At 62.1% G+C, this 56,012-nt stretch carries 52 protein-coding genes, 1 tRNA gene and 7 pseudogenes (2 of these 60 cut by a window edge); 30 read left to right on the top strand and 30 right to left on the bottom strand.

Annotation, left to right across the window (positions count from 1 at the left end; all coding sequences use genetic code 11):
• Positions 1-658, top strand: partial view of a saccharopine dehydrogenase NADP-binding domain-containing protein gene (locus tag X760_RS73670; protein ID WP_051409659.1) — the 3' portion only. Its footprint begins 332 nt before the window's first position; 658 of the gene's 990 nt are visible here — the last part of the coding sequence; its start codon lies beyond the left edge, outside the window; its stop codon occupies positions 656-658.
• Positions 648-1,394, top strand: a complete 747-nt coding sequence (locus tag X760_RS73665) for a DUF4166 domain-containing protein (protein ID WP_198030480.1) — start codon at positions 648-650, stop codon at positions 1,392-1,394. Before X760_RS73670 ends, X760_RS73665 begins: the two co-directional genes overlap by 11 nt.
• On the opposite strand, the gene X760_RS74645 is transcribed toward X760_RS73665, so the two are convergent.
• The 3 genes from X760_RS74645 to X760_RS52800 all read right to left on the bottom strand — a co-directional run bounded on the left by X760_RS74645 (position 1,307) and on the right by X760_RS52800 (position 4,908).
• On the bottom strand, positions 1,307-1,690 hold the full coding sequence (locus X760_RS74645) for a DUF1850 domain-containing protein (RefSeq protein ID WP_023718849.1): 384 nt from the start codon (positions 1,688-1,690) through the stop codon (positions 1,307-1,309). The genes X760_RS73665 and X760_RS74645 overlap by 88 nt on opposite strands.
• Entirely contained in the window at positions 1,687-3,783 is a 2,097-nt protein-coding gene (locus X760_RS52805; RefSeq protein ID WP_023718848.1) for a TRAP transporter permease, read from the bottom strand. The genes X760_RS74645 and X760_RS52805 overlap by 4 nt, the downstream gene beginning before the upstream one ends.
• Before the next feature lie 159 nt (positions 3,784-3,942).
• The gene (locus tag X760_RS52800; RefSeq protein WP_023718847.1) at positions 3,943-4,908 is read right to left on the bottom strand and encodes a TAXI family TRAP transporter solute-binding subunit; all 966 of its coding nucleotides are present in this window, start codon (positions 4,906-4,908) and stop codon (positions 3,943-3,945) included.
• A gap of 259 nt (positions 4,909-5,167) precedes the next feature.
• Here X760_RS52800 and X760_RS52795 point away from each other — a divergent pair, with 259 nt between their 5' ends.
• Positions 5,168-5,521 (top strand): YciI family protein, encoded by a 354-nt coding sequence (locus tag X760_RS52795; RefSeq protein WP_023718846.1) that lies wholly within the window; start codon positions 5,168-5,170, stop codon positions 5,519-5,521.
• Positions 5,521-6,787 (top strand): annotated as a pseudogene (locus X760_RS52790) (RNA polymerase sigma factor). The gene X760_RS52795 and the pseudogene X760_RS52790 overlap by 1 nt, the downstream one beginning before the upstream one ends.
• Positions 6,788-6,802: 15 nt before the next feature.
• Here the strand turns inward: X760_RS52790 and X760_RS52785 are convergent.
• The 6 genes from X760_RS52785 to hrcA form a co-directional block, all read right to left on the bottom strand.
• The gene (locus X760_RS52785; protein ID WP_023718845.1) at positions 6,803-7,426 is read right to left on the bottom strand and encodes a glutathione S-transferase family protein; all 624 of its coding nucleotides are present in this window, start codon (positions 7,424-7,426) and stop codon (positions 6,803-6,805) included.
• Positions 7,427-7,607: 181 nt separating this feature from the next.
• Positions 7,608-8,588 (bottom strand): cysteine synthase A, encoded by a 981-nt coding sequence (gene cysK / locus X760_RS52780; RefSeq protein ID WP_023718844.1) that lies wholly within the window; start codon positions 8,586-8,588, stop codon positions 7,608-7,610.
• Between the two features lie 165 nt (positions 8,589-8,753).
• A complete protein-coding gene (locus X760_RS52775) occupies positions 8,754-9,371 on the bottom strand; it encodes a LysE family translocator (protein WP_023718843.1) in 618 nt (205 codons plus the stop codon).
• Between the two features lie 87 nt (positions 9,372-9,458).
• Positions 9,459-10,814 carry a sorbosone dehydrogenase family protein gene (locus X760_RS52770; RefSeq protein ID WP_023718842.1) on the bottom strand — a complete coding sequence of 452 codons (1,356 nt, stop codon included), beginning with the start codon at positions 10,812-10,814 and terminating at the stop codon, positions 9,459-9,461.
• A 101-nt stretch (positions 10,815-10,915) separates the two neighbouring features.
• Complete coding sequence (locus X760_RS52765) at positions 10,916-11,113, bottom strand: hypothetical protein (protein WP_023718841.1); 198 nt, start codon at positions 11,111-11,113, stop codon at positions 10,916-10,918.
• A gap of 33 nt (positions 11,114-11,146) precedes the next feature.
• Positions 11,147-12,259 carry a heat-inducible transcriptional repressor HrcA gene (gene hrcA, locus X760_RS52760; protein ID WP_023718840.1) on the bottom strand — a complete coding sequence of 371 codons (1,113 nt, stop codon included), beginning with the start codon at positions 12,257-12,259 and terminating at the stop codon, positions 11,147-11,149.
• Between the two features lie 132 nt (positions 12,260-12,391).
• Between hrcA and rph the strand changes: the two genes are divergently transcribed.
• Genes rph through X760_RS52735 form a run of 5 tightly spaced genes read left to right on the top strand, consistent with a single transcriptional unit; the run spans position 12,392 to position 15,715 of the window.
• A complete protein-coding gene (rph, locus tag X760_RS52755) occupies positions 12,392-13,108 on the top strand; it encodes a ribonuclease PH (protein WP_023718839.1) in 717 nt (238 codons plus the stop codon).
• A gap of 33 nt (positions 13,109-13,141) precedes the next feature.
• The gene (locus X760_RS52750; RefSeq protein ID WP_023718838.1) at positions 13,142-13,552 is read left to right on the top strand and encodes a VOC family protein; all 411 of its coding nucleotides are present in this window, start codon (positions 13,142-13,144) and stop codon (positions 13,550-13,552) included.
• Entirely contained in the window at positions 13,552-14,229 is a 678-nt protein-coding gene (gene rdgB / locus X760_RS52745) for an RdgB/HAM1 family non-canonical purine NTP pyrophosphatase (RefSeq protein WP_023718837.1), read from the top strand. Before X760_RS52750 ends, rdgB begins: the two co-directional genes overlap by 1 nt.
• Positions 14,226-15,389: a radical SAM family heme chaperone HemW gene (hemW, locus tag X760_RS52740; RefSeq protein ID WP_023718836.1), complete on the top strand. Its 1,164-nt coding sequence runs from the start codon at positions 14,226-14,228 to the stop codon at positions 15,387-15,389. Before rdgB ends, hemW begins: the two co-directional genes overlap by 4 nt.
• 5 nt (positions 15,390-15,394) lie before the next feature.
• Positions 15,395-15,715 (top strand): low molecular weight protein tyrosine phosphatase family protein, encoded by a 321-nt coding sequence (locus X760_RS52735; protein ID WP_023718835.1) that lies wholly within the window; start codon positions 15,395-15,397, stop codon positions 15,713-15,715.
• A gap of 190 nt (positions 15,716-15,905) precedes the next feature.
• Here the strand turns inward: X760_RS52735 and X760_RS52730 are convergent, their stop codons facing one another.
• Positions 15,906-16,094, bottom strand: coding sequence for a hypothetical protein (locus X760_RS52730; RefSeq protein ID WP_023718834.1), 189 nt, complete (start codon positions 16,092-16,094; stop codon positions 15,906-15,908).
• Positions 16,095-16,101: 7 nt separating this feature from the next.
• Positions 16,102-16,284: a hypothetical protein gene (locus X760_RS52725; protein WP_023718833.1), complete on the bottom strand. Its 183-nt coding sequence runs from the start codon at positions 16,282-16,284 to the stop codon at positions 16,102-16,104.
• Positions 16,285-16,459: 175 nt separating this feature from the next.
• Between X760_RS52725 and rsmI the strand changes: the two are divergent.
• The 4 genes and pseudogenes from rsmI to X760_RS52705 form a co-directional block, all read left to right on the top strand.
• Positions 16,460-17,344, top strand: a pseudogene (rsmI, locus tag X760_RS52720) (16S rRNA (cytidine(1402)-2'-O)-methyltransferase); the annotation flags it as partial.
• A gap of 110 nt (positions 17,345-17,454) precedes the next feature.
• A complete protein-coding gene (locus X760_RS52715; RefSeq protein ID WP_023718831.1) occupies positions 17,455-17,832 on the top strand; it encodes a YraN family protein in 378 nt (125 codons plus the stop codon).
• Between the two features lie 237 nt (positions 17,833-18,069).
• Positions 18,070-19,086, top strand: coding sequence for a complex I NDUFA9 subunit family protein (locus X760_RS52710; RefSeq protein WP_348633216.1), 1,017 nt, complete (start codon positions 18,070-18,072; stop codon positions 19,084-19,086).
• A gap of 83 nt (positions 19,087-19,169) precedes the next feature.
• A complete protein-coding gene (locus tag X760_RS52705; RefSeq protein ID WP_023718829.1) occupies positions 19,170-19,406 on the top strand; it encodes a hypothetical protein in 237 nt (78 codons plus the stop codon).
• A 115-nt stretch (positions 19,407-19,521) separates the two neighbouring features.
• Here X760_RS52705 and X760_RS52700 read toward each other — a convergent pair whose 3' ends face one another.
• Positions 19,522-20,757 carry an NAD(P)/FAD-dependent oxidoreductase gene (locus X760_RS52700; protein ID WP_023718828.1) on the bottom strand — a complete coding sequence of 412 codons (1,236 nt, stop codon included), beginning with the start codon at positions 20,755-20,757 and terminating at the stop codon, positions 19,522-19,524.
• Positions 20,758-20,851: 94 nt separating this feature from the next.
• Positions 20,852-21,658 (bottom strand): undecaprenyl-diphosphate phosphatase, encoded by an 807-nt coding sequence (locus X760_RS52695; protein WP_023718827.1) that lies wholly within the window; start codon positions 21,656-21,658, stop codon positions 20,852-20,854.
• A 161-nt stretch (positions 21,659-21,819) separates the two neighbouring features.
• Between X760_RS52695 and X760_RS52690 the strand changes: the two genes are divergently transcribed.
• The 10 genes from X760_RS52690 to X760_RS0137805 all read left to right on the top strand — a co-directional run bounded on the left by X760_RS52690 (position 21,820) and on the right by X760_RS0137805 (position 31,951).
• Positions 21,820-22,512 (top strand): glutathione S-transferase family protein, encoded by a 693-nt coding sequence (locus X760_RS52690; RefSeq protein ID WP_023678968.1) that lies wholly within the window; start codon positions 21,820-21,822, stop codon positions 22,510-22,512.
• Entirely contained in the window at positions 22,493-23,653 is a 1,161-nt protein-coding gene (queG, locus tag X760_RS52685) for a tRNA epoxyqueuosine(34) reductase QueG (RefSeq protein ID WP_023718826.1), read from the top strand. Before X760_RS52690 ends, queG begins: the two co-directional genes overlap by 20 nt.
• Entirely contained in the window at positions 23,650-24,558 is a 909-nt protein-coding gene (locus tag X760_RS52680) for an SDR family oxidoreductase (protein WP_023718825.1), read from the top strand. Before queG ends, X760_RS52680 begins: the two co-directional genes overlap by 4 nt.
• Before the next feature lie 56 nt (positions 24,559-24,614).
• Positions 24,615-25,706, top strand: coding sequence for a penicillin-insensitive murein endopeptidase (gene mepA / locus X760_RS52675; RefSeq protein WP_031193975.1), 1,092 nt, complete (start codon positions 24,615-24,617; stop codon positions 25,704-25,706).
• Between the two features lie 121 nt (positions 25,707-25,827).
• Positions 25,828-26,853, top strand: coding sequence for a glucokinase (locus X760_RS52670; protein ID WP_023718823.1), 1,026 nt, complete (start codon positions 25,828-25,830; stop codon positions 26,851-26,853).
• Between the two features lie 119 nt (positions 26,854-26,972).
• Positions 26,973-28,832: an ABC transporter ATP-binding protein gene (locus X760_RS52665; protein ID WP_023718822.1), complete on the top strand. Its 1,860-nt coding sequence runs from the start codon at positions 26,973-26,975 to the stop codon at positions 28,830-28,832.
• Between the two features lie 5 nt (positions 28,833-28,837).
• On the top strand, positions 28,838-29,662 hold the full coding sequence (gene dapB, locus X760_RS52660) for a 4-hydroxy-tetrahydrodipicolinate reductase (RefSeq protein WP_036244690.1): 825 nt from the start codon (positions 28,838-28,840) through the stop codon (positions 29,660-29,662).
• Between the two features lie 25 nt (positions 29,663-29,687).
• Positions 29,688-30,308, top strand: coding sequence for a 2,3-bisphosphoglycerate-dependent phosphoglycerate mutase (locus tag X760_RS52655; RefSeq protein WP_023718820.1), 621 nt, complete (start codon positions 29,688-29,690; stop codon positions 30,306-30,308).
• Positions 30,309-30,381: 73 nt separating this feature from the next.
• A tRNA-Leu gene (locus tag X760_RS52650) sits at positions 30,382-30,466 on the top strand.
• A gap of 93 nt (positions 30,467-30,559) precedes the next feature.
• A complete protein-coding gene (locus tag X760_RS0137805; RefSeq protein WP_051409657.1) occupies positions 30,560-31,951 on the top strand; it encodes a tyrosine-type recombinase/integrase in 1,392 nt (463 codons plus the stop codon).
• A 122-nt stretch (positions 31,952-32,073) separates the two neighbouring features.
• Here X760_RS0137805 and X760_RS0137800 read toward each other — a convergent pair whose 3' ends face one another.
• Both X760_RS0137800 and X760_RS52645 read right to left on the bottom strand, forming a co-directional pair.
• A complete protein-coding gene (locus tag X760_RS0137800) occupies positions 32,074-33,180 on the bottom strand; it encodes a P63C domain-containing protein (RefSeq protein ID WP_023718818.1) in 1,107 nt (368 codons plus the stop codon).
• Positions 33,181-33,440: 260 nt separating this feature from the next.
• Positions 33,441-34,517, bottom strand: a complete 1,077-nt coding sequence (locus X760_RS52645) for a hypothetical protein (protein WP_023718816.1) — start codon at positions 34,515-34,517, stop codon at positions 33,441-33,443.
• A gap of 186 nt (positions 34,518-34,703) precedes the next feature.
• Here X760_RS52645 and X760_RS0137795 point away from each other — a divergent pair.
• Positions 34,704-35,509: pseudogene (locus X760_RS0137795) on the top strand (sulfite exporter TauE/SafE family protein).
• On the opposite strand, the gene X760_RS52640 reads toward X760_RS0137795, so the two are convergent.
• The 3 genes from X760_RS52640 to X760_RS73660 form a co-directional block, all read right to left on the bottom strand.
• Entirely contained in the window at positions 35,503-35,745 is a 243-nt protein-coding gene (locus X760_RS52640) for a DUF982 domain-containing protein (protein ID WP_023718815.1), read from the bottom strand. The pseudogene X760_RS0137795 and the gene X760_RS52640 overlap by 7 nt on opposite strands.
• A gap of 553 nt (positions 35,746-36,298) precedes the next feature.
• The gene (locus tag X760_RS76290; protein WP_023718813.1) at positions 36,299-36,475 is read right to left on the bottom strand and encodes a hypothetical protein; all 177 of its coding nucleotides are present in this window, start codon (positions 36,473-36,475) and stop codon (positions 36,299-36,301) included.
• 570 nt (positions 36,476-37,045) lie between these two features.
• Positions 37,046-37,561: a hypothetical protein gene (locus tag X760_RS73660; protein ID WP_023718811.1), complete on the bottom strand. Its 516-nt coding sequence runs from the start codon at positions 37,559-37,561 to the stop codon at positions 37,046-37,048.
• A 201-nt stretch (positions 37,562-37,762) separates the two neighbouring features.
• On the opposite strand from X760_RS73660, the gene X760_RS52625 reads away from it, so the two are divergent.
• Positions 37,763-38,395, top strand: coding sequence for a recombinase family protein (locus X760_RS52625; protein WP_023718810.1), 633 nt, complete (start codon positions 37,763-37,765; stop codon positions 38,393-38,395).
• A gap of 32 nt (positions 38,396-38,427) precedes the next feature.
• Here X760_RS52625 and merBA read toward each other — a convergent pair whose 3' ends face one another.
• A complete protein-coding gene (gene merBA / locus X760_RS52620; RefSeq protein ID WP_051409656.1) occupies positions 38,428-40,647 on the bottom strand; it encodes a bifunctional organomercurial lyase/mercury(II) reductase MerBA in 2,220 nt (739 codons plus the stop codon).
• Positions 40,648-40,742: 95 nt separating this feature from the next.
• Here merBA and X760_RS76280 point away from each other — a divergent pair.
• A pseudogene (locus X760_RS76280) lies at positions 40,743-41,247 on the top strand (helix-turn-helix domain-containing protein); the annotation flags it as partial.
• Between the two features lie 849 nt (positions 41,248-42,096).
• Positions 42,097-42,858, top strand: coding sequence for a ParB N-terminal domain-containing protein (locus X760_RS52605; RefSeq protein ID WP_023718806.1), 762 nt, complete (start codon positions 42,097-42,099; stop codon positions 42,856-42,858).
• A gap of 595 nt (positions 42,859-43,453) precedes the next feature.
• On the opposite strand, the gene X760_RS52600 is transcribed toward X760_RS52605, so the two are convergent.
• From X760_RS52600 to X760_RS52565, 10 genes and pseudogenes are all read right to left on the bottom strand, one after another.
• Positions 43,454-44,605 (bottom strand): MFS transporter, encoded by a 1,152-nt coding sequence (locus X760_RS52600; RefSeq protein ID WP_036244665.1) that lies wholly within the window; start codon positions 44,603-44,605, stop codon positions 43,454-43,456.
• A complete protein-coding gene (locus X760_RS52595; RefSeq protein ID WP_023718804.1) occupies positions 44,602-45,945 on the bottom strand; it encodes a protease in 1,344 nt (447 codons plus the stop codon). Before X760_RS52595 ends, X760_RS52600 begins: the two co-directional genes overlap by 4 nt.
• A gap of 213 nt (positions 45,946-46,158) precedes the next feature.
• Positions 46,159-46,530 carry a DUF4087 domain-containing protein gene (locus tag X760_RS52590; RefSeq protein WP_023718802.1) on the bottom strand — a complete coding sequence of 124 codons (372 nt, stop codon included), beginning with the start codon at positions 46,528-46,530 and terminating at the stop codon, positions 46,159-46,161.
• An 88-nt stretch (positions 46,531-46,618) separates the two neighbouring features.
• Positions 46,619-47,119 (bottom strand): hypothetical protein, encoded by a 501-nt coding sequence (locus tag X760_RS52585; RefSeq protein WP_156948063.1) that lies wholly within the window; start codon positions 47,117-47,119, stop codon positions 46,619-46,621.
• Between the two features lie 85 nt (positions 47,120-47,204).
• Positions 47,205-47,819, bottom strand: a pseudogene (locus tag X760_RS52580) (M60 family metallopeptidase); the annotation flags it as partial.
• Positions 47,820-47,856: 37 nt separating this feature from the next.
• Entirely contained in the window at positions 47,857-48,273 is a 417-nt protein-coding gene (locus X760_RS52575) for a lysozyme inhibitor LprI family protein (protein ID WP_023718799.1), read from the bottom strand.
• Between the two features lie 17 nt (positions 48,274-48,290).
• Complete coding sequence (locus X760_RS79090) at positions 48,291-50,606, bottom strand: lysozyme inhibitor LprI family protein (protein ID WP_023718798.1); 2,316 nt, start codon at positions 50,604-50,606, stop codon at positions 48,291-48,293.
• Between the two features lie 39 nt (positions 50,607-50,645).
• The gene (locus X760_RS73655; RefSeq protein WP_156948062.1) at positions 50,646-51,602 is read right to left on the bottom strand and encodes a PDZ domain-containing protein; all 957 of its coding nucleotides are present in this window, start codon (positions 51,600-51,602) and stop codon (positions 50,646-50,648) included.
• A 149-nt stretch (positions 51,603-51,751) separates the two neighbouring features.
• Positions 51,752-52,186 carry a hypothetical protein gene (locus X760_RS52570; RefSeq protein WP_031193959.1) on the bottom strand — a complete coding sequence of 145 codons (435 nt, stop codon included), beginning with the start codon at positions 52,184-52,186 and terminating at the stop codon, positions 51,752-51,754.
• Between the two features lie 34 nt (positions 52,187-52,220).
• A complete protein-coding gene (locus X760_RS52565; protein ID WP_031193957.1) occupies positions 52,221-52,610 on the bottom strand; it encodes a hypothetical protein in 390 nt (129 codons plus the stop codon).
• A 941-nt stretch (positions 52,611-53,551) separates the two neighbouring features.
• Between X760_RS52565 and X760_RS52560 the strand changes: the two are divergent.
• The 3 genes and pseudogenes from X760_RS52560 (at position 53,552) to X760_RS52550 (ending at position 55,528) form a co-directional block, all read left to right on the top strand.
• Positions 53,552-54,490: pseudogene (locus X760_RS52560) on the top strand (glycine betaine ABC transporter substrate-binding protein).
• Between the two features lie 11 nt (positions 54,491-54,501).
• Positions 54,502-55,175 (top strand): annotated as a pseudogene (locus X760_RS52555) (L,D-transpeptidase).
• 134 nt (positions 55,176-55,309) lie between these two features.
• Positions 55,310-55,528 (top strand): hypothetical protein, encoded by a 219-nt coding sequence (locus tag X760_RS52550; protein ID WP_031212349.1) that lies wholly within the window; start codon positions 55,310-55,312, stop codon positions 55,526-55,528.
• Between the two features lie 126 nt (positions 55,529-55,654).
• Here the strand turns inward: X760_RS52550 and X760_RS52545 are convergent, their stop codons facing one another.
• On the bottom strand, positions 55,655-56,012 hold the end of the coding sequence (locus tag X760_RS52545) for a transcriptional regulator (protein ID WP_036244662.1). 1,676 nt of this gene lie beyond the right edge of the window; only the last 358 of its 2,034 coding nucleotides appear in the window; its start codon lies off the right edge, out of view — the gene reads right to left on this strand; its stop codon occupies positions 55,655-55,657.

Raw genomic sequence — 56,012 nt, 5'->3', positions numbered from 1 at the left:
TTTCGTCGCCGGTGTCTCTGCGTTCGACGAGGCGGCGCGAAACGCCGGCGTCTTCGTGCTATCCGGAGTCTCGAGCTTTCCGGTGCTGACGGCGGCGGTTGTGCGCCGCCTGTCTTCGGACCTGACGCGGGTCGACGGAATTCGCGGCGGCATCGCGCCGTCGCCCTTCGCCGGTGTCGGCGGAAACGTCATTCGCGCTATCGCCGGTTACACCGGTCAGCCGGTGCGCCTTGTTCGTAATGGCCGTCCCGAACAAGGCTGTCCGTTTACCGAGCAGCTGCGCTATACTATCGCGCCGCCGGGCCAGCTGCCGCTTCGAAACACGCTGTTCTCGCTGGTCGACGTTCCGGACCTGCGTGCTCTGGCCGAGCTTTGGCCGGAGGCGAGGACCATCTGGATGGGAGCCGGGCCGGTACCCGAGGTGCTGCACCGCGCCCTGATCGGCCTCGCCTGGCTGGTGCGCGCCGGGTTGATCGGTTCGCTTTCGCCGCTGGCGCCGCTGATGCATCAGGCGACGAACCGGCTGCGCTGGGGCGAGCCTCGCGGCGGTATGTTCGTCGAGGTGGAGGGATCACCGCGCGGGCGCCACCGGCAAGCGCTCGTGGCATCTCTTGGCCGAGGGCAACGATGGGCCGCTGATCCCGTCGATGGCGGTTGAAGCGCTGGTCCGCAAAGTGCTGGCCGGACATCAGCCCGCGCCGGGCGCACGGGCGGCGGTGCGCGATTTAGAGCTCCGGGACTATGAGGCCCTGTTCGCCGGGCGGACGATCTACACCGGCTTCAGGAACGGGGCCGCGGACGAGGACAAGCCGCTCTATACCGAGCTGCTCGGTGCCGCCTGGCAAGGCCTTCCCGAGGCAATTCGGTCAATGCATGACCGTACGATCACGGCCGCAGGCCGCGCTAGCGTAGAACGCGGGCACAATGTTCTTGGCCGGCTAATGGCCTGGATGGTCGGCTTCCCCGGAGCAAGCGAGGACATCCCGGTTCATGTCCGCTTCGACACCGACAAGGACGGCGAGACCTGGACGCGGACATTCGGCAAGCACAGTTTTTCGAGCCTACAGTTCGCAGGCCGGGGTCGATCGCAGCGCCTGCTGTGCGAACGCTTCGGCCCGCTGACCTTCGCGATGGCACTGGTTGCCGAGGACGGCCGGCTGGCACTGGTCTTGCGCCGCTGGAGCTTTTTTGGCTTGCCGCTGCCGATCTGGCTCGGTCCACGCTCGACTTCCTACGAAACGGTGGAGGATGGCCGCTTCCGCTTCCATGTCGATATCTCGCATCCGCTTGCCGGCATGATCGCCCGCTACCGTGGCTGGCTAGAGCCTTCCGACCCGCACGGCTCCAGCGAGATCGTGTCGCCTGCCACCTTGCCAAATTCGCGGCAGTCCTGAGCCGTGCACAGCGTCCAGCCTTGACCCGTGGCGCCCGAGGCGGCGAGCACCAGGCGCCGCTGTGGCCCGACCCGGAGCGCATAGACCCACCAGCCGTCGCGCAGCGCCGAGCCTTGCGGCGGCTCCATGCCGGCGCCCGAGCCCTTGATTCGTGCCTCGACGAGTTGCAGGCCGGACGGCAGCACCTTCCAGTCTTCCTGCCACTGGGTCTTCTCCACAGAATGCGTCCAGGAGAGCGTGAAGGCGGCGACCGCGAGCGTCATCGTCTTGCCGGCCGCGACGATGCAGAGGCTCATGCCGAATTGGCCAGTGACGCCTGCCGCGCGCGCCAGCAGTGCCACCCGATCCAGGCAAGAGACAGCGCCCAGCCCGCCTCGTCGGTGAGCGGCAGCGCCGCAACCAGCAGCACGCCAGCGGCGAAGGCGACGAGGCGTTCCCACCAGGCCATGCGCCGGGCGAGAAAGCCGACGGCGGCGGCGCCCCACAGGACGATGCCCATGCAGGCTTTGATGACGATGTAGGCGACCTCGACGGGATAGCCGAACTGGGCGGCGATCGGGCCGGGGTCCTGCAGCATCAGCGCCGGGGTATAGACCGCCATGAACGGCACCACGAAGCCAGCAATGGCAAGCTTGGTGGCCTGGATGCCGATCTTGAGGCCGCTTTCCTTGGCCATGGGTGCGGCGGCGAAGGCGGCCAGCGCCACGGGCGGGGTGAGATCAGCCATGATGCCGAAATAGAAGACGAACATATGGCTGACCACCAGCGGCACGCCGAGCGACAGAAGCGCCGGCCCGGCTAGCGACGAGGTGATGATGTAATTGGGAATGGTCGGGATGCCCATGCCGAGCACCAGGCAGGTGAGCATGGTCAAAAGCAGCGACAGGAACAGATTGTTCTCGCCGATCGAGATGATCCAGCCGATGAAGGTCGAGGCGATGCCGGTGAGCGTCAGCGTGCCGATGACGATGCCGACGATGGCGCAGGCAATGCCGACCGGCAGCGCGTTCTTTGCTCCCTCGGCAAGGGAATCGACGCATATGCGCAGTGTCTCGCGCCCGCCCTTGAAGGTGAGGCAGGCGACGACCAGCACGGCGATGACCAGGCTGAGGATGTTGACGCCGAACTTCATGAAGGAAGCGGCGGCAAGCCCGAGCGCCAGCCAGAAGACGACGCGGAAGGCGAGCGGCCCGATCGATGCCGCCAGCGGCGTGCCGAGGATAAGCACAATGGTCAACGCCAGGCCCATGGTGCCGGCGAAGACCGGTGTGTAGCCGGCAAACAGCAGATAGATCAGTGCTGCGAGCGGCAGTACCAGCGGCCAGTGTTGTCTCACCGCATCCCACGGATTGGGCAGGTCGGCCTTGGCCATGCCGTGCAGGCCGGCCTTGCCGGCCTCCAAATGCACCTGCCAGAAACAGGCGCCAAAATAGAGCAGCGCCGGAATGATCGCCGCCTTGACCACCGCGGCATAGGGAATGTTCAGCGTCTCGGCCATGATGAAGGCAACCGCACCCATCACCGGAGGCATGATCTGGCCGCCCATCGACGAGGTCGCCTCGACGGCTCCGGCGAAGGCCGAGCGGAAGCCGAAGCGCTTCATCAGCGGGATGGTGAACTGGCCGCTGGCCACCACGTTGGCGACGCCGGAGCCGGAAATGGTGCCCATCAGCGCCGAGGACAGCACGCAGACCTGCGCCGGGCCGCCGCGCCATGAGCCGACCAGGCCAAGTGCAAAATCGTTGAACAGCGCGATCATGCCGGCGCGTTCGAGAAAGGCGGCGAAGACGACGAAGATGAAGATGTAGGCGGCCGAGACATAGATCGGCGTGCCGTAGATGCCTTCGGTGCCATAGGCGAAGGTGTCGACGAGCTGGGCGAAATCATAGCCGCGATGGATGAAAGGCGGTGGCAGATGATTGCCGGCAAATGCGTAGGCGAGAAAGATGAACGCAATAACGGCAAGCGGCAGTCCCATCAACCGCCGCGCCGCCTCGAAGACCAGCACGACCAGCACCGCGCCGACGATCAGGTCAGGCGTGGTGAGGAAGCCAGAGCGGCGGATCAGGTCGGCATAGAATACCCAGTTGTACAGACCGGTGGCGAAGCCGAGCACGCCGAGAGTCCAGAAGACTGCTTTCGCCGGGACGCTTTTGGCACGCAGATTGGCGATCAGGGCAAAGCCGAGCAGCAGCAGGAAGCCGACATGCATGGCGCGCACGACCTGGCTCGGCAGGCTGCCGTAGGCGGCGATGTAGATCTGGAAGATGGAGAAGGCGACGGCGATAAAAAAAGCCGCCTTGCCGGCGATGCCTTCGCCGAAGCCCGGTGGCAGGCCTTCGACAGGGATTTCGGCTGTGGTGGAAAGAACGGTCGGGGTTTCGGTCATTGGCGGGGTTCCTGGGGGGCGTCCCTCTCCCTTGAGGGGAGGGTGGACAGCCGCCGAAGGCGGATGGACGGGTGGGGTAACCTCAACTGCCTCGACCTTTGCCTGAACGATGGAGCGCGTCGCCGAGGACCCCTCCCGGCCCTGCGGGCCACGCTCCCCTCAAGGGGGAGGGATGGCGCCCTTTTCCTTGTAATACCTCTCGGCGCCTGGATGCAGCGGCACCGGCATGCCGTCGAGCGCCTTGGCCGGGTCGATCGCCTTGGCGGCGGCATGGGCAGCGGTGAGCTGGTCGAGATGCTCGAACAGCAGCTTGGTCATCTGGTAGGCGGTCTCGTCGGAGACATCGGCGCTGGTGATCAGGAAATTACCGACGGCGGCGGTCGCGACATCATCGGTCTGGCCCTCATAGGTGCCTTTCGGGATGACCACGGAAAGATAGGGCGAGCCGATCTTGGCGACGTCCTCCGCCGGCACGGCAACGATGTTGACCGGGACCGAGGTGGCGAGGTCGCGGATCGAGGCAACGCCCAGGCCAGCCGATTGCAGCGTGGCGTCGAGCTGGCGGTTCTTGATCAGCTCCACCGATTCGGCGAAGGGCAGATATTCGATCCGCCCGAGGTCTTCGTATTTCAGCCCGGCAGCGGCGAAGATCGTGCGGGCGTTGAGCTCGGTGCCCGAGGCCGGCGCGCCGACCGACAGGCTCTTGCCCTTGAGGTCGGCGAGCGTCTTGATGCCGGACTCCTTGCTGGCGACGATCTGGATGTAGTTGGGATAGATGGCGGCAATGCCGCGCAGCTTGTCGAGCTTGCCTGGGAAGCCGGCTTCGGTATTGCCCTCGGCGGCCAGCTTGACGGAATCGCCAAGCGCGAAAGCGATCTCGCCCTTGCCCTGCTGCAAGAGATTGAGGTTTTCGACCGACGCTTTCGTCGCCTGCACCTGGGTGCGCGCGCCTTCTATGCCCTTGCTATAGATCTCCGATAGCGCGACGCCGAGCGGATAGTAGACGCCCGACGTGCCGCCGGTCAGCACGTTGATGAATTCCTGTGCCTTGACCGATACCGCGCCAAGGCCAAGCGACAGCGCCAGCGCGCCGGCTGCAACAAATTTCGTCCTGAAATTGAGCATGCGATTTCCTCCCTGAAAAACTCGCCGCCGTGCCCTCCTCTGCGGCACGAAGCGAAGCGAGTTTAGACAGCGGGCGGGAAATGCCAACCCGCAATAGCAGCGATTAGACGAACGGCTAAGCAATGCCGCAACAGGTTGGCGCTTGCGCGAGGTCGCGTCGCGGCAGAAAGATTTTTCCAGCACCTGTCGAAATCCGGCAGGGCCGCGCGACATAAGTCCGGCTCGCAACGATGCGGCCTTCGAGAAACGGGAGAAGACCATGCGATATATGCTTTTGATCTACGGAAACGAAGCGGGGATGGCAGCGGCGCCGGCAGATGCGGTGACACAGATGTCGAGCGCGTACGTCGCCTACACCGAAGCGTTGAAGAAATCCGGCGCCTGGCTCGCCGGCGACCGGCTGAAGCCGACGCAATCCGCTACCTCGGTGCGGATGGCCAATGGCAAGACCAACGTGCTCGACGGCCCCTATGCCGACACCAAGGAGCAGCTTGCCGGTTTCTATATGATCGAAGCGGAGGACGTCGACGCGGCTATTGCCTGGGCGGCGCGCTGCCCGGGCGCCAGCACCGGCACGGTAGAGGTGCGGCCGATCTGGGAACTCACCATGTGATGCCTGAACTGCCCGACACCGCACGGGCGGCGGCGGAAGCGGCCGCCCGGCAAAGCTACGGCAAGCTGGTCGCCTATCTCGCCGCACGCACGCGCGACGTGGCCGCTGCCGAGGACGCCTTGGCCGATGCCTTTGCAGCGGCGCTCGAGCGTTGGCCACAGGCGGGCGTGCCCAACAAGCCGGAAGCCTGGCTGCTGGCGGTGGCGCGCCGGCGCCGCGTCGACGCGCTCAGACGGCGGCTGACAAGCGAGGCGGGNCGAGGCGGGCCGCGACCACCTCAGGCTGATCGCGGAGGAGATGGAGGCACGCATGGCCGACGAAGACCTGCCGGACGAGCGGCTCAGGCTGATGTTTGCTTGCGCTCATCCGGCGATCGAGGCCGGTACCCGCGCGCCGATGATCCTGCAGACGGTTCTGGGCTTCGACGCAGCGACCATCGCCTCGGCCTTTCTTGTCTCGCCGGCCACGATGAGCCAGCGCCTGGTGCGCGCCAAGGCCCGCATCCGCGAGACCGGCATTCCGTTCCGCGTGCCGGAGCGGGCCGAACTCGGCGAGCGGCTGGGCACCGTTCTGGAAGCGATCTACGCGGCGTTTGCCGAAGGCTGGTCCGACCCCGCCGGCACCGAAGCGCAACGGCGCAATCTCGCGACCGAAGGCATCTGGCTCGGCCGGCTGGTCGCCTCGCTGATGCCGGATGAGCCGGAAGCACTCGGCCTGCTGGCGCTGATGCTGTTCGCCGAAGCGCGGCGCGCAGCGCGGCGCAATGCGGCAGGCGACTATGTGCCGCTAGCGGAGCAGGATCTTGCACTGTGGGACGATACAATGATCGACGAAGCGGAGATGCTGCTCGGGCGCGCCGCTGCCAAGGGCGTGGTCGGCCGCTACCAGCTCGAGGCCGCCGTGCAGTCAGCCCATGCGACAAGGCGGCTGACCGGCGGCACCGACTGGGTCGCGATCAAGGAGCTCTACGACGCGCTGTCGGTGATTGCCGGCTCGCCGGTGGTGTCGATCAACCGTGCGGTGGCGATTGCCGAGGCCGAAGGTGCTTCGGCAGGATTGGGCGCCCTTGATCAACTCAGCGGCGACAAGCGGCTGTATGACTATCAACCTTACTGGGCCGCCCGAGCGGGCCTGCTGGCAAGACTCGGCAGAGTTCCGCAAGCGAGCGAGGCCTATGACCGGGCTATCGGCCTCGAACGCGATCCGGCCGTGCGCCGGTTCCTGCAGGAACGACGGGCAGGTCTCGACCGCGCGGAAAGACACTGAGACAAGGCGGAGTGCTTAGGCCGGCCACATGTCGTGGGAAGCATTCAGCCTCTTTATCACCCGATGTTCCCGCAAATTGGCCCACAGGCGTTCGATGTTCGGCCAAGCGGTTGGAATCTTCGCGACCTCGGGATGCCAAGCCACCAACATGACGAGATAGATGTCGGCCAGCGAGAGCCGGTCGCCGACCAGCCAGTCGCGGCCTTCGAGGGCGGCATCGAGAATGGCGAAGCCGCGATCCATTTCCGAGACCGCCGCCTGTTTGACGGCTTCCACGCCGCCGGGATCTGTCGTGTAGCGATGAGCGTAGAAGAACCGCAGGTCAGCCGAATAGATGACGGAGGACATGAAAAACATCCAGCGCAGGAAGTCGGCACGGTCAGGTGTGTTCGCTGCCGGCGCTAGAGCTGCTTCCGGATAGCGTTCGGCGAGCAGGATGCAGATTGCCGCCGACTCGGTCATCGAATGCCCGTCCGGCAAGACCAGGACCGGGACCTGGTTCAAGGGATTGATGTCGAGGAAGGCTTGGTTGGGTCGGCCTTTTGGAACATCGATCTGGTCGAAAGGCACTCCCGCTAAAGCAAGCGCCGCCTCGACGACAAAGCCGCCGGTATTGGCACGCGTATAGAGCTTGTACATGAAGTCCTCCACCTGCCGGTGCAGCGACGATTTGATATGGAAGTGACTCGCCGCTCAAGCGAACGACGCCCGCCACAGGTGGTTTTTCAGCAGTCCACGCCGAAGCGTCGAAACAGAACTTTTTATGCCGGAGGGGCAGCGCGAAGGATCGCTAGAACCGGCCAAAACTCCTGTCCAGACTCTAAGCACCCAATCCCTCGAATAGGATCGTGGAGAGATAGCGCTCGGCGAAGGAGGGGATGACGACGACGAGGTTCTTGCCCTTGTTCTCCGGCCGCGAGCCGACGACGATCGCCGCCTGCAGGGCGGCACCCGACGAGATGCCGACCGGTACACCTTCGAGACGGGCGACGAGCCGTGCATTGGCGACCGAATCCTCGTTCGAGACCTTGACGATCTCGTCGTAGATCGTCGTGTCGAGGATTTTTGGTGCGAAGCCGGCGCCAATGCCCTGGATCTTGTGCGGGCCGGGTTGGCCGCCGGACAGTACCGGCGAGGCCTCCGGCTCGACGGCGACGACATGCACCGAGGGCTTGCGCTTCTTCAGCACCTGGCCGACGCCGGTGATGGTGCCGCCGGTTCCAATGCCGGCAACGAAGATATCGACTTCGCCATGGGTGTCGTTCCAGATTTCCTCGGCTGTGGTGCGGCGATGGATTTCCGGATTGGCCGGGTTCTCGAATTGTTGCGGAATGACGGCATCGGGCAGCGTCGCGGCCAGCTCGTCGGCCTTGGCGATGGCGCCCTTCATGCCTTTCGGCCCTTCGGTCAGCACCAGCTCGGCGCCGAGCAGCGCCAGCATTTTGCGGCGCTCGACCGACATGGTTTCCGGCATCGTCAGGATCAGCTTGTAGCCTTTGGCGGCGGCGGCAAAGGCGAGCGCGATGCCGGTATTGCCCGAGGTCGGCTCGATAAGCGTGGTCTTGCCGGGCGTAATCCTCCCAGAAGCCTCCAGTGCCTCGATCATCGACACGCCGATGCGGTCCTTGACCGAAGCGATCGGGTTGAAGAATTCGAGCTTGGCCAGCAGATTGGCGACGACACCCTTCTCCCTGGCGAATTTGTCGAGCCGCACCAACGGCGTGTCGCCGATCGTCTCGGTGATCGAATTATAGATGCGGCCGCGGCCGGGCACGTGTGTGGGGGTGGCGGGTTTGTTCATTGATTTTCCTCCCAGAGGTCAAGCGGCAAGAGTCGGGCGGGCATAAGATAGAGCCATCCGCCGCGCAAGATAGGCTGTCGATCGAAAATATCCGAGTGAAGTTCGTGCCGAATGCCCTCGCCTTGGAAAGGCGTGACAATTCCTGGCCGGCTTGGCGAAAGAGGTCTATTGGCGGGCGGCGATAGCTGCCGCCGCCCCGATCATGAAACCGGCGGCGGTGCGGTTGAGTGCCCTCAGCGCCCGCGGCGACTTCAGGAACCAGCGCGCTTTGGCCGCGAGCGCCAGATAAGGCACCAGCACCACAAGCAGGACGACGATCGTGAGCGCAACTAGGATGCCGTAATCGGCCAGCGTGATCGTCTTCAGATCGACGATGGTCGGGGTGATGGCTAGATAGAAGATCATCGTCTTCGGATTGCCGAGCGTGACGGCGAGACCGGCTACAAAGCTGGATGCCAAGCCGCCCTTGCCTTTCTTCGCCTCCACCGTCTCGGGCGTGATGCCGTTCGTCCAGAAACGCCAGCCAAGAAAAGCGAGGTAGGCGACGCCCAGCCATTTGATGATCAGAAAGATCATGCCAAAGGTCTGTGCGACGAAAGCGAGGCCGAGCACCACGGCCGTGAGATACGTCAGGTCGCCGAGCATCAGCCCGAAGGACATGGCCAGCGACGAGCGGAAGCCGGAACCCAGCGCACGCGCAACGAGTGCGGTGACGCCGGGGCCGGGGATGGCTGCGGCGATGCCGAGGGCAGCACTATAGGCGAGGAACCCGGTGAGCGTCATGATTCGCTCTTGTCGCACAATGTGGAAGTTGGGTGAATTCCCTCGGCCCGGATTCGATTGCGCCAGCGCAGCAGGCGACACCGCCGTTCAAGAGCGGCCGTCTTCGTAGGTAACGCGCCAGATGGTGCCGTTGCCGTCCTCGGTGACGATCAGCGAGCCGTCCTTGGCCATCGCGACACCGACCGGGCGGCCCCAGACGGCGTCGTTCGAGATAACGAAGCCGGTCATGAAGTCCTCATATTCGCCGGTCGGCTTGCCATCCCTGAATTTGAGCCTCACCACCTTGTAGCCGGTCCTGGCGCCACGATTCCACGAACCATGCATGGTGACGAAGGCGTCACCCTGATAATCCGCCGGGAAGTTGTTGCCGTCGTAGAAGGCTATATTCATCGGCGCCGAATGCGCCTGCATCAGTACGTCCGGGACAGTGGCCTTGCCGGCTAGGTCGGGCCGCTCGCCCTGATGGCGCGGATCCTCGTGATTGCCGATGTAGTACCAAGGCCAACCATAGAATCCGCCGTCCTTGACTACAGTTGCAAATTCGAACGGCACATTGTCGCCGAGTTCGTCGCGCTCATTGACGACGCACCACAATGCGCCGGTGGCGGGCTGCACGGTCATGCCCGTACAGTTGCGCAGGCCGGTGGCGACAGTTCGGGGATTTTTCCCATCCGGATCGAAGGCGAGCACATCGGCACGGCCGTCCTCGGAGCCCCAGGCCGCCCCGAGCGGCTTTGATTTGGCCCAGGCGTCGAGGCCGCTATCCGGCTCCTTGCCTATGTCCTCGGCGACGTTCGAGGCGGAGCCAACCGACAGATAAAGCGTCTTGCCGTCCGGCGAGAAGGCGATGTCGCGGGTCGTGTGACCGCCCGACGGGATTTTGGCGACAATGGTTTCTGGTTTACCGGATGCCTTCAGGTCACCGTCGCGATAAGGAAAGCGGACGATGCTGTCGCTGTTTGCGACATAGACCCATTGCGGCTTGTCTCCTGGCGGATAGAAGGCGATGCCGTAGGGATAACTGAGCCGCTTGGCGAAGATCGCTTTCTCGATGGGCTTGGCGCTGCCCTCGGCGAGACGATAGACACGTATCTGGTCGGCATGGCTGTTGGCAACGAACAGGTCGCCATTCGGAGCGACGCGCACGACGCGCGGATTGACGATGCCGGATGCGATCAGTTCGGCCGAAAAGCCCGGCGGCAAATCTGGCTTGGCGCTTTCGGGCCGTTCCGCCACGCCGGCGCCGTTCGACGCGGATTGGGCGGGATCGGCTGGCGGCATGTCTTGCGGCCCGATCAGGCGGCGGGTGCCAGGCCTGTCGGCGTGCCAATCGCCAAAAGCGGCTTCGCCTTTGAGCACCTTCTGATCCGCCTGCTGGGCGGCTGCCGGTGTCGCAACAAGGAGAGCAGCGGCAATGGCCGCAAAGCCGCCAGATCGGATCATCAACGTCCTCCGGGATTCGCCTCGAAAAGGGCAAACGGGATGAGGCATTGGTCGTTCCAAGCGGCCGTCCAGCAGACGAGGATTTGAAGCCGAACCCCGATTCACTTGCCGGCGGCGTAGAAATCGTCGTCGAGGCGCTTTTCCAGCGCGACCAGATCGGCCGGCAGCGGCAAGCCCATGGCCCGCATCTCTTGCAGCTTCTCGCGCAACTGCTCTTGCACCTCGTGCTGATCCTCTGGCTGGTTGATCATTTCTTCGAGTAGCAGGCTGATCTGGGCCTTGAACGATTCCAGCGCCATTCTTTTTCTCCTTGCGGCAGGCCGCGGCGGCTCCTAGCGCAGCATGCGCGAAATCAGCTGCGCGGTATAGTCGACCATCGGTACTATGCGCGCATAATTCAGCCGCGTCGGCCCGATGACGCCGAGCGCACCGACGACGCGGGCGTCCTTGTCGCGATAGGGTGCCACCACCAGTGATGAGCCCGACAGAGAAAACAGCTTGTTTTCCGAACCGATGAAGATGCGCACGCCCGGGCCCTCCTCGGCGAGGTCGAGGAGCTGGATCAGTCCGTCCTGGGTTTCGAGATCCTCGAAGAGATGCCGCAGCAATTCGATGTCGGCCTGGGCAGTGACGTTTTCCAGGAGATTGGCGCGGCCGCGCACGATAAGCCGCCCAGGCACCCCGCTTTCGGCGCCTGCCCAGACCGCCAGGCCCTTCTCGACCAGATCCTGTGAAAGCGTATCGAGGGCTGCCCTGGTCTCTTCCTTGATGCGGGCGATCTCGACCCGCGCTTCGGCCAGGGTGCGGCCGCGAATATGGGCGTTGAGGAAATTGGAGGCTTCGTGCAATTGCGAGACGGTGATGCCGGCGGGCAGATCGACGACGCGATTTTCGACGTCGCCGTTCTGCGAGACCAGCACGGCCAACGCCTTGGTCGGCTCGAGCTGGATGAATTCGATGTGCTTCAGCGCCCCCTCGTTCTTGGCGGCGAGCACAAGGCCGGCGCCGCGCGACATGCCGGACAGCATCTGGCTGGCCTCGGTCAGCATATGCTCCAGCGTCGCGCCCGAGCCGGAGGCGCGCACCTGCGCCTCGATGGTGCGGCGCTCCTCGTCGGAGAGGTCACCGAGTTCCATGAACGCATCGACGAAGAAGCGCAGGCCAGCCTGGGTCGGCAGACGGCCGGCCGAAATATGCGGCGCATAGATCAGGCCGAGATGCTCGAGGTCGCTCATCACGTTGCGGATGGTGGCCGGCGATAGCGACGACGGCAGGATGCGCGACAGGCTGCGCGAGCCGACCGGCTCGCCATCCCTCAGATAAGAATCGACGATGCGCCGGAAGATGTCGCGCGAACGCATGTCGAGCGATTGAAGCGCGGGCGATTGCAGCGCGTGCGACGGGAGCACGTGCGATTGCGAACCGGGATCGACTGCCTTGGTCATTTCGAGCCAAAAACCTCCGGCCCGAAGATATAGACTTCCGCGGCGTCGGCGCAACCGGTCCATTTTCCTTTGCGCCTCACGCCCCGTGCGGCTACAAGCCGGCCAAGATCCCGAAGAAAGAAAGAAGCCTGAATGCGCCCTTCCAAACGCCAGTTCGACGAAATGCGCCCCATCTCCTTCGAGCGCGGCGTCTCCAAGCATGCGGAAGGCTCGTGCCTGGTGAAGTTCGGCGACACGCATGTGCTGTGCACGGCCAGCCTGGAGGAAAAGGTGCCGGGTTGGATGCGCAACTCCGGTAAGGGCTGGGTGACGGCGGAATACGGCATGCTGCCGCGTTCGACCGGCGAGCGCATGCGCCGCGAGGCTTCGGCCGGCAAACAAGGCGGCCGCACGCTGGAGATCCAGCGGCTGATCGGCCGCTCCCTGCGCGCCGTGGTCGATCTGCAGGCGCTCGGCGAGCAGCAGATCACCGTCGACTGTGATGTGATCCAGGCCGATGGCGGCACGCGCACCGCTTCGATCACCGGCGGCTGGGTGGCGCTTTACGATTGCCTGCGCTGGATGGAAGCCCGCCAAATGGCGAGCCTGGGCAAGGTGCTGAAGGATCACGTTGCGGCGATCTCCTGCGGCATCCATGATGGTCAGCCGGTCATCGACCTTGACTATATCGAGGATTCCTCGGCCGGAACCGACGCCAATTTCGTCATGACCGGCAAGGGCGGCATCGTCGAGATCCAGGGCACGGCCGAGGGCGAACCGTTCTCGGAAGAGCAGTTCGCGGCCTTGATGGGGCTGGCCAAGAAAGGCATTCAGCGCCTGGTCAGCCTGCAGCAGATGGCGGTGGACTGATCTTCAGGTTATGACGATGAGGGTGACGATCCTGTGACTCCTTCCGCAATCCTGGAATCAGCACTCTACGTGACGGATCTCGCTGCCGCGGAACGGTTCTATTCGGGCGTCCTCGGGCTCGATCCGCTCGGCAAGGTCGAGGGCAGGCATCTCTTCTTCCGCTGCGGCGACGGCGTGCTGCTTATCTTCAATGCCGAGGCGACGAAAGTGCCGCCGCCGGCCGACGCCAGGCTGCCAGTGCCGCCGCATGGCGCCGTCGGCGAGGGCCATCTCTGTTTCGCCGCAAGCGCCGACGAGATCGTGCGCTGGAAAGCGCACCTGGAAGCAAAGAGCATCGCCATCGAAAGCGAGTTCGAGTGGCCGCAAGGCGGCCGCTCGATCTATATTCGCGACCCCTCGGGCAATTCGATCGAATTCGCCGAGCCAAGAATCTGGGGCATCTGATGCATTCGCAGACTGTTCATTCGCCAATTGTTCATTCGCTTGATGGGCATAAGATCGTCGTCGCAAGCCACAATGCCGGCAAATTGCGCGAATTCGCCGATCTGATGGCGCCGTTCGGCATAGAAGCGAGGTCCGCCAAGGAATACGGCTTGCCGGAACCGGACGAGACCGGCACCACTTTCGAGGAGAACGCGCTCATAAAAGCCTTGGCCGCTGCCAAGGCCACTGGATTGCCGGCGCTGTCGGACGATTCCGGCCTATGTGTCGATGCGCTCGACGGCGCACCCGGCGTCTACACTGCCAACTGGGCCGAGACGCCGGACGGCCCCCGCGACTTCGGCATGGCCATGCAGCGCACGGAAGTGGCCTTGCAGGAAGTTGGCGCGATCGCGCCTGCTCAGCGCAAGGGCCGCTTTGTCGCGGTCATCTGCCTAGCCTTTCCCGACGGCCAGGCTGAATATTTTCGCGGCGAGGTCGAAGGTACGCTGGTATGGCCGCCGCGCGGCGAACTCGGCTTCGGCTACGACCCGGTGTTCTTGCCCAACGGGTTCGAAAAAACCTTCGGCGAGATGACCGCTGAGGAAAAACATGGCTGGAAGCCGGGCCAGCCGACAGCATTGTCGCACCGCGCCCGCGCCTTCCAGAAATTCGCGCAAGCCCGATTGGCCGCGGCATGACCATGCTGCTCGACCGCAGCCCGGGTTTTGGCGTCTACATCCACTGGCCGTTCTGCGCGGCCAAGTGCCCCTATTGCGACTTCAACAGCCATGTCCGCCACCAGCCGGTCGACCAGGAGCGTTTTGCGCGCGCCTTCGAGGCCGAGTTGGCGACCATGCGCGGCCGCACCGGGCCGCGCGAGGTGACAAGCATCTTTCTCGGTGGCGGTACGCCGTCGCTGATGAAGCCGCAGACCGTGGCGGCGGTGCTGGATGCCGTGGCGAAGAACTGGACGGTACCAGATGGCATCGAGGTGACGCTGGAGGCCAATCCTTCCTCGGTCGAGGCCGAGCGCTTTCGCGGCTATCGCGCGGCGGGCGTCAACCGGGTGTCGCTTGGCGTGCAGGCGCTGAACGACAAGGATCTGCGCTTTCTCGGCCGTTTGCACAATGTCGATGAGGCCCTGCATGCGATCGGCCTGGCGCGCGAGATTTTCCCACGGTTGTCCTTCGACCTGATCTACGCGCGGCCGGACCAGACGCCTGAAGCGTGGCAGACGGAACTCGAGCAGGCGATCGGCCACGCCGCCGACCATCTGTCGCTGTACCAGCTGACCATCGAGGAAGGCACGCCGTTCCATGCACTGCATGCAGCAAGGAAATTCATCATTCCAGACAACGATGTTGCCGCCGATCTCTATGCGTTGACGCAGGAGATCACCGCCGCGCACGGACTGCCGGCCTACGAGATTTCCAACCACGCCAGGCCCGGCGCTGAAAGCCGGCACAATCTCACCTACTGGCGCTATGGCGAATATGTCGGCGTCGGTCCCGGCGCGCATGGCCGTTTCGTCGAGAGCGGGCGGCGCGTGGTGACAATCGCCGAGAAAATGCCGGAGACCTGGGCCAATCTGGTCGAGGCCAAGGGCCATGGCGTCACCGGCGGCGAGATCCTGACGCGCTCCGAAGAGGCCGACGAGTTCCTGCTGATGGGGCTGAGGCTGGCGGAAGGCATCGACCTTTCCCGCTACGAGGCGTTTTCCGGGCGCGGCCTGTCGACGGCACGGCTGTCGGTGCTGCAGGACGAAGGCCTGGTGGCGCCGATCGGCAATGCCCGCCTGCGCGCCACGCCGGCCGGCATGATCGTGCTCGATGCCGTCGTGGCGGATCTGGCCAGATAGTACCGGTGAAGAACGTTCTCTTCGTCTGCAGCCAGAATCGCTTGCGCAGCCCGACGGCGGAGCAGGTGTTTTCCGGTCGCAGGGACATCGAGGTCGCTTCGGCCGGCACCAATCACGATGCCGACACTCCGTTGACGCACGAACTTGTCGCCTGGGCCGATATCATCTTCGTGATGGAAAAGGCGCACCGCGGCAAACTGCAGCAGAAATTCAGGGCCAGTCTAAGGAAGGCTCGGGTGATCTGCCTCGATATTCCCGACGACTATGAATTCATGGACCCGGAACTGGTCCGGTTGCTGGCGGTGAAGGTATCGCGATATCTCTGAAGGCTGTCGCGCTACTGCGCCTTCGTCATCCTCGGGCTTGACCCGAGGATCCATGCCGCTACCCTTGTCGAAGAATGCTGCGGTAGAATAATTCTGAACTGTCGAAACGCTTGAATATTACGGCATGGATCCGGGTGTCTGCGCCGCGTCGCTGCGCTCCTTGCTCCGTCCCAGGATGACGAAAAGAGGATCAAGCGTCGTGCTTGAAACGACGCTTGCCGCGGTCCTTCTCGGCATGCGCTTCTCCGGAGCGGGTCTGCTTGATCTCGCTCTTGTCGCGCGGGGCAGAATGCTGGTCGCCTGTGGGATGTGATGCTGCGCCATCGCGGGCGCTTTTTGTTTCGAGACGGGTGATGAAAATATCGAAGCGATTGGGCATCGTCCGGTCAGTGCTCCGTCGTGCTGTCGGTTTCGGTTACGGGCTTGCTCTCTGCCAATGGCTGGCGTGCGAGCGGTTTCCTGGCCTCGCCATCCGCGTTGCCACGCAGGCTCTTGTCGCCTGGCGCGGCGAAGCGCTTGCGGCCGGCATAATAGGGTTCGAAAACGTCCTGTATCGTCAGGCTGTCCATCCTGCTCCTCCCGAGATCAGGGTTAAAATTCGCCGGCAACGGTTTCGTTCCCTACTATGGCAAAGGCATGGCGGCCGGTTCACGTCGGGACCCCGTTTGGAACCGGGCGTTTGCAACCCAGGCTTTTGCAACCAGGCGTGAGCCGTGCCAAACAGGGTCGAACGGAGTTGTGCAGGTGACCGGCGAATTGGCCAAACGCAGTTATGTGGTCGGGCAGACCGAGATCGCCGCCCGGCCGCTCGAGCCGGCGCTCTATCTGGTGGCTACGCCGATCGGCAATCTCGCCGACATCACGCTGCGCGCGCTGGAAACGCTCGCCGCCGCAGATATCGTCGCCTGCGAGGACACGCGTGTTTCGCGCGTCCTGCTCGACCGCTACGGCATCCGCCGCCGCACCACCGCCTATCACGAGCACAATGCCGCCGAGGCCGGGCCGAAGCTGATCGCGGCACTGCTGGCCGGGCAGAGCGTAGCGCTGATCTCTGATGCCGGCACACCGCTCATCTCCGATCCCGGCTACCGGCTGGTTGGCGAGGCGCTGGAACGCGGCATTCGTGTCGTGCCGATCCCCGGACCGTCGGCGCCACTTGCCGCTCTGACGGCATCCGGCCTGCCTTCGGACGCCTTTCTGTTTGCCGGCTTCCTGCCGGTGAAGACCGGCCAGCGGCTGACGCGGCTGGAAGCGCTGAAGGCGGTGCCGGCAACGTTGATCTTCTTCGAATCGCCGCGCCGGCTGGCCGAGACGCTCAGTGCCATGGTCGAGGTGCTGGGCGGCGCCCGCAAGGCGGCGATCGGCCGCGAGTTGACCAAGACTTTCGAGGAGATGCGGACCGGCACCCTGCAGTCACTCGCCGGCCATTACGCGGCAGCCGATACGCCTAAGGGCGAAATCGTCATCTGCGTCGGCCCGGCCGATGCGGTCGCTGATGAGCCTGAAGACATCGACCGGCTGCTGCTTTCGCTGGCGGCCGAGATGCCGGCCTCCAAGGCGGCGGCGGAAGCCGCCAAGATGACGGGTGGCCAAAAACAGACGCTCTACCGACGGCTGCTCGACCTCAGGAANGGCGGCGGCGGAAGCCGCCAAGATGACGGGTGGCCAAAAACAGACGCTCTACCGACGGCTGCTCGACCTCAGGAATGCCGGAAGAGACGGGGCCGGCGGAGACCGCGATGGCTGAACGGCGGAGCGCCAGCCGGCAAAAGGCCTACCGGCGCGGCCATCACGGTGAATGGCTGGCGGCGGCGGCGCTGATGCTGAAGGGCTACCGGATTCTTGCCCGCCGCCACCGTACCAGGTTTGGCGAGATCGACCTGATCGCGCGGCGTGGCGATTTGGTGCTGATCGTCGAGGTCAAGGCACGCCGTACGCTGATCGAGGCGATGGAGGCCGTCGGCCGCGAATCGGAGCGCCGCATCGAAGGCGCGGCCGATTTCTGGCTGTCGCGCCAATCCGACTACGGAAAATTATCGGTGCGCTTCGACATGGTGGCGGTATTGCCGTGGCGCTGGCCGGTGCATGTCGAGAACGTTTTTTACGGGGGGAACTAGGTCATTCCCGAAGTGGGGTCGGTTTTGCCGCGATCTCCGGTTCAGATTCGATTGCCTGTCGTCTCGTCGATGGGAACAAGCAAGTAGCGCCATTTGCCGCCTGGATCATGTGCCGACGCTCACCTGGATTCGCTCAATCGATCGGTTTGTCGACCTGGTCTCCGCCCAGCACTGACTGGAACAAAAGCGTTCCTGCGTTGTTCTCCAACCGTCCTGATGTTCGACGGGCTGGTTCAAATGCCGATCAGGGCAGTCCTCGTGGCAGGCGTGCGAGGACAAGGGATGGCGAGGCAAATGGATCCTGACGATCTCAACCAGGAACGGATCGTCACCGTGTTCGGCGGAACTGGCTTTCTCGGGCGCAGGATCGTGACGCGGCTCCTGGAAAGGGGTTTCACGGTGCGCGCCGCATCTCGCCATCCGGCTCGCGTGGCCCTGGTCTTTTCCTCGATTACAAGGATGCCCGAAGCAGTCGAGGCGGATATATTGGATGCGTCCTCGATTGGGTCGGCCATTACCGGATCACAGGCGGTCGTGAATGCTATCAGTCTTTACGTCGAGCAGGGCGTCCAGACCTTTGAACGCGTCCATGTGAAAGCCGCGGCCGATCTCGCTGCCGTGTCGCGCAAGGTCGAGATCGATCAGTTCGTCCAGATTTCAGGGATCGGCTCCGATCCTCAATCGGATTCGAATTATATAAGGGCACGTGGGCGCGGAGAAGTTGCCGTGGGAAACGCATTTCCCGGCGCTTTCATTGTGCGTCCCGCCGTCATGACAGGACCTGACGACGCTTTCCTCACGACCATTGTGAGGCTGATACGCCTCCTGCCGGTCTATCCGCTGTTCGGCGATGGTGGCACACGGCTTCAGCCGGTCTATGTGGCCGACGTCGCGGAAGCAGTGAGCCGGCTGATCGACGGGCGAAGCCACAAGGGTTCATCCATATTCGAATTCGGGGGCCCGCGTATCTATACCTATAAGGAATTGCTTCGGGAGATCGCCCGACAGCTCGATACGCACGTAAAGCTGATGCCGGTGCCGTTTGCTGTATGGAACGCCTTGGCTGGCGTCGCGGAACTCCTCCCGGCTGCCCCCATAACGCGCAACCAGATCGATCTTATGCGTCAGGATAATGTGGCAGCAATCGACGCGCCGGGCCTGAAGGAACTCGACATCGAGCCGCGGGATATCGACGAGGTGATCCGCGTGATCGAACAGCGCCGTGGCGTAGGCTCGCGCTCGTCTCCGCCTTAGGACGGCCCTCTGATCCTGGCGGGAACCTATCGCCGCGCGACAGGTTGGTCGAGCTTGAAGCCAATGAAAGAAGGAAAAGAACCATGGCCAGATGCGATCAATGCGGGAATGACTACGACAAGGCTTTCAAAGTGACGATGGCCGAGGAGACCTACACATTCGACAGCTTCGAATGCGCGGTCCAGAAACTTGCTCCGACGTGTCCGCATTGCGGATGCCGGATCATCGGACATGGCGTCGAACAGGATGACATCATCTACTGCTGCGCACATTGCGCCGCTGAGGAAGGTGCGAGCGCGCTGACCGATCGCGCGCCTTGATGCACCTCCTTTGGCGTCTCCAGGGCGACCATTCCGAATGACTGCGCCGGCTCATCCCCATATGGCCAGTGCTGTCAGCCCGACGACGACCAGCCGAGGTCCAGACGCGCCGAGGTCAAGGCCGCCGCACCTGGACAAGTCGCTCCACAATGCCAGCCACCTCCACTGGAATGGCCGGTATGGTGCCCGATTTCCGTGTCGACCCGAAATCGAGGCCGGCGAAAAAGAGACCTGGAACAGCGCCGACGCCATCCTCGTGGACGGGCTGGCCGGCCGCATCGAGCGCGCCAGGAAGCCGGACCCATGAGAAATCGCCGGTGAAACCCGTGCACCAGATCACTGATCTGATGCCGCTCGCCGTCCAGTCGAGGGAGCGGATCGGAGGATCGGGCAAGCGCGGGGCAACCGTCTCGGCTGGATCATCCTCGGCCAGGGGCGCATCGAGGCCGGCGCGCTCAATGTACTCGTCGACCAGGCGCTTGGCATTCGCCGAAACCTCGTCGGCAAATCGCATATGGTCGTCGAGTTCGTCGCCGAAGACGAGGCTGCCATTCTCCACGCCCCTGAAGCGGCCGAGCAGCACCACGCCCTGTGCACCCAGCGATTGCAGGCTGATTGTATGGGTCGCGCCGACCAGCGCGCGGGCCTGCAGCTTGCCGGAGGGGAGGACGAGTTCCTTGCGCGGAACGTCGAGAAAACCGGACAGCGTCAGCCATTTAAGTATGTTGCCCCCGCGGTAGCGCCGCACCCAACGGCCGTTGCGGCTGGTCGCCAAAAAGACCGCACGTCCGGCCACCGCCAGATCCTCGGCGATCTGGCCGCCCGACTGGCCGCTGCCGACCACCAGCACCGCGCCATTCTCGAACTCGGCCGGGTTGCGATAAGCCGAAGAATCGACTTGGCGAACTGCCGCCGGCAAGTCCGCCGACCCTGGTGGCCGGACCTGTCGGTTCTGGTCGCCGGTGGCGATCACCACATTGCGCGCCAGAAGCACGCCACGAGCCGCCGTAGTGACGCGAAAGATCCCATCGTCTCTCGTCAGCTCTTGAACCGGAGTTTGGGTGCTTACCGGCAGGCGGTGCCGCTCGGCATAGCCTTCGAGATACGCGACAAATTCATGGTGGGTTATCGCGCCCCAGGGCTCCGGCCCCTCGTAGGAATCACCGGGTAAGATGGAGCGAATGGTCGGCGAATTCAGTCGAAACGAATTCCATCGCTGCGTTCGCCACGTTTCGCCGATCCGGCCTCGATCGAGCACACGGTGGTCGCGGCCCTGCCGTTTCAAGAAGTAGCTGACGCCGAGCCCCGCCGGACCGGCGCCAATAACGAGGGCGTCAAGAACTTCGCTCATGCATTCCCCCTGCCAACCATACGTCCACAAGATCGTATGGCTCGGCTTCGGGCAAGAACAGAGTTCCGGCTGGGATTGCGCTATCCGCGCCGGCTCACCCCCAGATTGCCAGCCCCGCCAGGCCGACGATGCCCACGACCAGCCGCCACCAGCCGAACAGCGCATAGCCATGGCGCGAGACATAGTCGAGCAGGAAGCGCACGACGATTAGCGCGGTGACGAAGGCGGCGACGAAGCCGACGGCGATGATAGGCAGGTCGGCACTGCTCAGCACATTGCGGTTCTTGAACAGGTCGAAGGCGAAGGCGCCGACCATGGTCGGGATGGCAAGGAAGAAGGAGAATTCCGCCGCCGCCCGTTTGTCGACCCCGAGCAGCAGCGCGCCGACGATGGTCGAACCCGAGCGCGATGTGCCGGGGATCAGCGACAAGCACTGGAACAGCCCGATCTGCAGATAGAGCCTGGTCGGGAACCGCTCGACATCGTGGTAATATGGCTTCGGCTTCATGCGATCGACCAGCAGCAGGATGACGCCGCCGATGATCAGCATGATGCAGATCAGCCGCGGCGATTCGAACAGCACCGTCTTGATGAAATCATGCGCCAGCGCGCCGACTACGGCCGCCGGCAGGAACGCGATGAGAATGCCAAGGACGAAATGCCGCGTCAGCCGATCGTATGGCAGTTCGAGCAGCATCTTCCAGAGCCGGTGGAAATAGACGCTGAGGATCGCCAATATGGCGCCGAGCTGGATCAGGATCTCGAAGGCCTTGCCGGTCGAATGAAAGCCGAGGAAATGGCCGGCGAGCAGGATATGACCGGTCGAAGACACCGGAATAAACTCGGTCAGGCCCTCGAGCATGCCGAGCAGCAGTGCTTCGACGACGGTCTGGCTTTCCATGGCAACCTCGGCGTTGGAGGGAGGGCTTGAGAAAACGGCTTGCTTGTCACGGCGCGGAACTCCCCCTATAGGTCGCAGCACCCTGACAGCCCCTGAATCGGGCGGCCAAGACTTACCGGCGCAGCCGGCGATTTGCCAGTGCGCTCTATTATCGCGGGACCATGCTAACGCTTTTCCACCATCCGATGTTCGCCAGCTGCCGCTTCGTCCGCCTCGCCTTTGGCGAGTATGGCGAGGAACTGGCACTGATCGAAGAGAAGCCGTGGACGCGGCGCAAGGAGTTCCTGGCGCTGAACCCGGCCGGCACGCTGCCGATCCTGCTTGCCGAGGGCGACGTGCCGATTGTTGGCGCAGTGGTCATTGCCGAATATCTCGACGAGACGCGCGGCGTACTCAAGCGCGACAAGCGGCTATTCGCCGAAGACCCGATGGAACGCGCCGAAATCCGCCGGCTGACCGACTGGTACCTCAACAAGGCGGAAAGCGAGGTTACCCGGCATCTGGTGCGCGAGCGCGTTCTGAAGCCGGTCATGCCGGAAACAGCGGGCGGCGGCTCGCCCGATTCGGCGGCGATCCGCGCCGCCCGCGCCAATATCCGCCAGCACATGAAATACACCAACTGGCTGGCCGGCACCCGTCATTGGCTGGCCGGCAACAAGGTCACCTATGCCGATCTCGCGGCGGCGGCGGCACTGTCGGTGCTCGACTATCTCGGCGAGATCGACTGGCGCGAACACAGCGCCGCGCGCGAATGGTATACAAGGGTGAAATCACGGCCTTCGTTCCGGCCGCTTCTGTCCGACCGGGTGCGTGGCCTGTCGCCGGTGTCACATTATGCGGACCTCGATTTCTGATACGGCAAAGCTGCGCGCGCTGATCGACCGCGAGGCGCGGAACGCCGGCTTTGACGCCGTCGCCGTCACAACGCCCGATGCGATTCCGCGGGCGCCGGAACGGCTGGCCGAATTCGTTGCCGACGGCTTTCACGGCTCGATGGGCTGGATTGCCGAAACGCTCGAGCGGCGAGGCAAACCAGCGGCGCTCTGGCCAGAGGTCCGCTCGATCATCGTGCTGGCGATGAATTACGGCCCCGACCGCGACCCGCGCGACATCCTGGCAAAACGCGATCGCGGCGCGATCTCCGCCTATGCGCAGAACCGCGATTATCATGACGTCATGAAAGGCCGGCTGAAGGCGATCGCCGGCAAGCTTGTTGCGCGCGCCGGCGGCGACGTCAAAGTGTTTGTCGACACCGCGCCGGTGATGGAAAAGCCGCTGGCCGAGGCGGCCGGCCTCGGTTGGCAAGGCAAGCACACCAACCTGGTCAGCCGCGCCCATGGTTCCTGGCTGTTCCTCGGCACCATCTTCACGACGGCCGAGCTGGTGCCGGGCGCGCCTGAGGACGATCATTGCGGCTCCTGCCGCGCCTGTCTCGACGCCTGCCCGACGGACGCCTTTCCGGCGCCTTACCGGCTCGATGCGCGGCGCTGCATTTCATACCTCACCATCGAGAACAAAGGACCGATCCCACATGAGTTCCGGGAAAAGATCGGCAATCGCATCTATGGCTGCGACGACTGCCTGGCCGCCTGTCCGTGGAACAAGTTCGCCCAAGCTGCCTCCGAGGCTAAGCTTGCCGCCCGCGCGGACTTGCGCGAACCGCCGCTCGCCGAGCTGCTTTGCCTGAACGACGCTGCCTTCCGCGCGCTTTTTTCGGGCTCGCCGGTCAAGCGCATCGGCCGCGACCGTTTTATCCGCAACGTGCTGATCGCGGCCGGCAATTCCCAGGACTTGTCGCTGGCCGGCGCCGTCCGCGCGCTGCTCGACGATGCCTCGCCGCTGGTTCGCGGCGCCGCGGTATGGGCGCTGTCGCGGCTAGTGCCGGGTCAGGAATTTGCCGAACGTGCCGCAGCCGCTTTGCAAGTAGAAGGTGACGAGGCGGTAAGAGGCGAATGGCTTCTGGCCCTGCCAAAGCCGATCGAGGCCCATACATGACAAAAAAGCAGATTTTCATCTTCGGCGCCGGTTATTCGGGCAGGGCCTTCGCCGGCGCCAACAGGGATGCCGACACAACGATCTTCGGTACAACACGGTCGCTGGAAAAATTCGCGGCGCTGCGGCAAGCCGGTATCGTGCCGCTGCGTTTCGATGGCACGCCGACTTCCGAAATCGGCGATGCGCTTGGGAAGACAACCCATCTCGTCGTCTCGGTCGCGCCGGACGAGGCCGGCGACCCGGTGCTGGGCGCGGCACGCGAGGTGATCGTGGCCAACATGCCGGAGCTCGAATGGATCGCCTATCTCTCCACCGTCGGCGTCTATGGCGACCATGGCGGCAACTGGGTGGACGAGGCCGCCGAATGCCGGCCGTTGTCGAAGCGGTCGGTGATGCGTGTCGCAGCCGAGCAGGATTGGCTGCAACTGGGCCACGACATCCACCGGCCGGTGGCGATCCTGCGGCTTTCCGGCATTTATGGGCCGGGCCGCAACGCCCTGGTCAATCTCGAAAACGGCACCGCCCGGCGACTGGTCAAGCCGGGCCAGGTGTTCAACCGCATCCATTGCGACGATATTGCCGGCGCTCTCTGGCATCTAGCCGAAGGCGATCGCGGCGGCATCTTCAACGTCACCGACGACCTGCCGGCGCCGCCGCAGGACGTCGTCGCCTATGCCGCCAGGTTGATGGGCATCGAGCCGCCGCCCGAAATTCCGTTCGAGACCGCCCAACTTTCGCCCATGGCGCGGTCCTTCTATGGCGAGAACAAGCGTGTCGCCAACGCGGCGATCAAGGCGGCCGGCTATGGCTTTCGCTTCCCCGACTACCGCTCGGCTCTCGACGCCATGTGGGCGAGCGGCGACTGGCGCGACGGCGAGGCGCGCAGTCCGATGAAACGGTCGTGATCGATACGTTGCGCGGGGCGTGGTATGATGCGGTTCAAATCGCGGAGGGGTCCAGCTTGGGGAAGACGTTAAAGCGAGCCTTGCCGGGAAAAACACTGCTGCTGACGGCAGCACTGGCCGTCGCCGGCCTAACGCTTGCCGCGCAAACGGCGAGCGCCGAGCAACGGGCAAAAGAGCTGTTCGGCGCCAAAAAGCTGCCGGCACTCGCAGCAGCGCAATCGATCGGCTTTTATTCCAAAGGCTGTTTTTCCGGCGGCGTCGCGCTGCCCATGGACGGCCGGCACTGGGAGGTGATGCGACCGTCGCGCAACCGCCGTTGGGGCCATCCGGCGATGATCGCGATGATCGAGAAACTATCGCGCGATGCCGCGGCCGACGGCTGGCCGGGCCTGTTGATCGGCGACATCTCGCAACCGCGCGGCGGGCCGATGCTGAGCGGCCATGCCTCGCACCAGATCGGCCTCGACGCCGACATCTGGCTAACGCCGATGCCCGACCGCAAGCTTTCGACCGAAGAGCGCGAAAACATCAGCGCTACCTTGATGGTCGATGAAAAGACCCATCTGGTAAAGGATGGCCTGTGGACGCCGATGCACACGCGGCTGTTGAGGCGCGCCGCGAGCTATCCCGAAGTCGAGCGCATCCTGGTCAATCCAGGGATCAAGAAGAAGCTCTGCGACACGGTCAAAGGCGACCGCAGCTGGTTGCGCAAGGTCAGGCCGTTCTGGGGCCACGATTACCACTTCCACATTCGTATCGGCTGCCAGCCTGGGTCACCCGACTGCAAGGCGCAGGAAGCGACGGCGCCAGGCGATGGCTGCGACCAGGCGCTGGCCTGGTGGTTCACCGAGGAGCCGTGGCGCCCCAACAAGAATCCGGACAAGCCGAAGGCACGCGACGTGATGACGATGGCGAACCTGCCCAGGCAATGCCAGTTCGTGCTCGACGCGCCGGCTCCGGCCTCGGCGGAAGCAGTCACCTATTATGGCGACGGCGTGCCGATCGCGGCCGTACCCGCTCCCGCGGCAGAGCCTTCGCCGCCGCCGACGGTCGCAGCCGGCGCGGCAGCGCTTCCGGCCTCGGCGAACGCCTTTGTGGCGACCCCCGAGATCCGCATTCCGCTGCCGCGGCCACGACCGGGGCACTGATGCGGGCAGCGTGTTCGCTGTCTGCATCCGTGCATCTCCACTTCGAAAACCGATTTCCCTTTTTGCGGTCATGCGCTAGTCAACGAGAGAACGGCGATACGCGTCGGGAACGGACGAGAGCATGCCAGGCGTAAGCGACGACGACACTCTGTTGCGGTTTCCGATTCTGATCGGCGACATAGGCGGCACCAATGCGCGCTTCTCGATCGTGCTTGACGCGAATTCCGAAGCCGGCGAGCCGACGATCGTCCAGACCGCCAACTTCAATACGATCGACGAGGCGATCCAGTCGGCCGTGCTCGACCGCTCGTCGGTCCGGCCGAATTCAGCTGTGCTGGCGGTAGCCGGTCCTGTCGAAAGCGACGAGATCCCGCTTACCAATTGCCCATGGATCGTCAAGCCGAGACAGATGTTCGCCAGTCTCGGTCTCAGCGACGTCGTGGTGCTCAACGACTTCGAGGCGCAGGCGCTGGCCGTCGTCGCGCTCGGCGAAGAGCATATGGAAAAGATCGGCGGTGACGCGCCGGAACCGAATTCCGGGCGGGTGGTGCTCGGCCCGGGAACCGGGCTCGGCGTCGCCGGGCTGGTCTATGCGCTGCATCACTGGATACCGGTGCCCGGCGAGGGCGGCCATATGGATATCGGCCCGCGCTCGCCGCGCGATTTCCAGGTGTTTCCGCATATCGAGAAGCTCGAGGGCCGCATCTCCGGCGAACAGATCCTGTCCGGGCGCGGCCTAGTCAATGCCTACCGGGCGGTGGCCAAGGCGGACGGCAAGCCGTCGCCCTTTACCACGCCCGCCGAGATCACCGCCGCGGCGCTGGCAAAGAACGATCCGGTAGCCGAAGAGGCGCTGTCGATCTTCGTCACCTGCCTGGGGCGCACCGCCGGCGATCTCGCTCTGGTGTTCATGAGCCGCGGCGGCGTGTTTCTCACCGGCGGCATCGCGCAAAAAATCCTGCCGGCACTGCGCACCGGCAATTTCCGCGCCGCCTTCGAGGACAAGGCGCCGCATAGCGCCCTGATGCGCAGCATGCCGGTCTATGTCATCACCCATCCGCTAGCGGCGCTTTTAGGGCTGGCCGCCTATGCCAGAAATCCGTCGCTGTTCGGCGTGCAGACGGCGGGGCGGCGCTGGCGGGTCTAGGACACACGCTGCGCCGCGACGAAGTTTCGCCGTCCCCGGCCATAGGCAAGCCGCCATTGGGGCGTTAAGAGGTTGCCGAATTGCAGCCCGGCCGAACCGAAACCACAAAGCGCTCCAACTTGACACTTCCAGCACCAACCAAAGGGAAAGTCCGTCCCAGCGAGATCGTGGCGGTGATCCGCCGCATCATCGCCGAGAACAGCCGCGACTATCGCTGGTACTATGCTCTTGCCGTGCTGTGCCTGGTGACGATCGCGGCGACGACCGCCTTCACAGCCTGGATCATGAAGGATGTCATCGATCAGATCTTCTACCAACAGCGCGGCGATCTTATCGCGCTGATCAGCGTGTCGATCCTGGCCGCCTTCATGCTGCGCGGGCTGGCCAGCTACGGCCAGGCAGTGACGCTGGCCAAAATCGGCAACAATCTGGTGGCGCGTTATCAGCGCCGCATCTTCGACCATCTGATGAAGCTCGGCGTCAGCTTCTTCAACGACACCCGCTCGGGCCGGCTCGCCGCGCAGATCAACGAGAACGTCAACGGCATCCGCGATCTCCTGTCGATGACGCTGACATCGCTGGCGCGCGATGCCGTGTCGCTTGTCGCGCTGGTCGGCGTCATGATCTGGCAGGACCCGATGCTCTCGGCGATGTCGCTGCTGATCGGCCCGCCTTTGATCTACAGTGTCACCTATCTGATGCGCCGGGTGCGTCGCATCACCCGTGAATCGGTGCAGATCAACTCGCGGCTGATCGGCGCGATGCAGGAAGCGACGCAAGGCATCGCTATCGTCAAGGCCTTCACTCTGGAAGACGAGCTGTCGCGCCGCATCGGCGGCCTCGTCGCGGGCGCCGAGCAGCGGGCAAACAAGATCGCCCGCGTCTCGGAACGGCTGACGCCGATCTCCGAAATGCTGGCCGGCTTCGCCGTCGCCGGCGTCATCGCCTATTCCGGCTACCGGGCGACTATCGGCGGCCAACCTCCGGGCGCGGTGTTTGCCTTCATCACCGCCCTGCTGCTTGCCTATGACCCCGCCAGGCGGCTGGCGCGTATGCAGGTCGGCATGGAAAAGTCGCTGGTCAATGCGCGCATGATCTACGAGCTTCTCGACCTCGAGCCGCAGCAGGGTGACGTGCCGGGAGCCGCCGAGGCGAAATTCACCTCTGGCGAAGTGCGCTTCAACAATGTGTCCTTCCGCTATGTCGAAGAGGCGCCGGTCCTGCAGGATCTGAGCTTTGTCGCCGCTGCCGGCAAGGTGACTGCCATCGTCGGAGCTTCGGGCGCCGGCAAGACGACGCTGGTTGCGCTGCTGCAGCGCTTCTACGACGTCGAGTCGGGCAGCATCGATATCGATGGCCAGGACATTTCAAAGGTCACCAAGCATTCGCTGCGCGGCTCGATCGCCTATGTTTCGCAGCAGCCTTATCTGTTCGAAGGCACCATCCGCGACAACATCCGCTACGGCAGGCTGAGCGCCACCGCCGCCGAGATTGAACGCGCCGCCCAACAGGCCGCGGCCGACGATTTCATTCGCCAGCAGCCGCAAGGCTACGACACGCCCGTCGGCGAGAACGGCGTGACGCTGTCGGGCGGCCAGCGCCAGCGCGTATCGATTGCCCGCGCCATCGTTCGGCAGGCGCCGATCCTGCTGCTCGACGAAGCCACCTCGGCGCTCGACAACGAGGCCGAGGCCCGCGTCCAGGAAGCGCTGACCCATGTCATGGAAGGGCGCACCACCATTGTCATCGCGCACCGGCTGTCGACGGTGGTCAATGCCGACCATATCATCGTGCTGGAGCAGGGCCGGCTGGTCGAACAGGGCACGCACGCCTCGCTGATGGCCGACCCGCACAGCGTCTATGCGCGGTTTCACCGGGTGCAAGGCAGGAAAGGGCTGGGGCTTGTCGATGACGGCAAGCCAATCCAGACTGCGGCGCAAAATGCCCGCGCGAAAAAGGTGGTCGGGAGACATTCATGAGTGACATGCCGACCGCGAGTGAAATGGGCCTGGTGGTGGTCGGCGCTGCCGGCCGCATGGGCCAGGCGCTGATCCGCGCCATCCACACCATACCGGGCGCGCGTGTCGCCGGCGCCATCGCGCCGGCCGGATCGCCCCATATCGGCAAGGATGCCGGCGAGCTGGCCGGCGTCGGCCGGCTCGGCGTGGCGATCGGGGACGATCCGCTGCCGGTCTTCGCCAAGGCCGACGGCGTACTCGATTTCACCACCCCGGAAGCGACCGTCGAATTCGCCGGCTACGCGGCGCAGGCGCGCATCGCCCACATCATCGGCACCACCGGCTGTTCGGCCGAAGACAACGCCAGGATCGCGGCCGCCGCGCGGCACGCGACGATCGTCAAGTCAGGCAATATGAGCCTCGGCGTCAATCTGCTGGCGGTGCTGGTGGAGCAGGCGGCGCGCGCGCTCGATGCCGACGATTTCGACATCGAGATCCTGGAAATGCATCACCGGCACAAGGTCGACGCGCCGTCGGGAACGGCGCTGCTGCTCGGCGAAGCCGCCGCTAATGGGCGCGGCATCGACCTTGACGGGAACAGCGTGCGGTCGCGCGACGGTCATACCGGCGTGCGCAAGGCAGGCTCGATCGGTTTCGCCAGCTTGCGCGGCGGCTCGGTCGTCGGCGACCACAGTGTGGTGCTGGCCGGTACCGGCGAGCGCATCACGCTCGCCCACCATGCCGAGGACCGGGCGATCTTTGCCCGCGGCGCAGTCAAGGCAGCCCTGTGGGCGCGCGGCCGCAAGCCGGGCCTCTATTCGATGCGGGACGTGCTCGGCCTGACCAGTTGATCCATAAAAATTTGAAGGAGCAAATATGTCGAGAACTCTCGTGCTCGTGCGCCACGGCCAGAGCGAGTGGAACCTGAAGAACCTTTTTACCGGCTGGCGCGACGTCGACCTGACCGAACTAGGCCATACCGAAGCCAAGGCGGCCGGCGCCAAGCTCAGGGCGCGCGGCATGAAATTCGACATCGCCTTCACGTCGTCGCTGATCCGGGCGCAGAAGACCTGTCAGCACATTCTAGACGCTGTCGGCCAGAGCGGGCTCGAGACCATCCGCGACCAGGCGCTGAACGAGCGCGACTATGGCGATCTCTCCGGCCTCAACAAGGATGATGCGCGCAAGAAATGGGGCGAGGAGCAGGTGCATGTCTGGCGCCGCTCCTATGACGTGCCGCCGCCCGGCGGGGAAAGCCTGAAGGATACCGGCGCGCGCGTCTGGCCCTATTACCTGCACGATCTGCAGCCGCATGTGCTGCGCGGCGGCACCGTGCTGGTGGCGGCGCACGGCAATTCGCTGCGCGCGCTGATCATGGCGCTGGACGGCAAGTCGGGCGAGGAGATCGTCAAGCTCGAGCTCGGCACCGGTGTGCCGATCATCTATACGCTCAACGCCGATTCCACGGTAGCGTCGAAGGAAGTGCTGGAGCATTGAGCCGGAGAAGGAACGCGGCTTTCAAAAAAGCGCGTTGACACTCATCCTTTGCCCGCTTAATGAGCGCGCACCAGCCCAGATGGCGGAATTGGTAGACGCGCACGGTTCAGGTCCGTGTTCCGCAAGGAGTGGAGGTTCGAGTCCTCTTCTGGGCACCATTTCTTTCCGCAGAAGCCTTACAGCCCAATGATTTCAAGGGCGTAAGGGTTCCCCGAGGTACCCAGTGAGGTCCACCGAGGGGAACACGAGAGATGATGATAGACCTCCCATACGTTCAACCGCGCAAAGGTCGATACCGCTACAGGCGCAAGGTCAGGCCAGATTTGCGGCCGATAGTCGGCAAGACCGAAATCATCATGCCGCTGGGAAAGACCCACGCCGAGGTAATGAGGCGGTATGACGCAGTCCATGCGCAAGCTGAGCGCCAACTGGCGGCGGCGGAAAGAGCCCTAACGAGGTCTCCCGCTGACATCACCGAATTGGAGGTATTTAGCGAGGCAGCTAAACAGGTTCGGAAATGGGGCTTGGACCCCCGTTGGAATGTGGAAGACCTCGAGCCTGAAGACGACGAACTCTTTGACGACGTCGAGCTGGTGGCGCGAACTCAGCGCGTCGAGGCGATAGCCAAGAAGTATCCACAGGATGAAAGAGGGCGTCCCGTCGGGATCACTGTTAAGGACGCAGCGCTTCTCCACTTGCTGGGCCTCGGGGCGGCAGCGACGACGCCTCCGCCCACGCTGGAAGACGCCAAGCGCCGATACATCAAGGAGAAGATCGAAGGGACGCACGACGAGCAAGACAAGGTGCAGCGGGTGGAGCGTGTCATAGGGCACGTCGAGGCAACACTGGGGCGTAAGGACATCGGACTGAGCGAAATCAGGAAGACCGACGCTATCGACATTCGCGATCACATGCTGGACGTGATCAAGAGCCCGGCGACAGTGAAGCGCTATCTGAACGACCTCCGGGCCATCTTCCAATTCGGGTTGGACCTGTTCGACTTGACGAAGGCCGTCAGCAATCCCTTCCACAATCTGGCGGTGAAGATGTCAACCGTGGCGAAGGACGACCGAAATCCGTTCACCGAAGAGCAGTTGAAGCGGACACGAAGGTGGATTTTGGGTCACGCCGGGGAAGACCTTCAGCGCATTTGGCGGCTGCTGGAGGGGACCGGATGCCGTCTGAGCGAGGTCACCGGACTACTGGTGAGCGACGCTCGGCTTGATCACAAATTCCCGCACATTAGCCTTGTCTTTCACCCTCACCGGAGGCTTAAGACAAAAGGTTCGGTCAGGAACGTGCCGCTGATTGGGGACGCGCTCAAGGCGGCTCAGGAGGCCGTGAAAGCTGCTCAAGGCCAAGACCTTTTGTTCCCCGCCTATTGTCGCCCCGGTGGCAGTGATGCGGCCTCGGCGGCTTTGATGAAGAACGTCCGGAAGATCGTGGCCGACAAGAAAGTGACGGTTCATAGCCTAAGGCACAGCATGACGGACAGGATCAGGCTAAGCGGCGCATCTACTGCCGAAGAATACCTCATCCTCGGGCGGTCCACTGGCGCGGTGGGGGAGGCTTACGGAGGCGACGAGGCCCGGCTGGAGGTGGCCACTAAGGCAATGCGAAAGGCGCTGGTAGGCGAACGGTAGGCCGGCGCTGCGGTCAACGATCATACGCCGCATCCTACCAGCAGCCGTGATGGGCAAGCGCCTCAACTACACAAAGCAGTCGGCATCGCCATGGCCTCGCGGAGGTCGGGCCATTGGCTTCGTCAATCCGCGTCCTCAAGCAGCAGCGAAAGTTGAGCCCCCGATTTCGGGAACGCATCCTCGAAATGAACCATGAAAGTCGGCCAGTCCTTTGAAATCCGCATGATCGCCACAAGCTGGAGAAGGTGGTCACGAAGATCGGGTTGGCCGAGGTCCTCAGACAGGAATTGGTGATGCTTCCATTTGCGCCGCCCGGTGCCCGGCTCGGTGGGGTTTCGCTTACGAAGCTCCTCCAGCACACCGTCCGGCAAGCGATCATAGACGATCTTATTGGTCAACGTTCCAACCAACGGGGTCTTGGCCTTCCCTACCGGCCAACTCCAGCCCCTTAGCCGATAAAGCTGTCGATAGTACTCGTTGGGAAACCGCCTCGCCCAGGCCAACTTCTCCTCTGAGAGGTAGAGCGAAAGCAACTGGTGGAGGGCGTCCCTCTCTCGCTCGTCTTGGAAACCTGTGGCTTCATCGACGAGGGCTACAATGCCCACCTGAGCGAGCGCGCGAACGAGGATTTCGCACTTGTCGGCGATCTGCTGCTGCTGAGCGGTCAGAAGGTCGAGCCGGCGAGCTTCAAGGAAGAGATCGCAGACCTTGGGCAATAGTTCTGCCCTGTACCCCAGAGCCTTGCCGCCCGTGGGTGTCCGAAAGACGATTGGTACAGTTGCGGTCCGAATGTCGTCCGTGATTAGGGACGAAAGGCTCACCGTGGCAAGGAACGGCGGCAAGTCCTCCGAGGGCTGCTGCGAGCGACCCTTCGGCTTCGTCGACCTGCCCAGCGCGCCGAGAAAGCCTTCCTGCGTCAGTAGGCGCGTGCCGTCGGGCAAGACCGCACACGGGATTTCGCTGTTGCCGATTACGAGCTTTCCGGCGTGCGTGGCCTTCGGCAGGGTGCGATCTACCTCCCACCGCGTCTTTGCACCCTGACGGGCTATCTCGCGCTTTTGCTCGGCGGTCAGTTTCTCAGCGCGCGCTTCGCCACCACGGCTCTGGGGAGTTTGTTCAGACATGATCGCTTCCTCATTGCAAGCATGAGGCAGATACCATGCTTGCTGGCCAATTGCAAGCATCGGTTCGGCGAGATGCTTGCTGAAGAGTTGGGCGAACGAGAACAAGCAATGATCAGGCAGTCCGCCTGCGAGCCTATCCGTGATGAACCATGAACACCTTCTCCTCCTTAGCTGCAGCCAGGAACGCCTTGTGGGCCTCCTTGGGGGGCAGTTCATTGGCAATGACGGCGATGCAGACGCGCACGGTTCCTCAAAGGCTATTACGTCAAGTTTCTGAGGTCTTGGCCCGGCCAGTACGGCCAGCCGTTTCTCCCGCCCTATTCCTGCGCCAAGTAGCTGCTAAACGGCCCAGTCTCTACTGAGGGTCAGGTATCGAGACTTTCCTCCCATTCGGACCCAAGCACCCACGAGAGAGCCGACAGTTTCCCGCTCACCATCCCCCACTCGAAATCGTCCCAGCCGAGGTTCTTCCGCCCGTATTTCCGTTCGATACGTCGCGCGGCCTTCTTCGCATTCTCTAACGTCACCTCCTGCCCCGGTCTTAGTTGATCAGTGCCCGTCTTCAGTCGATAGATCCAATTCTTGTGACGGTTCCACCAGACCTTGTCCCAGAACTCTTTGTAGGCGGCTAAGATTGTCTCATCGCCTCGTCGAAGTATCATCGGCCACTCCTCGCCTGGGTTCTCGTCATCGGGGAGCCACTCCACCTTGTCGCCGTCGGCCGTGTAGCCGATCCTGTGTCCGTTAGGCCCTATTTCGCCCGGGTGAACCGGATCGGTCGTCTGTGCCCGAGTACGGCTTGCAGGCCGCAGCAGCTTATGGCCGAACTCCTGCAACTGCTCTGGTGTTATGTCGTTCTGCCGGAACTTCAACATCAGGTCCGCCAACTGCGCCGCTTGGCCAATCTTGTCTACTCGTGAGGCGCGCCTCCCCCCGGCCATTGACCGGACTTGAGCGCTAAGATCACGAAGAAGCCGCGTCCGTAGCTCGGGGACTGATTGGAAAGTGCCGACCAGTGCATTTTGATACGTTTCCGCTTTGAACGCGCGTAGAAGCCTCTGTTGTTTGAGGTCCAACTTGTTGGGGTCCACCGGTCTGCTGGAGAAGTAAAGCATCGCCGGTTTGGTCGCGGCCACGAACCGGTCAATCTCCTCTACCGTGCCCGAGGCCGCCACTCCTGTGCTTGTTCCCAGCTTTGTCCAAAATAGTCCGACAAGGATGTCCGAGGCGTCGACAAGGCTCCTATTGATAGCCTCCTGAGGACGGACCCCTGTCGTAGGCGACGCATGCGTTTCCCATTTGATGGGAAGAAGAACTATTCCCTGATCGTCCGCGTGTTGCGCGTTCCAGTCATGAATGGCCTCAGTTGCTGCTTCTCGCTCTTCTGCAAGATCAGACGGTGACGCGATCAATACCCTGTATGTAGTCGAATTGAATGGCATGTCTCCCCCATGCGCCGGAAGGTCCAACTACGGTCGAACGGAACACGATGCAACTGTCAAGGCTTCCGGCTTCGATCCGCTCCCAGCGACCTTCCGCTTGAACCGTGGCAGCCCCCGCACCTATCCGCTGCGCCTCTTCATTTCGGGCCTGTACATCCTCGTTATGTTCCGCGAGAAACACAACGCATGAGCAACGCACCGTTAGATACCGTAGCCCACCCCCACAAACCCACTGCGTTCGGCGGCGGTTTGCTAATTGGGCACTGGGCGGACTGGTTGGTCTCGGCGGCGCTGAGTTCCGCCTGCCGCTTCTGATTGGCCTGTTCAACTTCGGCGCATTGGAAGCGGTGATCCTCAATAAAGCGATGAGCCTGATCGTAGTGGCGACTGCGCTACCCTTCAGGACTCAAACGGTGCCGTTCGGAGAATTGGCATCGCATTGGCCCGTCATCGCGAACTTGCTCGCCGGTAGCTTGATAGGCGCATGGCTTGGTGCTGGATGGGCGACCCGGCTGCGGTCTGAGACCCTCTACAAGACCATCTCAATCATGCTTGTCGTGATCGCGGGGGTGCTGTTGCTTGGGCACGACGCTCATGCCGCTGGTGCCTTGCTTGGTGGCGCAGCACAGTTGATCGCCGGGATCGTCGCTGGGTTCATCATAGGCATCGTTGCGGCGCTGCTCGGGGTGGCCGGTGGCGAACTGCTGATCCCAACGCTGGTACTGCTGTTCGGTGCCGACATTAAGCTCGCCGGCAGCCTCTCGCTTACTGTGAGCTTGCCGACCATGATTGTCGGTTTCGCTCGCTACAGCCGTGATCAGAGCTTCTCGGTCATCCGGCGCAACATCGCGTTTGTCTTGGTGATGGCTTGCGGCTCCACAGTCGGGACGTTCCTGGGTGGCCAGATGCTCGGGTTTGTACCCAGCGGCGTCCTCTTGCCCATGCTGGCCATGATTCTGGTGATCTCAGCGATTAAGGTTTGGCGTCACTGAGGGAGCAGCATCCCCTCCTCCTTGGCAGCAGCCTCAAAGGCCTTACGGGCCTCCTCCGGGGTCGCCCGATCCTCGACGGCGTCTATGCACACTTGCACCGCCTTTCGCCACTTAGGCCCCATCTTGGTCCACTTCAGGAGTTCCTCGGCGGCACCCTCGACACTGTTGCAGCCGTAGGTGACCCCAGGCCGGTCGGTCCTGACGTACACCGGAGGGGAGAACCAATGGGTTGCCATTGGGGGGAACTTAGAGCGGCACAGGCCTGCCGACCAACGCAGGTTATAGGGAACGATGTAGGCCCTCGCGGGTTTAGAACTCGCAGCGGTCGGTTCTTCTCTTGGATGTGCAGCCGCTGTGGGGGGTCCGTCGGCTTTCTCACAGAGCGGCGGGCCTCCTGGTTAGCGAGCGCTGGTTGCGATTGGGGGGAGTAACGTCCCTCCTCTTTTGCAGCGCCAGGAATGCCTTACGGCCTCCTCAGGTTCCATGCTGACCGGCTCAGCGATGAGGACGGTTACCGTTTGTTAGGCATGTCTGAGTCCGTGACGGGATGTTTCCAAACGTTCATCGACGGTTGTCCGAGCGGTCGGTACGAAGCCGGTATGCATCATCTTCCGGTAGCTGTCGCCCTGGCCATTTCGCTTGTCGTGGGTTTGGTCGTGGCGATAGGTCTAACATGAACGCCAACACGCCCAAGGCCAGAATGTCGAGAGTGAAGGGCGGGCACGCAATTGATCCTCCAAGTCACGACGGCGTGAGCCAACTTGGTTTTGCGCTCGCAATTTTTTGCAGTCACTCTTTGTCGGCCCGATCAATTTCATCAAGCAAAGACTTATGCTCGTCCGGCAGCTCCTGTTCTACCGGAAGATTTAGCGCTCTGCGAAGGTAGTTGCGGACGGCTTCTGACGTGACCCACCGTCGTACAAGGTCGGCAATAACCTTCTGTTTCCTTCTGTCGACCTCAACCATGGTCGATCCTGCATGCGGATGGGTCCGAACCTTCTGGAGAGAAGATTTGTTCCTTGTCTATTCACGGAAATCGAGCAGGACGGCGCCCCCTTCTTGCGGGAGCAAAATTCCTGGAATGCTGGGCGGGAACGTTAGGCGGATTAGTGAGGCGCGGGGCTGACAGCTACTCCCGGCCGTCGAAACACACGAACAGCCCAATGGCGGAAGCTACCTCTAGGATAGCCTCAGTTAGCTCTTCGTCAGATGCCCGCAGATTAGGCGCAGTCACACGTACCCGTTCTATTGCAGCCTTGATCGAAACAATGTCTCCGCGAGCCGCCTCGTTCATGAGTGCAGCAATAGCCTCATGTAGAGTTGGACTGACAATTTGAACGACACTCATCCGACCATCCCCAAGGGGCACGCCGAAGAGACGACAGTACTCTCTCCCTGCCCGACATCAACAGGATGTAAGAACCGTACAATGCTGGGCCGTAACCCTCAGGAATGTTTGGTAGAAATTTCTCAGCGGGGGATCGGATAACCGGCTCGCGCGAGGACCCCCCGTGCCCCCTTCGGTTGCCCCAGCATCTATCCTGCCGGTGTTTGGGGCGGTCTCTTTCCCGAGGGCGTCGGCCCGTCCTCATTCTCGGCATCTATGACGGTATAGGTAGCTCCACTCTTGGCCGTCGACGGGGCATGGGCAAGTTCTTCATACAGATACGTTGCGAACATGGACCCGGCCCCCAGCACCGCCCAGAGGGGCACCCCGACGCCCATCCCGAGAGCGACAATTCCCGCACTCTGACCGCCGAACACAGCTATCCCAACAGCGGCCGCACCAAGCCCGAGGCGCTGGGCCATGGTTCTTTTATCCCACCCAAGGCTCTTCGCTCCCCGGAGAGCATTCTTGAGCATCGGTCCCACGACTTTGCCCTGCACGGTTGCAGCAATGGCTTGTTTGGCCTTCGTTCGCGCCGGCAAACCCGACTTACGGATTTCGAGGAGCTTCAGCGCCCATGTGCGGAGCGCGTCGGTTTGTTCGAGAGTTGCTCCCTTCACGATCTGAACGACAAGCTGTCGCTCCCGGTCTGGTTTCTCAATCATGAGTTCTCCGCTTAGGCTGGGCGTCGGAACAGCGCCAACAATCGAAATGATCTATCAGGAACGGACTGTCGTTGCACGGGCCAGTTCGCAATGGTGTGCCCTTTCCGAACCAGGGCGAGACGGGTTCGATAAATGCCCCTTGACGACCCTAAGCGAACCAACTATTAGCGGACCAGTCAAACCGAACTGGAGAGCTTCAAGATGTTCATCCGAGCCTACCTCAGAGCCTCGACCAAGGAGCAGGATGCAGGGCGCGCGCGGGGTGACCTTGAGGCGTTCTGCCGCGAACGTGGGCTCACCATCGCTTCCACCTACGAGGAGAACGAGAGCGGGGCTTCGCTGCACAGGCCGGAGCTGTTCCGACTGCTCAGGGACAGCAAGCCCGGTGACATCCTGCTCACAGAACAGGTCGACCGCCTGAGCCGGCTGTCGGACAAGGACTGGGACCAGCTCAAGCGCGAGATCAAGGACCGAGAAGTCAAAGTCGTGGCGCTCGACTTGCCGACCTCGCACATGATGATGAAGAGCGAGGACGCCTTCACCGGGCGGATGTTCGAAGCGATCAACGGGATGCTGCTCGACATGCTCGCCGCTATTGCCCGCAAGGACTATGACGACCGACGCCGCAGGCAGGCTCAGGGGATCGCTAAGGCGAAGGCTGAAGGGAAGATGAAGGGCCGCCCTGAGGACGCCGAGCGCAATGAGGCGATCATGGACATGCTGCGCAAGGGGCAGAGCTGGAACACCATCGTGAAGGCCACCAACTGCTCACGCTCGACGCTCGCGAAGCTGGCAAAGCGCCTCCTGCCCTCAGGCGAAGTGCAGACGAGGTGATCCGACGAGCGCTGTGCAGCTCACGGATGCCTCTACCCAGCGCAACACGACAGCTTCGCCACATCCTTGTCGAATGACAGCGCGGCGAGCTTCAGGCCCTCCACCGTGGTCAGGTACGGGAAGATCGTGTCAGCAAGCTGCCGGACCGTCAGGCGGCAGGTAATCGCCAGAACAGCAGTCTGAATACTGTCAGCGCCCTCGGGTGCCAGTATGTGAGCCCCGAGCAGCCTACCCGTCGCGGCTTCGGCGACCAACTTGATGAGCCCTCTCGTGTCCCGTGCGGCCAACGCGCGCGGCACTTGGTCGAGCGCGATGGTCGAGACCCGGACTTGATGTCCTGCTGCTTGGGCATCGGCTTCGGTTAGGCCGACGCTCGCGACCTGCGGGTCGCTGAACACGATGGTCGGCATTGCTGCATTGTCGTACCGCAGGCTGTCGCCATTGAGGGCGTTCTTGGCGGCCAGTTTGGCACCGTAAGCGGCCATGTAGACGAACTGATCGCGGCCGGTGACATCGCCGGCAGCATAGGTGCCGGGCCGGGTGGTGCGCATGCGGTCGTCTACCGCAATAGCGCCGTTCGCCGCGACAGCGACACCGTTCTTAGCGAGGTCGAGCGCCTTAGTGTTGGGTGTGCGCCCGGTGGTGACGAGAATTTGCTCAGCGTCGTGTGTCACATTCTGGCCATCGCGCTCGACCGACAGTGCAACACCGGCATTGGTCGTACGGATCGAACGGTAGGCGACGCCCGAGACGATGTTGATCCCCTCGTCCTCAAAGTATCCGGTCAGCGCCCTGCTGATCTCAGGCTCGGCCTCGGGCAACAGTCGTGAGCGAAAGACGAGCGTCACCTTGACACCGGCCCGCGCGAACATCTGAGCCAGCTCGGCACCGATGTAGCCCCCGCCGACAACGAGCAGCGTTCTTGGCAGCTCTTGAAGCTCCAAGGCTGTAGTGCTGGTGAGATAAGGCACAGCTTCAATACCTGGGATGCTCGGGACAGTGGGTCGCGCCCCGGTCGCGATGATGATTCGGTCGGCCGCGATCCGCTTGCCATCAACATCAACTCCGCCATGGACAAGGCGCGCCGAGCCCTCGCGATAGGCAATGCCGTTGTAGGCCGGCAGCAAGTCTATGTACTTCGTCTGTCGCAGGTGTCCGACCAGATCGTCCTTTTGACGAACTGTCGCATGCCAGTCAGTGACCTCAGCCTCAGCCGTGACGCCGGCAAATCGCGCGGTGACGCGTGCGTTGTGAAGCGTCTCCGCAGCCCGGATTAGGGTCTTTGAGGGCACGCAGCCGATGTTGACGCACGTACCTCCGATGGTTCCGCTGCCAATGAGCGCCACCTGAGCCCCTTGATCAGCGGCGGTGATGGCAGCCGAGAAGCCAGCAGAGCCGGCCCCAATGACAGCAAGGTCATAGACATCGCCCTTCGGGGTGCGACAGCCGAGAGGGGTGACTTTCGAGGCTGCACCGTTGGCCTCGTGGGGGGCAGCTTCGCCTTGGGCGTGATCCTTCCGCAGCCCCCTCAGGCTTGGCCCGAAGATCGCCCGGCCAGCCTCCAGCGCCTCCTCAATCGAAAGCCGAAATCCCGGTTCATCGGCGGGCCGTTCGTTCCGCCAAGTTGCAAGGTGGTCGTCGCTGCAGAAGAAGGCCGTCGCTGAACAAAGTGAATTTGCGGCACAGCCGCCCTCGTCGTGTACGCTCAGCCAGACAACCGCTTGCCGAGGATTGACCTCCGTCAGGGCTCGGCCGTGGTCTCGCGTGGCGACCCTGATCGGCAAGCCGCAGTGCCAACAACGGGAAGTGATCTCGATGTCGCGGTCGAGCATTGCGCCGACGCCGAGCGCATCGACTGCGCACATGGAGTTGATAGTGCGGCCATCGAACCTGATTTGGTGGCCGGTGTCCCGGTCTGTGAATGGATAGGTGCCGACGATCCGGTCGCCTTCAAGAACCGCAAGGTCCCGTTGACTGAGTTCATTGAGCAGCGGTTGCAACGCTGCTTCGGTCAACCCGACTTCCGTTGCAAGAGCGACGAGCGCCGGTGCCCTGCCATTGTCGGCATAATGCTGGAGCAGTGCAGCGCGTACCCGATCCACGGCGGCCGAGTAGCCGCTCCAGCGGTGCAGGACATGATCCGAAGCGATCATCGCAGTCAGCGCGCTCCGGACCACCGGAGAAGCTACGACCGACCAATCGGGAAATGTCACGCCGGGCCGTACAGCAAAACTGGGCAGAAGTTTCTGCATGGGACAAATCTCCTTGTTAGGCGCCGATTGCCGAAATCCACTATCAAGGGTAGGATCGGGTCTGTAGCGACTACAGGCTCAAGAGGAATTTTGGAATGCGCGATCACACCTTGGTGAAGGGCTTGCAAAGGGCTGAACTGGCCCGGCGGACAGGAAGCAATCTGGAGACAGTGCGGTACTACGAGAAGGTCGGCCTTCTACCGGAGCCTCCACGCACGCAGAGCGGCTATCGAAACTACGACACGACACACGAGCGACGTCTTCGCTTCGTTCTGAGGGCNGCCTCCACGCACGCAGAGCGGCTATCGAAACTACGACACGACACACGAGCGACGTCTTCGCTTCGTTCTGAGGGCGCGCGAACTGGGCTTCTCACTTGATGAAATCCGCGCGCTGCTGCGGCTTGTAGACGAGCGCAACCAACCCTGCGCAGACGCTCGCGCAGTTGCGGCGACCCACCTTGAGGACGTGCGCGCAAAGATCGCCGACCTGAAGCGCATGGAACAGGTCCTCAAGGAGGTCGTCAAGCAGTGCGGGGATGGCACGTTGCCGGCATGCCCATTGATTGAGACGCTGTTCCGGCAGACTGCCGTCAATTAGGCCGAGGGGAGGTCCGTTACGCGCCTCGCGTTGGGTAAGCTGGCGCGCGCATTTGGCGCTGTCGTTCACCTTGCTCTGCTGTTAGACGCTTGCCTGCCCATGATGCGGGGTGGCCATTTTGAGGATTACCGGAATTGACGAATTGGGCGGCGAGGCGCGAGCGCAAGACTGAAGTGAAGGGGCGGGCTCAGGAGCCGAGCCACATATTCAACCGATGCCGCGTGGTGGGGTGCAGCAAGCCCGCCCGCGCAGGCACAGAGGACGGGCTCGACACACGGTTCTGTCGGTCGCACGCGGACCACTACGCACGCCATGGGAGCCCTTACAGGCCGTCCTACGGGGCTCGGGAAGTTGCCCCGTACCGGGTCGCCGCGATGGTGTGGCTGGAGGCTAACCAGAGCGACACCTACGTCCGCAATGCGGTGGACCGTGTGGCCACCTTGCTGCAATCCTCAGGGCCGCATGTGGAGGCGTTCAGGCTTCGTGGGCTGTCACCTCAGGACCGCGCCAAGGCGGCCTGGGCGAGGCTGCGAAAGGCCGCAGTGGACCCTCGGGGGGTGGTGGCGGCATGGCTCGCAATCGAGATGATCATTCGGGACGATCTACAGGCCGAGCGCAAGACCGAGTTCAAGCGAGTGCAGGCGGCGAAGCTGGTCCATAAGATGGCTTCAGGGACGCACAAGAGGTGGGGCGAGGGGTCGAACGTGAAAGAACTCCACGTTTACCCGAGGTCGCGTGGGCGGGTCCTGAGGCACGTTGGCGAGGCGCTGGAGGAAGCGTGCGCCCTCCTTATCGACCGTCACAGGGCTAACCTCCCAACCGCGCTCCAATCATGAAGAGACGACAAGCATGGACGCAATGAACCCCCAGATTGACGACCGCGTGACCATCCGCCTTGACGGCTTGGTCATGGACCCTGCGACACAGATCAGGCAGGAAACCAACGCCGCGACCGTGAGGCAGTATCGGGATGCCATGCGGGCGGGTGTGGTCTTCCCGCCCATCACGGTCGCCCCGGTCGATGCGCGGGACCCTGACAAGGGATTTGTGCTGATTGACGGATGGCATCGTGTGACAGCAGCGCAGGCCCTTGGCGGTGCTACAATTGACGCCGTCGTGACCGTTGGAGTGACCCCAAATGAATACCGCTGGATCGCCGCTGAGAAGAACCGCAGTCACGGCCTCAGGCTGACCAGCGCGGATAAACGGGAGGTCTTCAGGGCTTATGTGCAGGCCGGAAGACACCGGATGGAGAACCGTGGTAGGCGGGTGAAGTCGGCTCGGGAGATGGCGCGCGACTTGCAAGGCATTGTCAGTGACCGGCGCGTTCCGGTGTGGATGCTGCAGGATTTCCCGAAGGTCTACCGGGCGATGCGCGCAGGCGGCTTGGAGGAGAACCCCGGTTCCGACTTCGGAAAGAAAGACAGGGACGTGATCCATGCCGAATTGGCGACCACAGCCCTGATCCAGTTCAAAGCCTCGTTCTCGGCCATACGGTCGAAGGAACAGCAACAAGCCCTGCTGGTCGAGATCACGAGGGCCGCTCAGGATGTCGCAAAGGTGGCAACGGGCGGGCGTGAATTGCCAGCGGTGATCCCCGAAGACTTCTAAGGAACACAGGCAAAATCAACCACATAACCACCTTGGTGCGAACTTTCGCATTGCTGGGGGCGCATTTGATGATGTAGCCCGTTGTTTCTGCGTCGGAAATCCGCTGTTACCCCCGAAATGGACCCGAGTGGCGGCGCTGAAAGCGGCCGATCCGTCGTCCGCGACGAGCCCTTGACAGAAGGTACACCCACGGGCCACTAAGAGGTACACCACGGGTGATCTTCGTGGGAGCGTTAGCGCTGGGTAAAGCGTTGAGCTACAAGGGCAATTCGGAGTGTTGGTCCCGGTTCGATAAAGTAGCGAGCCGCCTCTTCTGGGCACCAAATTCCCGTTTCGAACTTTTGATAAGGTTCAGGAACCCCAAGAAAAAGCCCCGGTTTTGCCGGGCCTTTTTCTTGGCCGGATGTCCTAGGCTGTACGCGTCGACAGCGCACCAGGATTTTCGCTCGAGAGCTTGCGACGACAACGATCCCCTCCTTTTCAGCCGCGAGCTCGGCAGCTGCCTTTTTTGGAAAGCGTGACGTTAACGTCGAAGCTCATGTCGGCTGGGCCGTTGCCGGCACGGCACCCGCCAACAATACAGATGCCGCAATCGTCATACCACCCTGCCTCGTTTCCATATCTCCTCCCGCGAGCCGGCAAACAACGTGAATCCGCCACAGGTGATCGCAGCGAAGACGGGCAGACCATGCGGTGAACTTTCCATCGCCATGCCGGCGATGAGCGGCCCCAGGAGCGCGCCGATACCCCAGGCGATGGAGAGCAACGCATAGATGCTGAGCAATTCTGCGTCCTTGTAAGCCTCGCCGAGCATGGCGACCGTAGTCGTATAGATGCCGACGAAGGCACCTCCCCACAGGAAAAGCAGGGAATAGGCAAACCACGGGTGCAAGAAGGCCAAGGGCCATGCAAGCGCCCCAAGCGCCGATATGGCCGCAAGGGCAATCAGCAGCCACCGGCGATCCATTCGGTCACCGAGCCAGCCGATGGGCAATTGCAGCAGGATCGAGCCGATAAGGAGCACGGTTAACAGGAGCGTCGCTGAATGCTCCGGCCATCCAAGGCGGATGGCATAGAGCGGCAATAGGCTGAGACCGGCCGCTTCCAATGCGGCGTTCAAGACTGAGGAAGCAACCGCCACTGGCGCTAGTTTGAGGTACCGAAACGGATTGCCGATATCCTCGCGCGCTGGCTTGGCTGCATCGGGCCTACCTACGATCAGGACCACGCAAGCGACAAGTGCTATTGCAGCGCCGACAATGAAAGCAAGAGACTCCTCACGTCCGACCAGGACCAGGATGGCAGGGCCAATTGCGGTGCCGCAGGAAAGAGCGGTCATATAGATTGCTATCATTCGTCCCCGGTTTCTCTCACCGGCAAGCTGGTTGAGCCACGTTTCGGAAACGACAAACAGCGTCTCTGACGCCGCTCCGAGAGCCGCACGCAAGGGAAACCAGACCCAAAGAAACGGTGCCAAGGGAAAAAAGACGAACAACCCGCCCGATGCTATTAGAGCTCCCTTCGCCAGCCGCACAAATCCAAGCTGCTGTGCAAGGCGGGGCAGGTAGGGGGCCGCCAGAAGTACACCGATGGCGTACATGGCACTGTTCGCCCCAATAAGGCTTTCGGAATAGCCCGCTTCCGCCAGCTCAAGTGCAATCAGCGGTGCGCTGAGGCCATAGGTCAGCCCGAAGATTGCGGCGGTCAGGATGACGACCGCTGACGTGCGCACAAGCCCGCTCATCATGCAGGCGCCCCGTCGCGCTCGGCCACATGGGCGAGCTTGCGGCCAGTGCTGAACGCGTCGGAGAGCTTGCTTCTCCAGCGCCGGTCGCTGTGCTCAACAACGCTGCGCAGGAGGCGCGTATAGTCCAGAACGAGCCCAGGGGTCCACGTCAAGGCCTCAGCCCGGCCGCGCACGAGCCGCAACAACCAGAATTGCGGGTTGCTGATGATCTTGAAGAGATCCCGCCAAACATGGCCGTTGTACGATGCGCCCTCCAGAGCCGCATCGAGTGCCTGGATAACGGTTGTCGAGCAGTTGCGGGCCGTGAGATTGTAGGTCTTGTCCTGAGAATATGCTTCCCAGAATATCCTCAGGGCTTGCGGATTGAACCTGTGGAACGTCACCTTCTGGTCCGGCTCACACCGGTCGGCCGATTCCTGTGCAAGGGACTCGTTGAACCGCCCAGCTACATCATTCTCATGTCCCGCCGAGAGAATGGCCCGGAAGTCGTCAGGGCTGTGGTCGATGTCGTCGAACGGATAGTGGCTGATGTAAAGGTCCGGTGGCATTTCCAGCGCGGAATGGCCTGTTGAGATCACGCCTTTCTTGTCGACTGCCGCGACATACCGGTCGATTAGAATCCTGCGCTCCGGGTCCTTTATCGAACCGACAGCCGTCCAGACATAGACATTGAGGACCTCGTCCGCCTTGGCCCAGACATCGCCGTTTGCGGGAATGACCGGGCGGGCCACGCGACCCTGCCAGTTTCGGGCCGCATAAAGCGGCAGGGAGGTGATCGAGCCGCCTTCCGGCAATTGCCGTAATGGCAGGGCCATCCGCACAAGTGCATAGCCGGATGTCAGCAGAAGGAGCGCAAAGCAAAATGGAACTGTCAGCTGGTGCGGGACCGGCCAGGACATCAAGATGCCGATGGCCAGGCTGATCTCGATCAGGCCGGCGATAATCCCCACCCGCCAGCGTGGGTTGTGGATCACCAAAGCGGAGCCGATCCGAAAGAGCCCGTCAACCAGGAAGGCAGTGCCGAACACGATTGCCGCGCCGATATTGTTGTCCCAGGGGACGTCGAAGACCAGAAACGCCGCGAACAGAAATGCGATGCCACGCAGCGTATCAATCCAATGCTGGCGAAGTCCGACGGATATGGCCGCGGCAATCTCGACCAGTCCCTCGACTACCAGGAATATGGCGAGCGTATCCAGCGCGACGGAGAGCGCGCCATCGCTCAGATCGAACAGGATGGCAACCCCGACAAGCATCCAGATGACGCCTGCCGCAGTCAGGAGCTGCCAGATGGGTTTCAGCGCACGCGCCCCAAGAAAAAGAAAGACCAGCCGGATCATGATGCTTTTCGGTAACTTGTGGCGCTACGGCGCCATCTGGTTGACGTTTCCGAATATTGGCCGCGGCTTCTCCGCGGTCCCGTCTTCGATCGGTTCCACAAGCTGAACCCATCAGATGTTTAATTACGGAAGCATCGCCGGTCCGTCCCTTCGATCCAGAAGCGATTGGAGGAGAGGCGCCGTTTCCTGACTGTCGCCGGTTCCTGGTCATGACTATCCGTCCGGGTTAGGCAGCGATCTGTCGTTGCGACAGCGCACGAGCGGAAGGATTTCGCCCGAGATTATTCTGGTGATCTTTTGCTGCTTGGCGTTGGTTACGACGGTCATGCACGCGCATCCGTAGCCGTGGCCGGAACCAGGCACATTGGTCTCGACGAATTGCCGCTCGTCCAAGGCCGGCACATTGTCGATGCCTTTGGGATCCGGTCGCCCCTGCATCTGGATCCACCAATCCCCGTCACTGTCGGTCAGGACGAGGTTGCCGGGTGTCGGGCTGGAGTACCAGCCACAACGGCGCTCGGCGTAGGCGGCGGCAGGCAAGGACATGATGGCCAGGCAGAAACAGGTAGCGAATAATGGGCGCATAAGAACCTTTACCTCCTTAAGTAAAGCAGGTCATGCCGCCGATAATCTGCGTTGACGCAGGTAACGAGGCGGCATGATTTTGTAGGCCTTATGGCCTCAACTTCGTGTCCACATTTTCTTCGATCAATCCGCAATGAAGCGTCACAGGCTTCCTTTGGACATCGCTTAGTGGACCGTCGATGAAATCGCAGCTGAGCAGATTGTCCGGACTGCTCTTGCGTGCGGATGCAACGTTGACGTTGACCTCGGGAGGGCCGGCAAGCCAGTCGAGACGCTTCGTGTCGACCTTTGTGCCGCCGATGTGGGCGTGGCCCGCTGTGCCCGCTATCTCGACCTCTTCGTCCTGCGGCGTGAGATCGATCTGGCCGACTTCGTTGGCGTGCTTCTCGGCACTCCGCTTCGGGTCACCGTAATAGGAGGCGAGGACAACGATCTCTTCCTTTTCAGTCGCGAGCTTGGCGGCTGCTTTTTTGGACAGCGTGACGTTGACGTCGAAGCCGAGGTCGCCCTGGGCTGTCGCCGGCACAGCACATGCCAACAGCGCAGATGCTGCAATCGTTACTGCGGGCAGTGATCTATAGCGTTTCACAATCCACCTCCTTTAGCCCCTCACGAAATGCCGATACCCCCGCATCCTTTCGTGTCTGGCTCCGGCATCACGCTCGCCGCCGGCTTCACCGTGAAGCAACATTCAGACCAACGCGCGACAGTTGAGGATCTGCTGGAGGCAGATTCAAACGCTTCAATCTGTCGGCGGTTTCCTGCTCGATGTGCAGCCCCCAATCGGAAAAGAACCGGGTCAGGTCCTGATTTGCGACCGTACTGGCACGCAGGATGAAGGTTTGTACCTTGACCGCATCCTGCTTATTGGCATCGTCCAGTGGATGCTCGCGGTAATATCGGTGAAGCTTCGGATAGAAGTCCTCGCCGAGACCCCGGCGCAATTGATCGAACATGACCAGCCGCACCCAAAGCTCATCGTCGTCATCCGCGCTGGCACGCATTTGTTTTTCATTGTCGAAATCACGCGTCTTCCGCGCCAGATATCGCGCCGCCAGATCCAGCGGCGTCTTGCCGGTAGAGTCATCGCGCTCTTTCAAGCGGGACGGATGGCCAAAATGCGCCTGGGCATTGAGGGAATAGATATTGACTGTAGTTTCTACGATCTCGCCCAAGGTCCAATCCTCCTGCTGGTACATATGGCCGGTTTCATGCCAGATCGACCACGCTTGCCGCAGCTTATTCACGTCCAGCAAATCACCCATGTTGCTGCCGGGGACACCCATAAAATAGTTGCCTGAAGGTCTTCATCCCGGCACCGAGGTGTCAATTCGCGGCCGGAACGGGACAACTCATCGGATCGCCCTGCTTGCCGCATTTCAGGTAACCCTCGAAGGCTTTGACACGGGATTGCGCCAGGCTGTCCATGCACTGCGCGGTGAGCATCGGCATTACGCTTCCTCCGGCCGCTCCTGAAGTCTGGAAACTGCACTCGGCGTCGCGAAATTTGTCCCAATCCCGTTGAGCTTGGACAAGAAGCTTCCTGGTATCCGCATCGTCCTTCAGGCGGGCTTCGATCTGCTTGTAAAGCTCGTTGAGCTTCTTGTCGGATTTCTTGAACGCCGCATCGGCGCACGCATTCAGCGAGGCCTGATCCTTGGCGGCGTCGTAGCACTTGTCCTGGGCAAAGGCGAACGTCGGCATGGCCAGAACCACGGCGGCAGTCAGTATTGCGGTTTTCATCGATTTCCCTTTCCCGATTATCTGGTTTTCATTGGATCAGCTTTGCCACCTTCGGCGACCGTGACGCTGCCGGCCTTTCCTGAGCCGGTCAGCTTGCCGCCTTCTTTGACCGTGACTTTGCCGGAGACTTCCCCGTCAACGACAAGCAGTCCCGAGACGGAAATGTCACCGGTCAAAGAGCCGGTCACGCGCAACTGCGCCCCTGACGCGACTTCCGTCACGCCGGAATAGTTGTTCTTGCCGCTCAGCGTCAGCTTGCCGCCGGCGACAACGAGGCCGCCGCTCATGCCGCCGGCGTCATCAAAGTCCGCTATGGTTCCATCAAATTGCCCGTCGGCTTCTGTCAGGATCAGTCTGCCCGCACCCAGATAGACATTGCCTTTACCACCAAGGTTGCGAATGACCGTATCGTTCAGGGAGTGCGCCACCCCCCAGGGCTTCAGGTGGTTTCCTTTCTGATCGATGTTGAGCACACCGTCGACCATGACGCGCGAGGAATGCTCGATGCTGCCCGGCCCGGCCAGAGTAAGATAGCCATCGGCCGCAATGTGGGTTGTGCCGGTGTAGGTATTGGCCCCGGTCATGCGCACGTCCGCGTCCTTCTCGATCGTGAAGTCGCCGGCGCCGGAGATGATGCCGGCCAGTCCGAGCCAGCCATTGCTTCCAGCATCGCTGGTCGCGCGATTCAGCTGCACTTGATCCTCGGCAGCCGCATCTGTCGTAAAGTTGGCGGCGCTGACAAAATAGGGTGAATATGCGGTTGTTCTGTTTTCCAGATCATACATTACGGAATTGGACTGAAAGAAGGGTATGCCGACAATAACTCCGTCACGTCCCTCCTCATCGCTTTGGCGATCGATAACGACATCGCTGTATTCCTTATTATTGAAACTATCTTCAAATCCCCAAATCTTAACGTCGACTACGGCAGAACGATATTCATTAAGATGAAATCCTCTTGACTGAAGCTTATTGAAAATAGATTCTGTCGTAATAAAAATGAAGGTCGACGTTCCTGTATCCAATAAAACAGGTCCGCTGAAATCAACCGATTGCTTCTTTCCCTTATTATCAAAAGAAATTGCATAGCGGTAAGACCCTTCGAACTCATTGGATGCGTTCGCGCCTGATCGCGGGAATCGTCTCTGGTAAGCCTGAAAATCCCCTTCGCCCCACGGCATCAGGGCCGTGAACTGAGATCTCAGGCTGGGGGACAAATTCAGCGTCAGGCAGGGAGCGCAGCCCGGTGTCGTCTTCTCTTTTCCAAGATTTGCATTGGCAGAGACCACATAGCCGCTTTGGGTTTGACCGCCCGGGGCAACGGTCTGGTTTCCTGGAAAGATAAAATCGGCGGCCCCAAAGATGCCGTAAAACGTCGTCGAACCACCAGGTCTGCCATTCTGCATGCTCTTGCGTGCATTAAGATCCGCATAGACCGGCGTATCGCCGTATTGGCCAACGGGCCTTGGCGTCAATTTCAGATCCTCGAGGTCGCCGAAACCCTTGGTGTAGACGTAATCCACCACCCGACCGGCGCTAAACCCGCCGTCGAAGGTTACGACCGGCTCCGAGGGGTCATCCGGATCGTAATAGGACAGGCTGTCGAACCGCACCTGTTGTACCCAATCGCCATAGGTGCCGTCTCCATAACCGTACATTTCGGGCTTGCTGCCGGACACCGGCTTTACGCCAGGGACGCTCGAATCGATCTCAGCGTTGAACTCATCCGACCCGGTGTCGAATTCGAACAGACGAGGCTTGGCACCATTGATGCCCACCGAGATCCCGAGTTTGTGATAGATGACTTCATCACTGTCGGTTCCGTAGTCCCTGACATGTTGCAATGGAATGGGGATCGGGCCAGCAGCCTGAGCAAGGCCGGTCCGGCCCTTCTCCTGGGCCACGGCAGATACGGCAGGTGATGTGTTCGCTGCCGGAACGGGGCAGCTCGCATCGCCTTCCCTGCATTTCAGGTAACCCTCAAAATCTTTGACCCGGGATTGCGTCAGGCCGTCCATGCACTGTGCGGCGAGCGTTGGAGCCACGCTTCCTCCAGCCGCTCGCGCGGTCTGGAAACTGCACTCGGCGTCGCGAAATTTGACCCAATCGCGCTGTGCCTGAACGAGAAGCGTCCTGGTATCCGCGTCGTCGTTCAGGCGGGCTTCGATCTGCTTATAAAGCTCGTTGAGCTTCTTGTCGGATTTCCTGCAACCGGCATCGGCGCACTCGTTCGGGGCGGACTGATCCTTGGCGGCGTCGTTGCACTTGTCCTGGGCAGATGCGAAAGCCGGCATGGCCAGAACCATGGCAGTGGTCAGCATCGCGGTTTTCATCGGTTGCCCTCCGTTTAGAACTACCGGCGCGGTCGGCTGCTAGTTGGCATCGTCGTCGTCCGATCCGTCAGCGTCGCCGGTGCTGTCATCCGACGCGTCGTTGTCCGGGCTGTTGTCGCCAGCGTCGGTGCTGTTGTCGTCATCACCGCCGTCCGTTGGGTCTGCATCGTCATTCTGATCGCTCGAATCGTCCTGGTCATTGGAACTGTCGGCGTCGGTCTTGTCGTCCGGGCTGTCATCGTCCCCGTCCGTTGGGTCTGCATCGTCATTCTGATCGCTCGAAACGTCCTGATCGTCGGAACTATTGTTGTCAGTGCTGTCATCCGACGCATCGGTATCCGTACTATCGTCGTCAGTGTCTGTGCTGTCTTTGTCATCAGCATCGGGAGCGGTCGCGTTGGCGTCCGGATTGGCGTCGCCAGGCTGCGAGTCGTCTTCGCGATAGCTTGTGTCTTCGAGGCTTGTCTCCATCTCGTCGTCGTACTGATCGACGATCTGCGTCCACTCCTCATGGTTATCGACGCTCGTCCATTGCGAGATATTGTTGACCGAGATGTTGGTATTGAAGTTGTTGACGGTGATGTTGGTATTGACCTCGACGACATCTGCGACTTCTGTTCCGCGGTTCACGCCAAACAGAAAACTGGTAGCGCTCACGGCAAGAGCGGCCCATACGAGTCGGTCGACATCGGTCGGCGTCGAAATCGGTTGATGCCGCACTGTGGCAAGCACGTCACCCGGCCGGATGCCTTGCCGCTCGGCAACGCCATGGGGTGCAACGGCCAAGACATACACCCCGCGAAGCTTGGGCGGGATCTGGTAGCGGTGCCGAGAGGCGTGGTTGATGGGTATCAAAACCGCGTTAAGAGCCCGGGAAACATAGGGTTTCGGCAGATCATATTTGCTGGCATACGCAACATTGATCGTGTGCGGGACGGCTACACTCACAACAGCCGTCATTTTCACTGAAGTTGCCAATGCACGGGCGAACTGCATTATCAGTCTGGACTTTCGAACAGTTTGCATTTTGCACATCCTGCAGCTGATGATTGGAACCGATCTCAGAGGCCCGGCGCCCCGGAGCGCTCACCAATGATTCTCCCCCTGCACCAACGGTCAGCGGCAATTTCCAGCGATCATCACCGTCATTCCGTAACTTCCTCGGCAAAACACTTTGCCAGATCTTGCGGCGCTCCGAGCTTCTTCGCCCAGGATACCAGTTCAGGTTTTTCCGACGGGTCGGCATAGCCGCCCCACACGTCGCGAAATTGCTTTTGTCCGTCGACCGTCTGGAAGAACATCACGCCGTCGTCGCTCACCGGCGTGGAGACGTAGGCGGCGCTCCAGTTGCCGTTCTCCATGATCGTGATGAACTTCACCCGAGCAGGCTTGACCTTGTTGTCCAACGCCGAGGCAACGAGGGGGGCATATTCCTGCTTGCGCGCCTTCGTCACATCGACCTTTACGCCGTCGCAGGCACCATTCGCGGCGAAAGCGAAGGTCAGCGTCATTCCCAACCCCATGAGGCCGATCATCACGATTTTGGCACATCGCGGGATAAGACCGTTGGATTCAAACATGAGGGCATCCTCTTCGTTCGTATTGGAGGGTCCACTAATCGGAATCGTCGTCGTCCGATGAGTTGTCATCGTCCGGTGTATCGACCTCGCAGCCGATGCCGCGGCAGCCTTGGTAGTTGCCTTGCGTATCGAAGTTCGGATTGCCTTCCTTGTCGTACTGCGGCCTGTCGTCGATGCTTTGATCCCCGTCATCAGGATCGTCGACTTTACATCCGAGCCCATGGCAGCCGATGTAACGGCCCCTGGTATCGAAGTTGGGATTGCCGTTCCTGTCGAACTGCGGCCGGTCGTCTATCTTCCGGCTCCCTTTATGGGACCGATCAACCAGGCAGCCCTTTCCGCGACAACCATCGTAGTCGTCGGTGGTACAACCGAAGATTGCCATCAAAGCAGTGGCCAAGGCCGCACAGATTACGAGTTTCATGATTCATTCCTCCGACTGGCTGGCGGCGGACATCGTCCATATCGGAAGGCCATTGCAGGCGGCGATCGCCGCTTTTGCCGCGAAGGCTGGCGCCAATCGGAGGAGGGCAAAGCTTCGCCGGCCATCGAACGAGAGCCAGGCTGTGGGCGATGCATTCGACGACTTAGTCGACGGTTGCCGTAATCTCTTACGTGGGAGGGAACGCTCCCAGCGGGGGCCGCCGCATTAGCGAATGTCAATATTCCTCTCCATGCTTAGTGCCCCGTCCGCCCAAGCATGCTTCAACAATCCGCTGACGCGGCTGTGCTTCTAAAAAGTTGCATCCGATTCGGCCTGCGGCAAGGAAAAACCCAATATTGCGGGGATGAATTTTGTAAATGCTTAATAATTCGGAACCAGCGCCGGCTATCTTAGCAGATTCTGAAATATGATCGGAAGCAAGTGTGCGGAATACGCTCTTAGCTTCATTCCTCTTTATCTCGTGTTATTGCAAGTAGTTTCATATGTTATTGCGAATTTTCGCACAGCCTTGTAAAATAGCGCGACGGCATCGCTTCTTATATGATCGCTATAATCCGAATCTATTGTGGTATTTTTTTCGAATCCAGCCAAGCCGTTGCGCAGGCCGAAAGAAACGCCGCTCAATCATTCGACTTTTTCAACGCTGCGGCGTGCCGCATAGAGGCGCAGTGGGGGCGCCGCGGCCGCGTTGTGAGCATCTTCCCAGTCGGATTGTCATCGGGTAGCGTGCAGGGGAGGCACGTGAAGGCGCTCTCTTTGGCTAACGCACTGCCACACCTTCAGCAGTTGCCCGTCGGAAGATGGGGCTGGTGTCACAACCCGGTGCTTGCCGCGACAGTTTGTTCCCGTCCCGGTTCATTTCAGCACCGAAGCGAGGGGGGGAAGAGATGCACAACCGATTTCGGCAGTGCCTGCGGCAAATGTCGCTGGCAGCGTTGACGATGCTGGCGCTAAACATCCCGGTCCACGCGGCTGATCTCGTCATTGCGATGCCGAACTGGCCGTCCGGCTAGGCCACGGCAAACATCCTCAAGGTCAGCCTGAAGGAAAAGTTCGGGCTTGATGCCGACGTGCGCGAGATGGGGACGCTTATCGCCTTTGCCGGCCTCAATTCGGGTGAGGTGGATATTCATCCCGAAATCTGGCTGCCCAACCTCGACAATCTGGTGAAGAAATATGTGGACGGTGCCGGCACGGTGGCCATCAGCCCTATTGGCGTGCCGGCATGGTAAGGCATATGCGCGACGCGTGAAGCAGCCGACAAATTTGGAATTCACGACGTTTCGGATCTCAGCGACCCGAAGAAAACCGCCGCGCTGGATACCGATGGCGACGGACGTGGCGAACTCTGGATAGGCGCTGAGGGTTGGTCCTCAACCGCTATCGAGCGCGTCCGCGCCAACAGCTATGGCTATGCCAAGACAATGACGTTGCTGGAGACGCCCGAGGATGCCGGAATGGCGGCTGTCGATGCCGCGGTCGCCACGGATCACCCGATGGTGTTTGCCTGCTACGCGCCGCATTACGTGTTTGAGCTGCGCGACATTGTCCGGCTTACCGAGCCGCCCTTCGACCCGGCAAAGTGGAAGATCGTACTGCCGTCAGAGGACCCGCTCTGGGTCTCGAACTCCAGCGCGCCGGTGTCATGGGATACCGCCAATTTCCATATCGCCTACGCCACCTCGCTGCGCAAAAAATATCCGAAGGTGGTGGCGTTCCTGGAACGGGTCGAGCTGAAGCCCGAGGAAATCACCAAGATGAGTTATGCGCTCCAGGTAGAGCGTCAGGATCCTTATGAATACGCCAAACAATGGGTTGCCGCACAAGGCGCCCGGGTGCACGGGTGGGCAAATCCATGACCCGAAATCTGATGACCGTGGGGCGCGCCACTCTCCAGCGGAGCTCCCTTGCAACAATTGTCGCGGCAGTGTTCGGTCTTGTCGCGGTGGCGGCGCTGGCTGCGGGAACACAGGTTTTCGGCCCGAAACCCACAAATGGGTGGACTACGATCGCACCAAGGCGCGCAAATACTATGCTGCGCATAATGAAGTGCCCGAGGCATTTCGTCCGCAGTGGTCAAGTTCCGCACCGCGGAAGTGCCGGGCACGATCATCATCGATGGCAACCAGCACTTTCTCTACCTTGTGCAGCCGGGTCAGCAGGCCATGCGCTATGGTATCGGCGTGGGCCGGGAGGGGTTTGGCTGGGCCGGCATCGTGCGCGTCGGCCGTATGGCGGAGTGGCCGACCTGGACACCTCCGGCCGAAATGGTCGCTCGCGATCCAAAGGCGGTGAAATATGCCGGAGGCATGAAGGGGGGGCCGGACAACCCGCTCGGCGCAAGGGCGCTCTACCTATGAGCGCGACCAGGACACGATCTACCGGATACACGGCACCCCGGAGCCCTGGACGATCGGGCTCGACGTGTCGTCGGGATGTATCCGGATGAGGAACGACGACATCGTCGATCTCGCATCCCGCGTCAAGGTCGGGGCCAAGGTCATCGTCCTCATGCAGGGGGCGGCACTTTACAAAGGCGTGTGAGGGCATTCGGAGAGGGACAAGCAATGTCGGCAAAAAATGCAGTGAGAACTTCGATTCGGGCGACAGCAATTGGATTCCTGGCTGGAGCCCTTGGCGCTTGCGTCAGCGCGCCATCGCCGCCGCCGCAGGACCAGATGTCCAGGACCAAGGTCGAAACGGCGCCGGCGGACCTTCAGCTGCTTTGCGCCAATGCGGTCGCCAAGGCCAGCGGCGTCGACAGCACCAAGATACTTCCGGTTTCATCAAGCAAGCTCGATTCCAAGACCTATCAGGTCGAACTCGATGCCAGCGGCAAGAAGACAAGCTGCCTCGTGGATACCGACGGCAATGTCAAATCCGTTGAGCCCGTCTGATCCGCTCCGGTCGACGAATTTTGCGACTGATCTGACCATTGGCGCCTTGGGCTGCGGACATGACGATGTTTGGGGGCGGCCAGCCGCGATGAGCGGTTTAGAGAACCCGGGCTAACCGCGCCTGCTTCACCTCAGCCCGATCCGCTTGGCGCCTTGCCGGAACAGCGCCTCGGCGTCCGGCTCGAAGCGGAAGGTGCCGATGAAATCATCGGCGCAGTAGTTCGGCAGCGTCTTGCGCAACGCGGCGGCGAAACCTTGACCCTCGTCCAGCCGTCCCGCCAGCGCAAGGCAATGCGCGGCGATTGCCAGGATGATGGCATGGGCGTTGGGACGCGCGGCTGCTTTCAGCGCCCATTCGGCGGCTTCGTCAAACTGGCCGAGCCGGACATGCGACATCGCCCTGGCGCCCAGCATGCCGAACAGCAGCGGATCGAAGGGGCTCAGATGCCTGGAATGGTCGGATGAGCCGATCGCGGCCTTCGGG

The organism is Mesorhizobium sp. LSHC420B00 (assembly GCF_000503055.1).
Classification (GTDB): Bacteria; Pseudomonadota; Alphaproteobacteria; order Rhizobiales; family Rhizobiaceae; genus Mesorhizobium.
This window is presented reverse-complemented; position numbering and strand designations above follow the sequence as displayed.

Excerpts from the sequence above, each read along its gene's own strand:
- X760_RS73665 (WP_198030480.1), top strand. The coding sequence starts at position 648 with ATGGCGGTTGAAGCGCTGGTCCGCAAAGTGCTGGCCGGACATCAGCCC.
- X760_RS74645 (WP_023718849.1), bottom strand. The coding sequence starts at position 1,690 with ATGAGCCTCTGCATCGTCGCGGCCGGCAAGACGATGACGCTCGCGGTC.
- X760_RS52805 (WP_023718848.1), bottom strand. The coding sequence starts at position 3,783 with ATGACCGAAACCCCGACCGTTCTTTCCACCACAGCCGAAATCCCTGTC.
- X760_RS52800 (WP_023718847.1), bottom strand. The coding sequence starts at position 4,908 with ATGCTCAATTTCAGGACGAAATTTGTTGCAGCCGGCGCGCTGGCGCTG.
- X760_RS52795 (WP_023718846.1), top strand. The coding sequence starts at position 5,168 with ATGCGATATATGCTTTTGATCTACGGAAACGAAGCGGGGATGGCAGCG.
- X760_RS52785 (WP_023718845.1), bottom strand. The coding sequence starts at position 7,426 with ATGTACAAGCTCTATACGCGTGCCAATACCGGCGGCTTTGTCGTCGAG.
- cysK (WP_023718844.1), bottom strand. The coding sequence starts at position 8,588 with ATGAACAAACCCGCCACCCCCACACACGTGCCCGGCCGCGGCCGCATC.
- X760_RS52775 (WP_023718843.1), bottom strand. The coding sequence starts at position 9,371 with ATGACGCTCACCGGGTTCCTCGCCTATAGTGCTGCCCTCGGCATCGCC.
- X760_RS52770 (WP_023718842.1), bottom strand. The coding sequence starts at position 10,814 with ATGATCCGATCTGGCGGCTTTGCGGCCATTGCCGCTGCTCTCCTTGTT.
- X760_RS52765 (WP_023718841.1), bottom strand. The coding sequence starts at position 11,113 with ATGGCGCTGGAATCGTTCAAGGCCCAGATCAGCCTGCTACTCGAAGAA.
- hrcA (WP_023718840.1), bottom strand. The coding sequence starts at position 12,259 with ATGACCAAGGCAGTCGATCCCGGTTCGCAATCGCACGTGCTCCCGTCG.
- rph (WP_023718839.1), top strand. The coding sequence starts at position 12,392 with ATGCGCCCTTCCAAACGCCAGTTCGACGAAATGCGCCCCATCTCCTTC.
- rdgB (WP_023718837.1), top strand. The coding sequence starts at position 13,552 with ATGCATTCGCAGACTGTTCATTCGCCAATTGTTCATTCGCTTGATGGG.
- hemW (WP_023718836.1), top strand. The coding sequence starts at position 14,226 with ATGACCATGCTGCTCGACCGCAGCCCGGGTTTTGGCGTCTACATCCAC.
- X760_RS52730 (WP_023718834.1), bottom strand. The coding sequence starts at position 16,094 with ATGCCCAATCGCTTCGATATTTTCATCACCCGTCTCGAAACAAAAAGC.
- X760_RS52725 (WP_023718833.1), bottom strand. The coding sequence starts at position 16,284 with ATGGACAGCCTGACGATACAGGACGTTTTCGAACCCTATTATGCCGGC.
- X760_RS52715 (WP_023718831.1), top strand. The coding sequence starts at position 17,455 with ATGGCTGAACGGCGGAGCGCCAGCCGGCAAAAGGCCTACCGGCGCGGC.
- X760_RS52710 (WP_348633216.1), top strand. The coding sequence starts at position 18,070 with ATGCCGATCAGGGCAGTCCTCGTGGCAGGCGTGCGAGGACAAGGGATG.
- X760_RS52705 (WP_023718829.1), top strand. The coding sequence starts at position 19,170 with ATGGCCAGATGCGATCAATGCGGGAATGACTACGACAAGGCTTTCAAA.
- X760_RS52700 (WP_023718828.1), bottom strand. The coding sequence starts at position 20,757 with ATGAGCGAAGTTCTTGACGCCCTCGTTATTGGCGCCGGTCCGGCGGGG.
- X760_RS52695 (WP_023718827.1), bottom strand. The coding sequence starts at position 21,658 with ATGGAAAGCCAGACCGTCGTCGAAGCACTGCTGCTCGGCATGCTCGAG.
- X760_RS52690 (WP_023678968.1), top strand. The coding sequence starts at position 21,820 with ATGCTAACGCTTTTCCACCATCCGATGTTCGCCAGCTGCCGCTTCGTC.
- queG (WP_023718826.1), top strand. The coding sequence starts at position 22,493 with ATGCGGACCTCGATTTCTGATACGGCAAAGCTGCGCGCGCTGATCGAC.
- X760_RS52680 (WP_023718825.1), top strand. The coding sequence starts at position 23,650 with ATGACAAAAAAGCAGATTTTCATCTTCGGCGCCGGTTATTCGGGCAGG.
- X760_RS52670 (WP_023718823.1), top strand. The coding sequence starts at position 25,828 with ATGCCAGGCGTAAGCGACGACGACACTCTGTTGCGGTTTCCGATTCTG.
- dapB (WP_036244690.1), top strand. The coding sequence starts at position 28,838 with ATGCCGACCGCGAGTGAAATGGGCCTGGTGGTGGTCGGCGCTGCCGGC.
- X760_RS52655 (WP_023718820.1), top strand. The coding sequence starts at position 29,688 with ATGTCGAGAACTCTCGTGCTCGTGCGCCACGGCCAGAGCGAGTGGAAC.
- X760_RS0137805 (WP_051409657.1), top strand. The coding sequence starts at position 30,560 with ATGATGATAGACCTCCCATACGTTCAACCGCGCAAAGGTCGATACCGC.
- X760_RS52645 (WP_023718816.1), bottom strand. The coding sequence starts at position 34,517 with ATGCCATTCAATTCGACTACATACAGGGTATTGATCGCGTCACCGTCT.
- X760_RS52640 (WP_023718815.1), bottom strand. The coding sequence starts at position 35,745 with ATGGCAACCCATTGGTTCTCCCCTCCGGTGTACGTCAGGACCGACCGG.
- X760_RS76290 (WP_023718813.1), bottom strand. The coding sequence starts at position 36,475 with ATGGTTGAGGTCGACAGAAGGAAACAGAAGGTTATTGCCGACCTTGTA.
- X760_RS73660 (WP_023718811.1), bottom strand. The coding sequence starts at position 37,561 with ATGATTGAGAAACCAGACCGGGAGCGACAGCTTGTCGTTCAGATCGTG.
- X760_RS52625 (WP_023718810.1), top strand. The coding sequence starts at position 37,763 with ATGTTCATCCGAGCCTACCTCAGAGCCTCGACCAAGGAGCAGGATGCA.
- merBA (WP_051409656.1), bottom strand. The coding sequence starts at position 40,647 with ATGCAGAAACTTCTGCCCAGTTTTGCTGTACGGCCCGGCGTGACATTT.
- X760_RS52605 (WP_023718806.1), top strand. The coding sequence starts at position 42,097 with ATGGACGCAATGAACCCCCAGATTGACGACCGCGTGACCATCCGCCTT.
- X760_RS52600 (WP_036244665.1), bottom strand. The coding sequence starts at position 44,605 with ATGATGAGCGGGCTTGTGCGCACGTCAGCGGTCGTCATCCTGACCGCC.
- X760_RS52595 (WP_023718804.1), bottom strand. The coding sequence starts at position 45,945 with ATGATCCGGCTGGTCTTTCTTTTTCTTGGGGCGCGTGCGCTGAAACCC.
- X760_RS52590 (WP_023718802.1), bottom strand. The coding sequence starts at position 46,530 with ATGCGCCCATTATTCGCTACCTGTTTCTGCCTGGCCATCATGTCCTTG.
- X760_RS52575 (WP_023718799.1), bottom strand. The coding sequence starts at position 48,273 with ATGAAAACCGCAATACTGACTGCCGCCGTGGTTCTGGCCATGCCGACG.
- X760_RS79090 (WP_023718798.1), bottom strand. The coding sequence starts at position 50,606 with ATGAAAACCGCGATGCTGACCACTGCCATGGTTCTGGCCATGCCGGCT.
- X760_RS73655 (WP_156948062.1), bottom strand. The coding sequence starts at position 51,602 with ATGCAGTTCGCCCGTGCATTGGCAACTTCAGTGAAAATGACGGCTGTT.
- X760_RS52570 (WP_031193959.1), bottom strand. The coding sequence starts at position 52,186 with ATGTTTGAATCCAACGGTCTTATCCCGCGATGTGCCAAAATCGTGATG.
- X760_RS52565 (WP_031193957.1), bottom strand. The coding sequence starts at position 52,610 with ATGAAACTCGTAATCTGTGCGGCCTTGGCCACTGCTTTGATGGCAATC.
- X760_RS52550 (WP_031212349.1), top strand. The coding sequence starts at position 55,310 with ATGTCCAGGACCAAGGTCGAAACGGCGCCGGCGGACCTTCAGCTGCTT.